Source organism: Blastopirellula marina, from assembly GCF_002967715.1.
Classification (GTDB): Bacteria; Planctomycetota; Planctomycetia; order Pirellulales; family Pirellulaceae; genus Bremerella; species Bremerella marina_B.
This window is the reverse complement of record NZ_PUIA01000094.1, coordinates 115,344-173,014: the sequence shown is the minus strand read 5'-3', so window position 1 is coordinate 173,014 and position 57,671 is coordinate 115,344. Positions and strand designations below refer to the sequence as shown.

The window sequence follows — 57,671 nt, the reverse complement described above, 5'->3', positions numbered from 1 at the left end:
CATTTACGCCTGAAATGGTGATGCTGTTGGAAGGGGCCATCAAGGCTCGCCTGAATATCATTATTTCCGGTGGTACCGGTTCTGGTAAGACGACGCTGCTGAACACGCTTTCCAGCTTCATTAGCGGTGCCGAGCGTATCGTGACGATTGAAGACGCAGCGGAACTTCAGCTGCAGCAGGAGCACGTCGTGCGGCTGGAAACCCGCCCGCCGAACGTCGAGGGAAAGGGCGGCGTTACCGCGACCGACCTGGTGAAAAACGCCCTGCGTATGCGTCCTGAACGAATCATCATTGGTGAGTGTCGTGGTGCCGAAACGCTCGACATGCTACAGGCCATGAATACGGGTCACGAAGGTTCGATGACCACGATTCACTCCAATACACCGCGTGACGCGATTGCCCGTATTGAAACGCTCATTTCGATGTCAGGCTTTGAACTACCAATCAAAGCAATGCGTCAGCAGATCGCCAGCGCCGTCGACCTGATCATTCAGGCCAACCGTTTGCAAGGTGGTCCGCGACGCGTAACCCACATCACCGAAGTGATCGGCATGGAGCAGGAAACGGTCGTCATGCAAGACATTTATCGTTACGAGCAATCCGGTATTGATGAGACAGGCCGCGCACGTGGTCGCTTCATTTCGACCGGCGTTCGTCCCAACTTCATGGATCGTCTTGAATCGGCGGGCGTTCGCTTGCCGGCCAGTGCCTTCCGTGAACGTATGATGCTCGAAGACTAACCCCGTTACTGAATTAGAGAAGCGATCATGTTGACGCTAGTAGTTCTTATTACGGTTTTCGTAGGTGTAGCCACGCTAGTGGGTGCCGTAGCGATTCTGTTTCGAGGGGACGCCAACCCTGAGATCGAGAGTCGCCTCGAAATATTAACCGGTAAAGGAAAGGCCAATGGTGAAGGAGGCAAGGGTGAGCAGAAAGGCGGCATCACCCGACTCTCCGACGGCAACGATGGTGCCTTGGAAGAGTTCATTGCCAGGTACTTCAACCTACGACTGTTCCTTGACCAGGCCGCCATGGAAACTTCGGTTTCCAACTTTATCCTGCTGACCGCAGGGTTGGCCGGTGCCGGTGCCGTGGTACCGTTCCTGTTGGGATTGCCTTTCTATATCGGCCCAATCCTGGCTGTCATCTTAGGCATCATGCCCTTTGGCTACATTTGGTTTCAGCGGAACAAACGCCTCGCCAAGTTCGGCAACCAACTGCCCGATGCCTTGGAACTGATCGCTCGTGCTTTGCGTGCCGGACATAGTCTCGGTGCTGGTTTTCATCTGGTGAGCGAAGAAATGCTCGACCCGATTGGCAGCGAGTTTCGCAAGGTATTTGAATCGCAAAACCTCGGTGTGCCGTTGGAAGAGGCCATCGTTGATATGACCGAACGCGTTCCGAACCTCGACCTTAAGTTCTTCGGGACGGCCGTTATTCTGCAGCGTCAGACGGGTGGTGACCTGGCTGAAATTCTCGACAAGATCGGCCGGCTCGTTCGTCAGCGTATGGAATTATTCGGGCAAATTCAGGCCCTCACCGGTGAAGGTCGTATCTCCGGTATCGTTCTGTTGGGTATGCCACCGGCACTGTTCATCGTGATGTGGTACTTGAACCCAACGTACGTGATGACACTGTTTACCGATCCCCTGGGTCAAAAAATGTTGGCCGGTGCCATCGTCATGCAATTGATCGGTGCCTGGGTGATTCAAAAGATTATCGATATCAAGGTGTAACCAAGCCATGTTTGATTCCGGTACCAATGGCGTTCTGATCATTGCGGTAAGCGTATTCGGCTTGTTCGCCGCAGGCATCTATTTCCTCGCGGATATGTTGCTGAAGGACAAAAGCCGTGCGGAAGATCGACTGGATGGGTTGAAAGACCCTTACCAGCGCGGTGGACGCAATGGCGAGAAGGGCTCTAAGGGAACTGCTTTGGGCAAAGTGCTGGAGAAGGCCACTCCTTCCTTGGCCAAGCCTTTGCAGCCAACCAACCAAAAAGACGCATTGAAGCTGAAGGACAAGCTTTCGCATGCAGGTTTTCGGAGCGAAGCTGCGCCGACTACCTTCTTGGGCTTGAAGTTTGCCGGATTGATCGCCGGCCTTGTCCTGGGTGGTGGTACATTCTTCGTCCTGGGAGATTTCTCGTTATTCGGCATTTTGAAGGCGGCCATCGTTCTCGGCTTCTTCTTCTATCTGCCAGAACTCGGATTGTGGTATCTCGGCAAGACCCGTAAAGAGCAGATCTTCCGCGGTCTTCCCGACGCCCTCGACTTGATGGTCGTTTGTGTTGAGGCCGGTCTCGGTCTCGATCAGGCCATGCGTCGTGTTGCCGAGGAAATGAAAAAAACCTACCGTGTGATCGCTGAAGAGTTCGGCATGTGTAACTTCCAGTTGCAGATGGGGCGCGCTCGCGTCGATGTGCTGCATGAACTGGGTGCACGAACCGGTGTGGAAGATCTTCGCTCGCTCGCTGCGATTCTGATTCAGGCGGATAAGTTCGGTTCGAGTATCGCCCAAGCACTTCGCGTGCAGAGCGATGCCATGCGAACCCGTCGTCGCCAAATCGCTGAAGAAAAGGCTGCCAAGACTGCGGTGAAGATGATCTTCCCGCTGGTGTTCTTCATCTTCCCTGGCATCTTTGTCGTGTTGGTCGGCCCGGCCGCGATCACGGTGATTCGAGAGATGCTGCCAATGATGGCGGCTAACTCGTAGGCCTAAGTAGAGTTTAACGATTCTACGCGTCGTATCGGCCAAGCCATCCCTTGTGTTGGCTTGGCCGCTCAATGGCCGATGCATTCACTGAATGAACCAAAGCGCTCTCGGTCAGCAGGGGCGCAAGGAACCCCCGAGAACCCACGGAAGGCGGCCACGCATGAAGATCGGCACCCTCTTTACCCAATCCATTTTGGCATCTTTGTTGTTCTGCTCCGTCAGCCAGGCGGGCTGGAACGAATTCTGGGATCGTGCCCACTTGGACTATGCCCGCAATAAGTGCTGGCCATCCCCCTTCATCGAGCAAGATCGCGCTTCGGTAAACAACTACTACGCGCAAATGACCGCTGCCGGCATTCGCTTGCAGAACACACTCAGCGATCACTACTTCGATCAAGAAACCGGCGAACTGACGCGTGCCGGAGTGATGAAGATTCGTGCGATCTTGACCAGCACCGAAGGCCGTCGTGATATTTTCGTCATGCAGGGCTTCACCAAGCAGGAAACGGATGCCCGTATTACTGCTGTCAAAGCTGGCTTGGCCGAATTGGTCGGTAACCCAGAAGCGACACCTATCTACGTGAGCCCAGATCAGCCAGCTGGCCGCGCGGCGGACTACATCGACGACATCTGGCGTCGTGAACGTTCGTCGGTTCCGGTTCCGCGACTGCCAGCATTCAACGGCGGACAGTAAGCCGAACTGAAAACATTCTCATCAATCGCATTAGTCCGCGCACGCGGTTTGCGCAAATTGCTTGAGAAGCAGGGGCAAAATGCCGATGCAATGGATGAAGACAATTCATTGCGGGCACCCTTTTGCTAGCGGGGTGCCTGTGGCCGACCCAACTCAGTGCATGGAGGCAATGGCCCGGATGGGCCCTGCAAGGGATCGATGCAAAAGAAAAACGCCAAACGCGTCTGGATCAAATACGGACGCGACATGATCTGTACCGGCCTCGCATTGCAGGGCTTGTTACTCGCACCTTCGATGGGATATGGGGCAGAGCGTCCCAAGCCCAGCAATCGGCCGAAGCCAATCGCCACCGATAGCGAGGAAGGCAGTTCGTTCCGCTTGATTCAGTTCTCTGATTCCGGAGAATCCGAAGGCTCTGGTTCGATCAGTTCGGCCTTCAAAAAGGCTGGCGATTCGATCTCAGGCTTCTTCACATCGGAACCGCGCCAGCCAAAGGTCGAGAACGACCCGATCAGTCTGTCGAATATGCCGGACGAGATCAACGCCAACGTTTATCTGAGTGCCGCTCGGATGATGGAAAACGCAGGCAACTTCGAGGGTGCCGAACGACAGTATAAGTCGTGCCTGGAGAAGTTTCCCAAGAGCCGCCTTGCCCAGATCAGCTATGCCCGTCTGCTGCATCGTACGCAACGTCTAGACGAGTCGTTGGTGATCTACCAGATGGCTGACAAGGATCATCCCAAGGATCCGACGATTTGCAACGATATGGGATTGTGCCTGGCACGCATGGGGCGAAAGGACGAGGCGATGGCCAAGTTCCATCAAGCGACCCTCGGGGCCCCAGAAGACCCCCGCTATCGCAACAACCTGGCAATGGTCCTGGTAGATTCCGGTCGAGCGGACGAAGCACTCTCGCAACTCGTCTTTGCTCATGGGAAAGCCAAGGGGCACTTCAATTTGGGCTTCTTGCTATATCGTTCCGGTGATCAACAAGGTGCGATCGCCAATTTCGAGGCCGCCTTGCAGGAAGATCCCAATTTGAAACAAGCTACCGATATGCTGCAGCGTATCAGTGGCGAACAAATTGCTGGCCAAGGATCGCGAACGGCTCCGGCACCTCGATCGAACACGATGTTCATTAGCGATCAGCCGCGTGAGACGAAGTCTTCGCCGGTGGTGATTCCGTCGCAGCCTTCGAAGGTTCCACCGGCTCCGGAGATTGAACCTCCGCGACTTCTTCCACCGGTTCGATAACCGGTTATGGCTCGCCAGCGGGCAATTCCGCTCGCTGGCACAACTCGGCAAAGGTGTCCATGATGATGGGCCCCACCTCATAGCTGCAACTGTTGATCTCGCCATACTGAGAGGCCGCTCGTCCATAGGCGTACGGCGGTTCTCGATCCCACTGTCGCTTGGGAAGAATGTAGCCAATCTCATCGTTGGCCAATCCGAGCATCAGATAGGGCTCGTCACCTACTAATTGATCGACATTGGGTTCGAGTGGGGCCGCGGGGAAGTCGACGTGTTGGTCGGGTGGATTCGGTATCTGGCCAGCTACCAGTTCAGGATAGAGTTCGCCGGGAATTCCCAGCAACTTAACCTCTCCCAGCTGAAGCAGGCTGACCTCGGTGACCGCTGCCGCTCGATCGGGACGAAATTCACGCGTGACCTGTTTGCCCCAACTTTCTGGCTGGCCGGTCCACTCGTAACTAACGCGTCGGATGACGTTCAGCGATCGGGCCAAGCGATAGAGCGGGTTGTCGATCGGGATGGCTATTTCCTTGCGGAAGATCCGAAACGGTGTGAGGTCGACCGGCTGCCCAGTCTTGAAAGCCTCGGCAACCGCATCGGCAACCGTGTTGCCGTAGGCTTCGGCGTATTTGAATGTAGTTAACCGAACCGCTGCTGCCTGTTCGTCGACGATCCCGTTAGCTGGGGGTGTCATCAGCCCACCGATGGCCCCACTGACGTAAACCGTCGGGCAGTCGAAGTGTTGCTTCAGTCGCTTATGTGTGAAGCAGGGGAAATCGGCGGTGATGGCTGTGTTTCTAGCCCCGAGCGATTCGGGGTGAGTGGTCCCTTGAACCAAGAGTCCTAGGGTCGACCCATCAACTTGCGAACGAAAACGTATGGCTCGAATTGTGGCGTCGATTACGATTGGTTGGCGCGTATCGTGAACGAGATCGGGGCGGTTAACTTTGGCGAATTCCACGGACACTGGTTGCAGCGTGCTATCGAGCTGCTTGACCAGTTGCACGACCGTTTCCTCAACGCGTTCGTTGTATTTTTCGTCGACGCCTCGTTTGATGAAAGACTCGCCCCAGATGCCGATCGTGTCGGGCCCTTCGTGATTATGCGTGCTGCAAATCACGACGTAGTCGATCTCAGGCAGTTGCTGTCGAATGGTAAGCGTCGATGGATAGGACCAGCCGATCAGGTCTAAGCTGACGATCGCGATCTTGCAATGTCCATCCGAGAGAAGCATGCCGCGGGCAAAGAGGGGATCGTGAACACTTGTCGCAGCTCGTCCTGGGTAATAGCCAGCCATCCAGACTGGCTTGGGACCTTGCACGTCGGGCGTAATTTCGGCGCTGCCAATCGAGAACTGAACGCTATCGGCCAACATGACTTGGCAAAGCAAGCTATTCCCGATTGCCAGGAAAAGCATGGCGAGCGTTATGAAAAATAATCGCACGAGTGGCCGTATCCCTAAGTTAGCGAGAAAAAATCTCAAATTGCCGTGCCCGACCAGATTTTACTCTGGCATCCAAAAGCGAAGAATTCAAGGCCTATTCCCCAAGCCAATATCAAGCAGTCTCGCAACTTGCGTGGAATAAGCCACAATATGGGAACGTAGACGACCATGATGGCATCTGGTATTTTTGGCGATTATGGAAAGCACCGGACCTGAACTGCCGACTAGCGCTTGGAAATCCGAAGAAGAGCTTATCGAAGCTCTCCAGCGGCAAGAGGACGACGCGTACGAATACTTAGTTCGTGCGTACAGTGGTCGTATGCTGGTCGTAGCCAAACGCTTCCTGGGTCAAGACCAGGATGCCCAGGACGCGGTGCAAGATTCGTTTCTGTCAGCGTTTAAAGCGATTGAAAACTTCGAGGGGAACTCGAAGCTTTCGACTTGGCTGCATCGAATTGTGGTAAACGCCTGTTTGATGAAGCTACGCACTAAGAAGCGGAAACCCGAAAAGCCTGTGGAGGATTTGCTGCCCCACTTTGTTTCTGACGGTCATCGTGATCGATCGGAACCCTCGTGGGCAATTACCTTTGACACGGCTGTCCAGAGCCGCGAAACACGAGACCTGGTTCGCCAGCAAATTGAAGAATTGCCGGAAAGTTACCGAACCGTTTTGCTGCTTCGCGACATCGAACAATTAAGTACCGAGGAAACCGCGGCCCGACTCGACATGAGTGTTTCTGCCGTCAAGACGCGGCTGCATCGTGCCCGGCAAGCATTAAAAACTCTGTTGGATCCGCACATGAATAGCGGATACTAACGATGAAATTGACCTGCAAGGAACTATACGAATTCATGGGTGATTACCTCGAAGGTAATTTGCCCGATGACGTGATGTGCGTAATGAAAACGCACCTGTCACGTTGTCCGTGCTGTGAACACTACTTGGAAAACTACCGGACGGCACTGCGTCTGGGGGTTTCGTGCTGCAAAGAATACGCAGAAGACGAAGTCCCGGCCTCGGTTCCGGAGCCGCTGATTCAGGCCATTCTTGAGGCCCGCAAAAAGAAATAGCGGAATCTTCCTGTTTGAAGACTCCGCTAAAATTCATTCTCGTTGGTGATTTCTATTGCCGTCGAATGACTATCCGGCCATTTTTCTGAAGATGGCAATCACCACGACCACGATCAACCCAATCGGAAGGGGAACCTTGTAGTACCAAGGTACGGGCACCGTCTTGGTCGTGCGACCAAACTCGTCGGTCTCGCTGGCGAAAAAGATCCCGCAATGAGGGCAGCGATCGCCCGCCCCGATATTGCCGTAAATCATCTTCTTACATGAACTGCAGGAGCCAGACGGCTGGTTGCCTGAATTGCTACCGCCACCAAAAAATTCGTTTTGGCGGGCGATCATGTCCTGCTCGTTCTGGCGCATTCTATTTTCCATGTCCTGAATCTGCTGAGTTTCGCGTGCAAGAAGCTCGTCCTGTCTTTGCTGTTCGCGTTGTGCTTCCTCTTCGCGCCTGCGTTTCTGTTCCTCAGCGATACGACGAGCCTCGGCCTGCTGCTTCTCGATCTCGCGACGATTCCGCTCGTGCTCCTCTTGCTGCTTCTTGGCGAAATCGTCCATTTCCGGAGGAGCATAGGCTGGCGGCATCGCGGCCTGATTGCCCATACGTGGATCGTAGGGTTGATCGCCACCGCCGGTAATTGGGTTGGTCCCGTTTCCTCCAGCATTGGCTGTCGGCGCTGGAATCTGGCTGTCTTCGCCCCGTTCTTCGAGTTCGCGACGCAGGTAGATCTGGTCTTCATCACTCAAGTCATAGAACGAAACCTTGTGCGACGTTCGACCTTGCAAAAGCACGACTTTGCCCTCGAACATCCGAACATACTTAGCTTTGATCTCGTTGTCGTCTTTGTCTTTCCATTGGCGATAATCAAACAGGTCACTCTTGCGACGGCGACCGGATGAGGATTCCTTGTCCCCCATCTGATCCTTGTGCGAATCGATATACGCTTTATCCTCCGCGCTGAATCGCTCGATCGGGATGGTGAACGACTGCCCGCCAGACTTGATCACCACCTTGCCGTCGCTGGTGACTTCTTCTAGCGAGCCGGAAAGTGTCTTCCCGGACGCATCGGTCCAGGTGCGAACTTCGGCTGCCATGGCGCAGCAAGTAAGTAAACTGATAACAAAGAGCGAGATGGCGAACGTGCTGGCTTTCATAGCGAGCTCCCACCGTAAGCTGGATGAATCACCGTTGCACAAATCTTGCACGGTGTGTGTCGATACTGAACGTTAGAGAAGTTAAACCTCTTCAAGTTCCGAAGTTACCATAGAATTCTGCGGTGGTAACCACGTGATATCCACTCGATTCCTGATGGGCGCAACTACCCAATAGAGGTATCGTGATGATACAAACATAAGTGGTTCGATGTCAAATGTAATTTGTGATTCCGTGAGCGAAAAATGGTCTCATTTACCTCCTCTTGGGGGACAGGCCATCGGATGACATCAGATCACCAAACTTAGTGCTAACACATGCACATTCACGAGGGCTTTATGTCGATTCGTAGTGAATATTCCGCCTATCTTGCCAACCAGCCGATCACCCCCAATTTCGATCTCAGCGTTGAAGACAAGTTTCGCCAAAGCGTCGCCACCAGGGTCCCTCTAGCCGATGCGGCGCTGATGGAACGGGCAATCGCCGCAGCCGACGGGGCAGCACAAGCAATGGCCGAGATGCCGTCGTTTCGCCGTCAGGCGATTCTCAACCACTGCGTTCAACGCTTCGAGCAGCGTAGCGAAGAACTGGCAGTGGCCCTTTGTGTCGAGGCTGGTAAACCAATCGGCGATAGTCGTGGTGAAGTGACGCGGCTGATCGATACGTTTCGTGTCGCCGCCGAAGAGTCGACCAGGATGCTGGGTGAGGTCATGCCGCTGGATATCAGCCCGCGGGCCGAAGGGTATCGCGGTATGTGGAAACGCGTGCCGATTGGTCCTTGTGCGTTTATCACGCCGTTCAACTTTCCTTTGAACCTGGTAGCGCATAAGGTTGCACCTGCGTTGGCGGTTGGTTGTCCATTTGTGCTGAAGCCAGCCAGCAAGACCCCGATCGGCGCGCTGCTGGTAGGCGAGATCTTGGCTGAGACCGATCTACCGGAAGGTGCGTTCTCGATTCTGCCGGCCAGCCGCGATGCAGCGAACCTGTTGGTGACCGACGATCGACTAAAGAAGCTCAGCTTCACCGGCTCGCAAGATGTTGGCTGGGGGTTGAAGGCCAAGGCCGGTAAGAAGAAGGTCACGCTCGAACTGGGGGGCAATGCGGCCTGTATTGTCGACGAGGGGACCAACCTGGAAGACGCCGTGCAGCGGATCGTTTTCGGGGCGTTCTATCAATCAGGCCAAAGCTGCGTAAGTGTGCAGCGGATACTGATCCACCGAAGTATCTACGACGCCACCGTCAAGTTGCTATGCGAGCGGATCGCCAAGCTGAAGGTCGGAGATCCCATGGACAAGGAAACGTTCGTCGGTCCCATCATTTCCCATTCCGATGCGGAAAGGATTGAAAACTGGATCGAGTCCGCTAGAAAGGCTGGTGCCAAGGTACTGGTGGGTGGTAAACGAGATGGGATTCTCGTCGAGCCAACGCTGCTTGCCGATGTCCCCAAAGACGAAAACGTGTGCGCCAAGGAAGTCTTCGGCCCGGTTGCGGTCGTGGCTCCTTTTGATACGTTCGATCAGGCACTCGCGATGGCCAACGACAGCGACTTCGGGCTGCAGGTCGGTATCTTTACGCGTGATATTCAGAAGATCATGAAAGCGTGGGATACCATGGAAGTTGGTGGTGTGATCATCGGCGATGTCCCCTCATGGCGTGTCGATCACATGCCCTATGGTGGTGTGAAAGAAAGTGGGATCGGACGTGAAGGGGTTCGTTTTGCCATGAATGACATGACTGAGATTCGCAACTTGGTCATTCGTTCGGTCCCAGATTAGGGCAGATCTCAATTTCGGGAATTTCATCAAGTCTCTCTTAATTTCGACTGAGGTTCCCCTTATGATGGGTTCTCAGACGATATCTCGTGCCATCTTTGGCTTGAGATGCGCCCTCTACAATCTCGCCGAGATTCCCACCCACGAATCCCACCACAAGGAACTCTCATGACCAAACCCAGGCTCAATCGACGTTCGTTCCTGAAGTCTTCCAGCGCTACCGCCGCTGCAGCATTTGCACTGGGGCCTGTCCTGCATGTCAGCGGGCAAGAGACTGCTTCCAAAGAGAAGTTGAACATCGGAATCATCGGTGCCGGTGGACGCGGTGCTTCCAATACCGGTGGCGTGGCGGGCGAGAACATTTACACCCTATGCGATACCAATCCTGACGTGCTCCAACAGACCAAGTCGCGTTATCCAAACGCGAAGACGTGCAGCGATTGGCGGGAAGTGATCGCCGACAAGCAAGTCGATGCTGTCGTGATCAGCACGGCCGACCATCACCACGCATTGGCATCAATCGCCGCGATGCGTGCCGGCAAGCATATCTACTGCGAGAAGCCGTTAGCTCACACGGTGAAAGAAGCCAGGGCGATGCAAAACGTGTACGCCGAAAAGAAGGGGACGCTCGCAACCCAAATGGGAACGCAGATCCACGCGACTGAGAACTATCGCCGTGTGGTCGAACTGATTGCCGCCGGCGCGATCGGCCCTGTGACAGAAGCGCACGTGTGGTGTAGCCGCACAATCAATCCCGTCGAGCCTGCCGTTCTTCCAGAGCAGTCCGTTCCTGAGGGGTTCAACTGGGATACCTGGCTCGGGCCAGCCGAGATGCGACCCTACAACGAAGCCTATTGGAAAGGTGGCAACCTGAATTGGAATCGCCGCTGGGAATTCGGCAACGGCGTGCTCGGCGATATGGGAAGTCATTTGATCGACTTGCCATTCTGGGCATTGAGTTTGAAGCACCCAACAACGATTCAATCGGAAGGTCCCGCACCTGACACTGTCGCCTGTCCACCCTGGCAGGTCATCACCTGGGAACACCCGGCTCGCGAAGGGAATGCCAACTGGTCGAAACCGACGAAGGTCGTTTGGTACCATGGTCCCGAAGGAATGCAGCGCCGCAGCGAATACCTGCAGCCGTTAGTTGGCAATGACACGACCATCAACCAGTGGGGGATCGGTGTTGCGTTTATCGGCGAGCAGGGCGTTCTGGTGGCTGATTACGGTAAGCTCGTCCTGTCGCCAGGCGATAAGTTCAAAGACTATCCAGCCCCTGAGAATCGCATCGCACCAAGCTTGGGGCACTACAAAGAATGGTTGCATGCTGCCAAGACGGGTGGCGAGTCGCTATGTAACTTCAGCTACTCGGGTGCCCTGATTGAACACAACCTGCTTGGCAATGTGGCCCATCGGGCCGGTAAGAAGCTAGAGTGGGATGCTGAAAATCTTCGAATCACCAATGCCCCAGAGGCTGCCAAGCTGCTGACAAAATCGTATCGTGATGGTTGGGGCATCTAGAGAAACACCTTGATTCACACCAATCACCAACAAACCTATTTAAGGATTGAAGTAATGCAGATTCGACTGCTGAGCCTGGCGATCGCCGCGGTGTTAACCACCCTCGGTATGACACATCTCCGCGCGGAAGAACCCGTGACCAAGGCCTTCGTCAACGGCGAGGGACCAGGCTGGGTTGCCCTGGGGAAGGATGACTTCACGAAAGTCAACAGCGAAGACGATACCTGGACGTTCCACGAGAACGGCCTGATCGAATGCACCGGCAAGCCTGTCAGCGTGACTCGTAGCGTAAAGGAGTACACGAATTTCGAGCTGGTTTGCCAGTGGCGACACTTGAAGAATGCCGGTAACAGCGGGATCTTCGTATGGACCATTCCTTCCTCGCTGGAAAAGCTAACTGGCCCAGGGCTTCCGCAGGGGATTGAAGTGCAAGTGCTCGATCTGGGTTACAAAGAACAGTACGAGAAAGGTGGCAATCGCAAGGCCGACTGGTTCACGTGTCACGGCGATGTCTTCCCGGTCGGTGCGGCCAAGATGACCCCGTTTCCTCCAACGGCACCTAACGGCGCGCGTAGCTTTCCTTCTAAAGAACTGAGCAAGGGAACCGGCGAGTGGAACCACTACTACGTCCGTGCCATCAACGGGGAAGTCCGATTGTGGGTTAACGGCGAAGAAGTATCCGGCGGCACGGGTTGCTCGCCAGCGACGGGCTTTTTGTGCCTGGAATCGGAAGGCTCGCCCGTGGAGTTCCGCGGCTTGAAGATTCGTGAGCTTCCATAAGACGTGACGAAAACGATAACGCAAACAAAAAAAGGCCGTCCTTGCATCACAGCAGGGACGGCCTTTTGTTTTTCGAAGTGAAGCGTCAAACCTTAGACGGTCAGGCGTCGCTGAATAGCCTTCGGGTCGATCGGAATGATCTTCGTCGTGGCCGAGTAATCAGCAACCAGGACGCTGCGAGCCTTCTTCTGCTTCTTCAGTTCGTACTGAATCACATAGGCACCGATCTGCGTGCCGTTGCCGGTGTAAACAGGTGGCCAGAACTCTTCCGGTCGGCTCGAGAGTGTCTTGGCAAGCAGTCGGGTTCCACGTCCTGAGTAACCGCCAAGCATCATTTCCAAACGCCCCTGCGACTCGTGATAGACGTAGATCAGGTAGGCTGGCTCGTAGGTCGTCTCGTCCCACTTGCAGCAGCCCCAACTGCCGTCTTCTTTTTCGTAATAGAAGCCTGGCGTTTCCGGAGCGTAGCTCTTGGATAACTGGTCGCCGCCGCAGCAGGAACCAGGGAACTGAGCGTTCTTTTCGCGGTGACGTAGATAGATCGGAATAGCCCGTTGGCTCGGATCTTCGACTTCGTCCTGGCTGATGAACGGTTCCGTATTGAACGCGCTGGCAAGTCCCAGTTCGATTACTGGATTGCTGCGAATACTACCAAGGCTGATCAACGCCTTGTCGCCATCGACGGCCTGGAAGCTGGAATAGACTTCGTGACCGCGACGATGTACTTCTTCATCGTCTGCCTGCCCCGGTGCCCAGACGAGTGTCTGGAAAAGGTCTTCCGGTTGCGGAATCGGGGTGTCACGCATCAAGTAGCCGTCGCCGCTAAGCGAGACCATATCGCGCGAAAGATCTTGCTGACGGTACTTGGCAGTACCACCCAGCGTGGAAATGCCGGTGAGCAGCTGACCTTGCAGTATCGTATCGGAAGCAACCACCCAGGCACCTTCGGCCCAATTTTCGTCGGCACGAATGCCAAGGCACATCTCCACACGCTTGCGGCGAGCCAAGAGTTCCCAGAAGTTCTCTGGCTCGACAGCGAACAGTGCCCCTGGCAATTGGTTTGCTTCGGCGTAGCCGTGTTTGATCAGGAAGTCACACACTTGGGCGAGTGCCGAAAGTGGGATGTACTTCGCTTCGTTCTTTAGCAGAGAAGAAACTTGGTGGCGATCCAAACCGGTGAAGTCGCAGATCGCTTTAATGGTGCCAGGACGTTTCTTAGGATCTGGCGAGTGATTCAGCAATTCTGCAAGGCGAAATGAGAATTTCATCGTGATTCTCCGAGCGTTTTTATGCTCTACCTAATCTTAGAATTAACAGAGTAAAATCTTCCCCAGGGAGATCGTCCCACGCGTTGCCGCGTGCAAGCTCCCTCGGGACCGGTGACGTAACCGCCAACGTACGTTACCTTAATGATGACTATCTTACCTTTGATGTCAACGTGACTTTCTGCACCCTTAGACAAAAAGTCCCCGAAATGCCCCTTTGAGGGTCCAGGAATTCCCGTCGTATGGCTTAATTGCCCCGAAAACGAAGGGTTGGCCAGTAAAGAAAAAGTTTCGAGAAAATCCGTTGCGCTCTAGATGCGACGGTTCTGGAGGCTTCGCTGGTTGAGGTATTCCCAGAAAATGGCTCCTGGATTGTCTTTGGTGCAGGCTAGGACATGATCGCAGTTGTTACGGGTAGCAATGTCCGCAAGCTCGGCATTGAAGCGACTGACCGCTTTCAGGTAGGCCGAACGAATGTCTGCTGGCTGGGCGATTCGCTGGGCATCGATTTCCAACCCCACGAAACGGGTCATGCCTTCCAGGTTGAAATTCAACTCGTGATCGTGAATCACCTGAACCAGAACGACATCATGCTTATTGAAGCGGATCCGCTGGATTGCATTCTCTAGCGTTTGCAGGTCGCCAAAGAAATCGCTGAAGATCATGACGATCTCGCGGCGTGCCATGCGCTGGCTGAACTCGGACAGGCAGGCATGCAAATCGGTGGTATCGTCAGCTTCTGTTTCGTCGAGATGCTGCGACATGCGAATGATCTGGGGCAGGGCATTGCTGGCAGGAATGTGCCCGCGAATCTTCGTATCGAACGTGGTAAACGAAACCTTGTCCCCCTGGCGAACGATACTCTGGGCCAAGCTGACCGCCAACCGCGAAGCGAAGAGCATTTTCTGGGAAGCCTCTTCGCCGTATCGCATCGACTTGCTGATATCGAGCATCAAATGGCAGACGAAGTTCGTCTCCATCTCATATTGCTTGATGAAGTACTTGTCACGCGTGAAGAAGACTCGCCAGTCGATGTGCTTCGGATCGTCGCCAGGGACGTATTCGCGGTGCCCCGAAAACTCGACTGCGAACCCGGACGACGGTGACTTGTGCGCACCGGCCAGGTTTCCGCTGACCAGTCCCCGAGGTTCCAAAGAACGCCCAGAGAGTTGGCGGAGAAACTCGTAGTCGAGATATCGGGATAAAACGCCGCTATTCACTGGCACACCTTAATTATAAAGCGGAGCAACTTAAGCTGCCGGGCAGGCGTAAGTCTTCTCGGACGAAACTTCTTCCAACAGCATTTCAATCAGCTTGTCGCTGGTATAGCCGTTGGCCTGGGCCGAATAGTTTGCTGCCAGGCGATGACGTAGCGCCGGTTTGACCATCGCTTGTACGTCGCTGATGCTCGCGTGGTAACGTCCATACAAAATGGCTCGTGCTTTCGCGGCCGTTACCAAAGTCAAAAGACCACGCGGTCCGGCACCCCAGGCAACCCATTGATTAACGAACGAAGGAGCTTCGGGCGAGCCTGGACGTGTCGCGCGAATCAGGGCCCAGGCATAACCAAGCACTTGATCGCTCACTGGAACTCGCTTCACGAGATCCTGGAACTGAACGATCTGCTCGCCACTCATGCAAGAAGAAATCTGTTCCTGGGCACCGGAGGTCACGCGGCGAGCGATTTCCCATTCTTCAGCGCCGCTGGGGTAATCGACGCGAATGTGTAGCAGGAAGCGGTCGAGCTGAGCTTCCGGCATAGGGTAGGTACCTTCCTGTTCCAGCGGGTTTTGAGTGGCCAGCACGAAGAAGGGACTGGGCAGTTTGCGAATCGTACCGCCGGCACTTACCTGGCGTTCCTGCATCGCTTCGAGCATGGCGGCCTGAGTCTTAGGAGGCGTACGGTTGATTTCGTCCGCCAGAATCAGGTTGGCAAAGATCGGACCTTCCAGAAATTCGTAGCGACGCTTCTTGGTCTCCAGGTCTTCCTGAATGATCTCGGTCCCGGTGATATCACTGGGCATCAGGTCAGGCGTGAACTGAATTCGCTTGAAGCTCAGGTGCAGTGACTCGGCCAGCGAACTGACCAGCAGCGTTTTGGCCAGCCCCGGCACCCCTTCCAGCAGTGCATGACCGCGAGCGAACATCGCAACGAGTACCTGTTCGATCACTTCGGACTGACCGACGATCACCTTGGCCAATTCGTCGCGAAGCTTGCCGTAGGCGTTTTCGCATTCTTGGACGGCGGCGACGTCACTTTGGGAAATCGGATCGGATGCCATATCTGGGTGCCTCAAACTCGAAGGACGATGGTTGATTTAGGGTTGAGAGAACAACGCTTAGTCGATGTTCTCGAAGTAACGGCGAAGTCGCTCTTCGTAGCCAGGTGGAGGCGATCGCCGCACGCTGGCCCGAATCGATTGCTGGACGCCTGGTGGAAGTTTCGTGAACCACGGTTCTTTTTCAAACGACCGTGCGGCTGGATTGCTGTTGCTGGTACCGCCAGCTCCCGCACTTTCTCCCTCATTAGCTTCTTTGCCGTCAGTCGCCTCGGTGGAAGTGCTGGCTTGGGAATTAGACGCCTGGCTGCTTGTCGGCTGACCTTGCATCGCGTTCTGGGCCATGGCGTCGGTGGGGGAAGACGGCTGCGAGGCGCTTGGGTTATCGAGCATCGCCGACGCCGGGGCAGCCATGCCTAGCGGATCGATGGATGCGACCTGGTTACCTTCGGCTTGCCCATCGGCAATCAGTTCCGGCATTTGATCCCATAGCGACTCCATCACCTCGGCCCCGGCCAGTGCCTGAGCGGTCACCTGTGGCGTGGGGGAAACCATCGAGTTCCCCATGTCAGTCGACGGAGGTTGTCCAGGGCTTCCTTGCGAAGGAGATTGTTGCGAAGCCATCTGCGAGGGGCTGCCAGGCATCGGCGACCCTTGCGATCCTTCGGCTGGGCTACCTGGCTGTTGCCCAGTGTCGGTAGGCTCTCCGGCGAGATCGCCCGATTCTGGGGCATCGCTCGCATCTACGGGCTCACCCATCGTACCGTCGGCCGGTGAGTTGTTCATGGGGGACATCGGAACCGGAAGACGCGACGCCGTTTGCAGGGCTTCGCGGACAGGTTGATTTGCGATTTGCCCCTGTTGGGCGGCATTGGCGGCAAGCTGCGTCGCCTGTCGCTGCGAGTTGGCAAATTGCCGCATCGATTCGGCAAGTTGGGAGGCAATCGGATTCTCACTGGCCTTAGGATCCGCGTCTCCCTCACTCGCCGAATCGGCGGCGTTGTCGGCAACGTTTTCCCCGGACGGCATCGGCTGCTCACCAGCAGTTCCTTCGGCACCAGCTTCCGGAGATTCTCCCATGTTGCCGTCTGCATTAGCTGCTTCTGCATTTTGAGCCATGAACTGCTCGGACAGCTCCTGAATTTTCTCACTCGAACCAGCCAGGTTATCCAGCAGATTCGCGATTTCCTCAGCGGCCTTCTTGTCGGCGGCGATTGGCTGACGGCGGCCCGCTAGTTCGGCTCGAGCTTGCTGAACCTGTTCTTGCCGCTGCTGGGGCGTTGGGGCAGGGGGATTACTACCCATGGGGCTGTTTGCCATTGGGGATGAGGCATCTCCCGAGGCCTCTGGTTGGTTGCCTGCTTCGCCGTTCATCGGGGAAGCAGAGTCTTCATCGGCATTGGCTTCCTGATTGCCGGCCTGTTCACTAGCGTTCATCGGTGACGCTTGTTCGCCAGCATCGTTCCTTGCCATTTCATTCTGGCCGGCGGCGTTTTCTGGTGGCTTGCGTAAACGAGCTGCTGCTTCCGGCGAGATCATGCCGGCCTCGTTCGCCAAGGCTTCTATCTGAGCTTCTGCTCCGGCGGGATCTTGCTGCTGCGGCATCGAGCCCAGTGCCTGATCGACGTTGTCGATCTGACCAAGTTGCTCGTCAGCGGTCTGAGCCAACTGGTTAGCAGCTTCTTTCGCCGCTTCGCGAAGTGCCTTGGCGGCCTCGTTGAGCTTCTGTTGGGCTTCGCGCGATTGAGCCTGAAGCTCTTGGGCCTGTTTGCCGGTGGCTTCCGGCGTCTGCTGCGGCTTGGCCATTTGCTTGGCGGCATCGCTGGCCTTGTCGATCTGGTTCTGTGCCTGCTTGAGCGCTTCAGCGGCCTGGGGAGCCGTATTCTTGGTCCCTTCCGCGACACGGTTGGCCACGGCGGCAATGTCGCTTTGTGTCTCAGCCAATGCTTCCATGTCCTGGTTCTGGCCTTGTTGCGGATCGTTGGCAACCTTGGCGGCATCTCGCGAGATCTCTTGCTGTGCGGCAGCTGCGCGATCGAGGGCCTCGGCTGCGCGAGCCAGTTCCCCGATCTTGGTTGCTAGTTGCTGACGCTTGGCATCGGCCAGCGTCGAAGCGACGTTCTCCAGTGCCTGGCGCGTGGCATCAGTCGCGTTTTCCTGGGCCTCGGCTGTGGCTTCCTGATTATCGGAGTTCGCTTTTTCAGCGGCCGCCGCGGCCTCGTTGGCACTGGCCTTCGCTTCGGCAATCATCGGTTTGACGGACTCGGGGAGGTTCTCTGTCTTTGCGGCTTCGTCGAGTGCCTGCTTGGCTTCCTGCTGCATCTGGGCGACTGCGTTCGCATTTTCTGGGGTCTTCTCGAACTGTTCTTCGGCGTTGGTTTGCTTCTCAAGGGCCTGTTCCAGGTCTTGCTTGGCTTCTTCCAACGCGGCGATTTGTTCTTCACGCTCGTCGGCGCTGGCAACGTTTGGGGGAACGGCCTGTTCGATGAGTTGGTCTTTCAGCGTTTCGAGCTTCGCCAGTACTTCTTCCTGCTTTTCCATGGCGGACTGTTGATCCGCTTCAAACAGTTCGGCGACCGCTTCCGCTGCGGACTGACTGGCTTCTTCGAGCGGCTCGACATTCTCTGGCTGACTGGCCATTTCTTTGGCCAGCTCTTCGAGCTTCTTCTGAATCGATTCCTGCTTCTGTGAAAGTTCGTCCGCTTTTTCAGGGGTTAGCTCAGACTTGGCCGTTTCCTCTTTGACCGCTTCCTGTTCGTCCTTGAGCTTCTCGATCTCGTTCATTGCTGATTCGAGACTATTGTCGGCCAGGCCTTGCGCCTTTTGCAGGTCTTCCAGAATCTTGTAGAGCGCCGCTACGAAGGCGTCTTGGTGCACGCTTGCTCCTGAATAGCGACCTTCGCGGATGCTGGTCAATGCTCCCTGAACTTCTTCCGAGGCATTCTCCTCTTTCAGAATCTGCTGACCGGCGATGGCCGAGTTGGCCAGCGAACCGCCCCAGCTACGCATATCGAGCAAGGCTTCTTCCAGGTGATGGAACATCATCACGGCATCGGTCTGACGCGAAAGGTTCGCCAGGGCTGCGGCATCGCGCGATTCCATCGGCAACTGTGGGAGGCCGCGGGTTTGGTCCGAGACGTTCTCTTGAATGGCGATCAGTTCGCGCACCTGAGCGTTCAAGCGAGCTAGCCGCATCCGCCGGTAGAGACGCTGGCGTTCGGCCATCAGCGTAAGAAGCACTTTGCGAACTTCATCACGGGCCTGGGTAATCGCCGTGACGCGTTCCTGCCCTTGAACTTCCTGGGCGTGGATTAGTTTCTGCACGACTCCTTGCATTTCATTGCGGATCAACTCGTCCAGGTTTTCCCGCATTTGCAGGATGTCGGCATAGATGGGGACTTCGGTCAACCCATTCTGTTTGAGCTGAGCGGCTTGAAGGTCTAATACTTGCGAGACCAGTTGCCGTGTCAGGGCCTGGGCTTGCTGCTGAGTGTATTGCTTGCGACGCAAAAGGTTGACGTCGGTGTCTTGCGCGGTCGCACCCGATGGCAGAACCAGCGTCGCTGTCGCAGTGAGGGTGAGAATCAAGTTGGCAAAAATCGAGCGTATCATTGGGTTTCTCCCAAGCCTAATTGCTGTTGGATCAACTCGCTCAGCATTTGTTCCGATTGCTTGTCGGCTTCCGCGATGGCAGCCAAAACCGTGCTCTCGTCACCAATCTCTAGATTAATCGGATCGCTTTGTCCCGGCATCTCCGCGGCATTGTCGCGGAAGTCGGTGGCCACAAGCGTTACTTCGACCCGATCTCCCACTTCCAGTGACCAAGGGGAAAGATCAAGTGAGAACTCCCCTTCCAGCGAGGTCTGCGGTGCTTGATTCACAGCAAACGACTTCAGAGGAACTTCGACCACACGGGGATCCATCTGGCCGTGATGAATCTTTAATTGAAAGGAAAGGTTCGCCAGGCCGAAGTCGTCTGATGCCCGGTAACGAATCACTGGCGAGGCAGTTGCCAGAACAATATGGTGAATCGTTTGCAGCGACGCACTGGGAATCCGATCAGGAACGACGCGAATCGTTCCGCGGATCGGGGATGCGGGGGATAGGCCGTACTTGTCGACTGCATTTAGCTGGTAGGTGACTGTTTCCTGAATGTTGCTGAGCGAGGCCTGCTGCTGGTCGAGTTGCCAGGTGTTCTCTACATCCGCGATCGGCGATAACGTGCTGACCGACTGCGAAGCACCTCGCAATAGCGTGAGTTCGGGGGCATCCAGTTCGCGATCGGCAACGACTTTCAACGATACGTCACTTCCAGCCAAAACGGCCATGTGCGTCGACGAAGAACTATTGGCAAACTGAATGTTCTTAGCGTAATCAGGAGGTGTCGCCGCGAGTTCGACCTTGAGGGCGGGCAAGGTAATGATCTCGATATTCAGCACCGGGCTGACCGCATCGCCGGCGTATACCTGGTACTGAATCGGTTGAATCAGACGCGGGATCGAGTAGATGTACTCACCACTGTCTTCATCGGTGGGCTTCAGAGTAGCCGAAGTTGACTCACCCTTTTCGTCTTCTAACGCCAGGCGGCATGTCTTGGGAAGCACTCCTTGGCAGGCGATGGTTAGTTCGAGCCCGCTTCCGTAGCCGACGGGGATCGGCTTGGTGGGATCGCTCAAGTCAATCTCTTGGCCATTGACCGAAATCACGGTGATCAAGGTTTTCGTGGGATAGTTCACGTGGGCAAGTGTCAACCGCTGGAAGAATGCCGACACGTGACGTGGGGCGAATGCACAGGTCGCCGCGAACAGTAATAGGAGCAGGCCGACTGTGAAGTAGCGGCTGGAAATACGGCGGGAATCGAATCCTTCGAAGATATCGATCTCGTCCTTCAACTCGGCGACATAGTCGACCACGGCGGCTTGCAGTTCCGTCGATCCGATCGCCTGACCTTGCTCAAATTGAATGGCGGCAACCAGGTCCCCATCGATACCATGGGCATGTTCGACAGAGATCGCGGTGTCGATGATTGATGCTCCCCATCCGCGTAGCGCCGTCAGAGCCTGGCTCAATCCATAGGCTAGAACCGGTACGGTAACCAGCATCATCAGCCCGCGGTGCAGCGGGCTTAGATTTAGTCCATAGTCCAGCACAAACCACAATAGCAGCGTGCCAGCGATCCAGAAGAACGAGGACGTCAGCATCAGACCAACTCGTACCCGGTCGCGGGCATCTCTCAACCGACGTAGTTGCGTTTTCAGACTGCCAAGTTTCGAAGTGCTCATGCCAGGTTCGCTCGCTTTCGGGCAATCCATTCCGCCATCAAAAGAGTGACCACGACAATGAACCACAGCGGCGTTCCCCAAATCGGGAAGCTGCGCGAGATTTCCTCGACGACCGGTTCCAGTTGGATATCATCGACCAGCGTACCAGCGTCTTGCAGTTCGTATGGCTTCCCGCCAGTGGACGTGGCCATTGCTTTTTGCAGGGCCAGGTTGCGGGCCGGGTTACGCTGTTCGGCGGTCGCCCCGACGACATCAAAGCGTATCTCGCTGGGCGAACCGTTGATCGGATCGGATACGCGGGCCGTGAAACGACCGGCTTCAAACACAGGGACGCGGGCCTCGAAGCGACCAGGACGTGACTCGCTCAGTTGAATGAGCGATGGCTGGACGCCGGGCTCATCCCCGAGGAAGACTTGTGCTTGTAGCCCATCGGCAGGCAGGTCGTCCATCGTAAGTGGATCGAAGTTCTCGTCGTAGGCTTCTACGGTGAGTAGGGCCCGGTCGTCGACCTGGTATTCGGGCTGATCCATCGACAGGACAAACCGCTTTTGGCTACCAAGGGCGTGACTCAGCGCGAGACGCGAAATGATCTGCGACCAGAACTGGCGGTAGTATCGTTCGCCATAGATGCGACGAAGCCGCCACAGTTCGTTGAAGCCGATGTAAATGACTTCGCCATTGCCGTAACGCCGCGTTGCGATTAGTGGCTGCGGGGTTTTTCCATCGGCACACACATCGGTCGGATGCTGAGCAAGGACGTTGGCCTGCGAGTGAACGCCAAGTACCGGCTGGTACCAGGGAAGTTCTCCCAGGTTCTCCCATGGCTTTAGTGGATCAACGGAGCTGCTGTCCCCCAGTTGCATGATGTCGGCCTGTTTCCCGAGGGGAGTGATCTCCATGCGAAACGGCTTCGATGCACGAATCGACAGAGACCGATCAAGCTTCACCGGCAGCATGTCGGCGATTTCGGTGTCGATTAACTCAGAGGGACCATTGTTTGGCCCAGAGACAATCACCAGGCCGCCGCCAAACTGCCCTACAAACTGTTTGAGCATTCGCGAGAATCGCTCGTTCAATGCCTCGGAAGGAACGTCACCCAGGAAGATCACGTCGTTAGCGAAGAATTCGCTCCGCTGCGGTGTGAGGGTTGGCAGGAACATCTCGTTGGCCTGACGTACCTTAGGGTCGGCTGAACGAAGGAACGTGCGAAAACCTTCCAAGCCAACCAGGCGGTCGCGATGAAACACTTCCTTCACGAACCGCCATTCCCAGGTCGGTTCGTTTTCAATGAACGTCAGGCGGATGTAGTCGTCGACGATGTTGACGGCCCGCGACGACTGGTTGTTCTGCTCGCTCACTTCCCCCGGCAGGATATCAACCGAAGCGGAAATCAAGAAGCGGCCAGACTGTTGCGGAATGAAGGGGAACTCAAGGTACTGAATCGACGTATCAAACACGGCGGTTTGCGTGCCGACGACGATATCTTGCCCGCTCGCTTCGGCAACTGATTCGCCTTGCATGGGGCGCGCGGTAACGGTGACCTGGGCCGATTCCCCTTGGGCACCAGACTGGCTGACACGAACGGTGATGGTCGATCGTTCGGCCTTCTTCATTTTCAGCGGAGGTTGAATCTCGACTTGGAGGTCACGCGTCGAGACAGCTCCGATTCCGATCGGATAGATGGGAACGCCCAGTCGCTCGAGAGGTGTTGGGTCGTTGTGTCCGCTGGAGCCCAACGGCGCTGTGCCTGAGTTGTGGGCGAAGTCGCTGAACATCACCACGCCCCCAAGTCGGCGCGACGATTGGTTGCCCAGGTCGGTGACCAGTTCACCCAGGGCTGTGACCTTGCCGTTGGTGGTCAATTCTGCAGCGACTGCTTGTGGCGAAGCTGGCTTGTCGTCGTTTCCGGCACTCACACGACGGGCAACGCTGGTTGATTCGCCGTCGAAGACGAAGTACTCGATCTCGAGATCGTGCTTGTCCTGAAGCTCATCGATCAGGTTATTGTTCCCCTTTTCCAGGTACGCTTTCACCCATTGCTGCCGTGTCAGGGCCGGGGGAGCGGCCTGGCTGCCAGTTTCTTCGTTGCCTACGGCTTTGTTTAATGCCGAAAGCTCGTCCGGTGTGAGGTTGTCGCGAATGTTCATGCTCTCTGTGCCGTCGAACACCATGTAAAGCACCGGCTTCAGCATGCGGTTGGCGGTCAAGCGAACGGTGGGGTCGGCCAGAGTAACCACCAGCATGACCAGAATCACGGCACGCGTTGTCGCCAAGGCCGCAGCAGGGAGTCGGCTGAGGCCTGTCTGGATGCGGGTGTAATACCAGACCGCGAAACCGATCGCCGCCAGGCAGCCAACCAGCAGCCAGGTTGGGTCGACCGCTGCCCAGGGCGCAGCAAACGAGAAGCTGACGCCGTCGACTGATTCGACGTCGCTAATCCCGAGAAGCCAACCTATTACTTTTGAAATCATTCCGTTTCAATCACGATGAGGCCGCAGGGGCCGATTGCGTGCCGGAATGTCGATCGACAATCCAGGCCAACCACGACGGCATCGCCGCCACGGTCATTTCGACAATGAGTAAAACAATCACCAGCGCGATCAACCACTGCCACCACGAATGGCCCGACATTGGTAGACCGCTACCACCGATCAATTGATCGCTATCCTGCCAGCGATATTGGGGAGGCAAGTTCAGGGCGGCGAACTGATCGGGATCGAGCCGCGCCAATTGCGACTCCCACGCTGTGGGAGTGCCGCTAATGGGAATGCGGAACTGCGAACGTCCGTCCGGCGCGTCGTCAGAGGTATCATTTTGGGCTCGGTCTGACAGCCAGTAGATGCCAGCTGAATCGAGGTTGTCGATCAGCACGCCTCGCGTTTCCTCATTAAGAAAGCGAGGAGAAACCGAACTGACGATACCACTATCCGGCGCGATCAGTTGAATGTTGGAGTCACCCACGCCAGGAGGAAGGGGAAGTAATGCTGTTTCTCCCACAGCGAAGTTGTATCGCTGAAAGGTCGACGCGAGTTGATTGCGCAAAACACGATCGAAGATCAGCACTGCGTTGGTGCTGGGCAAGGTCGACCATTCAGAGCTGATACCCGAGCTGAAGAAAACAATCCGCCCCGAGCCGACGTGGCGTTCGACGACGAACTCGATCCCGTTATCAAACTGGGCGATTGTCGTGGCTGGAATGCTCGTGTCCGAACGTTTGGAGTCATCGCTGGGACGCTCGATCGTCGAGACTGGCGGCGTCCACGATAGCCATTTCTCGTCGAGTGGGGGTAGAGTGCTGGTGGCATTGCTCGCTGCCGAGGCCTCCTCTTCGTTGGTCGGCACGACCGTTTTGAAGAAGAGGGCATCGGTGTAGAGATCGATCAGTTGCGTCTCTTCCAGATCGGCCAGGCGAAAGTAGGAATGGTCGAGCAGGCCTTTGCCTGAGATTCGGAAGGGCAGCAGGTCGTCGGAAAACTCGCTTAGGCTCTGGCCGACGGCGGATGGATCGAGCGGCTTAGGAAGGATGCCATGACCCCCTTGCCAGGCCACGTCGTTCCACGCGCGTGGATCAAAATCTCCCCCCGCGGCAATCGCCAGTTGGCCCCCTTGTTCGACGTACGAACGGAGCATGCTGACCAGTTCGACCGAAGGTGATTCGATGCCGGCCACCACAGCCAGGCGTGCTTCTCGCAGCGCGGCTCGCAGGGGTTCCCCTTCGGCTTCACGCTGCGAGAGATGAATCGCTCGGATCAAATGTTGTTCTTCTCGGTTCGACTCGGTTTGCGGGCACAACAGCTGCCGCAAGACCCAGGTCTCGCCCAGTCTGCCCAGGGCAGGGGACTCTTCGCTGTCGCTCCACTGATCGATGAAGACGACCGGTGTCGAAGCGACCAGCGGTACCACAAGTGAACGCGAATCATCCGCCGGCAGTGCGTCTCCGGCGATTGATACGGTCAGAGGGATCGACGACATGCGGCTCGGATCGACCTCCATTGCGTCGAAGACGTAGTCGAACGCCAACGTCTGTACGGAATCTCCTTCGGGGAAGTCCGCGAACTTGGTCTCGACTTCGTTGTCGCGAACCTTGAACGTGATGGCCACATTCGAGCGAGGTTCATCCCCTTGGTAGCGAACGCGGGCCACGATACGAGTCGGCATGCCAACTTCGGCCATGCCATCGGGCAAGCCGAATTCTTCCACCCAGGCATTGTTCGGCGTGTTGGCATCGGTGCCGACTAGAATCACCGGCATCTCTTCCTCTGGCGGATTGCCGCGTGCCAGACGCTGCCACTGCGATGCCTGTTGATCGCCAAAGATAACCACGTAGGGGGAAAGGGACGGGGTCTGCTCGGCCAGGCGACGTGCCTGATTGAGTGCGTGCGTCAATTCACCGGGGCCATCAGTCGCGACGATTTTGTCAATCGCATCGGCGGCATCGGTGCGGGAAGTGAACGGATCGGTAATACGCCGCGACTGAGCCCCGCACAAGGAGATCACCGAGATCTGGCTGGACGACGGCAGCTTCTCCAGGAACTGCTTGGCCTGCTGACGCGACGTTTCAAACGCGGAACCAGAGATCGATTCGATCGAATTGCTCATGCTGTTATCGAGCACGAGAATTGCATGGGGTGGTTTCGAGGTGCCGGGAAGTGCGGAATCGGTACTGGTGAAATAAGGGCGAGCCAAAGCCAGACCAAAAAGTAGTAAAGCCAGGGCTCGTAGTGCCATCAGCAAGAGATCGCGAATGCGCAGTAGCCGCCGATTCGACTGCATCGCTTCGAGCAAGAAGTCCATCGCGGCCCAGTGGACGGTGCGATAGCGATTCCGATTCATCAAGTGAATCAGCGCCGGTCCGGCCATCATCATGACGCCGGCAATCGCGAATCCAGAAGCTACGAAGTATGGGAACATGAGGGCCTGATAAGGGTGCTGTCGTGACTTGATGTTTAACGGTTGGCGTCTTGTTGGAACGACTCAATTCGCCCTTCTTGCAGGATGGGCAAATAACGATTGGGCATCGCCAAGATAAAGCACCCAACTGCCGTGCCATAGAGGTCGCCTGGCATGTTGTTGACGTGAGCGCCGGCGTGCCACATTCCATGATACCGCAGATCTTCCGGTCGATTGAACTGCGATTCGATGACGGCATCGCGAAGAGCCGGATAGGAACGCTTCCAGTCTTCGCCACCGGTTTGGTACAACGCTTGTCCCACGTAGTACAGTGTGTAGGCATCGAAAGGCAGGTGTCCGTTGTTTTTGTTCTTCTTTTCTTTCAACTTGGCGATTTCGGAGTGAATGACTTCCATATTCTTGGCAATTCGCCAGTCGTCGTACTGACCGAATTCCTGCAAACAGACGACCCCTGCCGCAGCCATTGCCAGCGAAGCCTTCCCGCCATGTCGCGTGTAGGTGAACTGCCCAGGGTACTTCTGTTGTTCCGCTTCCGAAGCGTCACGAGAGACGCCTTCGGGGCTGTAATGCTCGCGGACACTGCCGATAGCCAGGTCGACCACTTCAGGAGCGACTTCAATGCCGGTATCCATGGCGCTACGCAGGGCCTTGGCTTGCATCACCGCCAGGCTCAGGTCGTGACCATTGTCTCTGCGGACGGCGCGATAGTCCCACCCACCATCTTCGGCCTGGGTGAAAGCGATTAACTTCAGAGCGCGGTCCAGAACGGGGTTGATCCGCGAATCGTGGGTCATTCCGTGGGCTTGCCCCAGGACAAACGTGGTGAGTCCATGGTTGTACATGTCGCGCTGCGGATCGGCGACGTTCAGCAGCCCGGAAGGACGTGGGCTGGAAAGAATTTTGTTGATGGCCCGGTCAAGTGGTTGTCCATACTTGCCGCGCCCGGGAGCATGACCATCGGCCATGAATGCCAACGCGCCCATCCCAATCAGGCCGAGATCGTCCGATTCCCAGTCTCCATTGGGGCCCTGGTTTTGGGCCAGCCAGTTCAGGCCGCGCTCGAGCGCCTGGGTGCTTTCCGGCGTTACTTCCCACTCGCCTTCTGCCCAGGCGTGCGAACCGCAGGCTGCACTAAGCGTCAGGAGGGTTGATAAGAGCAAAATTCGGGAAAAGGACATCGCCTGGCCCAGGAAAAAGGGGGTGCGAGTAATTCATCCGCCAGCCGAACCTTTTTCGGAAATTAGCCGTGCCAGCGTCATCTCTAGGAAGCTATGGCCAGGGAAGCGAAATCGTTTCGCAAAAAATTGCCGGACGAGCAAAATTCGGAAGAAATGGGCCCGGTGCGTTTTCATCGGTTACCCGAGGCCGGCCAGGCTTATTGAACCACCATCAACCTGCGTTCATCCTTGTTCTGATCGTCGAATTGCCAGAGATACCATTGATCTGGCCCATAGAAGAGGGGGCCAGCCGCCGGCAACTCTTTGCCCGAAATCTCGATCGACTGAAGCGGCTTGACTTCGCCCGTATGGATATCCATACGCACTACCTGGATCGTTGCTTTTTGATCCTTTTCCGTGGGTGGCTGATGGGTCAGCCCTACGAGCGCATCTTGCGTGCGGTGCCACGACAGCAGATCCTTGGGCTTGGTTGTCTGTGACGACACCTTGCCACTGTCAGCCGCAACCAGCAGCCACTGTTCCGGCTCTTCGACTAGGAGCGTCTTTTCGTCGAGCATCTGAATCGACTGCACGTTGGTACCTGGCATGGTCCAGCGAAGTGTTCCGGTGGCGATGTCGAAGCACTCCAGGCGAAGCGTGCCCGCGTGGAAAGATATTGCCTGATTTCCTACGATCTCTATGTTACTCAATTGCTGCTTGGCCCAGCGAGAATCGATTTTTTGGGGAAAGGTCAACTGTTTACGGACCCACTGCAAGTGACCAGAGATATCGCACGACGCTAGAACACCTCCTAGGTCGATCAAGAGCTGTTCGCGATGGGGGACGACATGGCCGATGCCCCGATCAAACCACGTATCACGAATTCGAAACAGCGGGTGACTATCGAGGATCTCGCCGGTCGAAAGATCGACCCGCGAAAGACGCACGGCATAAGTCGACTGCGAAACCTCGCGCAGGGTCATTATCAGCACGCGCCCTTGCACGGAAATGGGATCGGTTGCCAGGACCATTTGGCCATCGAGGTTGGTTACCCAACGCTGGTCGCCTGATTCGCGGTCGAAGCCGTACAATGCGAAGCCCTTCTCGTGCAGCATTCGCGTGACAACCATGTCGCCAACCAATAGGGGAACGCACCGAGCATAAGGGTAGTCGTGTGCCTTGCCGCGGTCTTTGTCTTTCTCTGATCGTTTCCAGATTTCCTTATTGTCTTTCAGATCGAGTTTCCACAGTTCGAAACGATTCGAGAGGTAGGTCTGATCGCCGGTTGAGGTCATGCCCAAGGCCTGACCATGCCAATCGACTTTTGAATCACGCACGGCCGTCGGAACGCGTTCTTGCTCGCGTCCCCACGATCCCCTTAATACAATGTCGGTTGGCTGAAGCGATGCCGATTCGGGCCAGGTAGCCTGAGCCAATGGGTTGGTGTCTGCCGTCGCGTCTTCCTGCGAAGTGGCCTGGGCACTGCGGATGACGCTGGTTTCGTCGACTAGCGAATTCGCCGAAAGCGTTGTTGAACCAATGGAGATCGGCTCGGTGGTTTCGGCCTGGTCTCCCGACGGCAAGTGTCCCAGCATGAGCAGTCGAGCATCGACTTTCGACTTTAACTCACCTTCCGCCGAGCGAGCCGCTTTGATGTAGTGCTGCAGCGACGAGGCGAAATCACCGGACGATGTTGCTTGATCGCCAAGCCACAAATGAGCCTCCGCGGCGGCCTTAGTGTCGAAGAATTGGAGCGTCACCAGCTCGACAATCTTGCGATCGCCGCGCTGAATCGCGGAGTTCACACGCAACTGAGCTAGATCCGCGTGTTCCTTTTCCATTTGATGCTGCAGGGCCTCGTGATTCTGCACAGCCATTTGAATGGCGGCGGTCACCGAGAACAAATGGTCCGGGTCACTGCCAGACGGGGCTAAGCCTTCCGCGGCGGATTCAGGGATTTGCGTGATCAAACGGCAAGCGTCGGCAATTGCATCGCTTTCCAGGGCTGCGTTGAGTTCGGCGCTGATGTTGTACGCTTCCTTGCTGAGGTCTTCGACCAGCAACGAAGTCGATCGTCCTTCGGTCAGGTAGTCGACATCCTGGTTGGCGCGATTGGAGTGTCGAACGGCAATGCCGCCTGCCCAGTTGATGATGGGGAAGTCGCTGCGCATCTTGCGGGGGTCGTACGAATAGTAGCGACGCATCGTTTCGCAACTGTCGAGAATCTCGTTCCAGCGCTGCTGCTGGATCGCCATCAACATGGCTGCATTGAACCGTTCTTGCGAGAAGTATCCCATCGGGTCGCGGTTCATCGTCGGCAGATTGAGCAGTTCGCGGCGGAACGAGGCGTAATCGGGGCGATCTGGCGTGGATAGCTGCTCTTCATAGAGTTTGCCCAGTCGCTCTTCGCACCAACTGATGAAACGCTTCTCGTGGTAGTCGAGCGGCCACGTTCGCGTCAACGCGAGCATGTCCTTGATCACCTGCCGCTTGTCGGCGTTGCTTGAAGCGGCTTGCAGGGCCTCCTCGCTCAACTCGGTTATGTGATCGTATGAAGCATTCACGCCTGAGTAGCGACGCAGACGCGTGGCCAGATCAGCAGGCAGTTTCGATCCATCCGATAGCGTAAATGGCTCGCTGGCGTAAGGAGATTCCCCCAGCTCTTTCCAACTGACCTGATCGACTTTCTCCCAGTGTTCTTTGGGAAACAATCGCGTGAGCCCTGGTAGCTCGCGAACCACCATCTTCTGGAGCGTAAGGTGGTGCTCGCCTTCGACTTTGGCCGTCGAAATACCCACGTGGTTGTAGGCCCCTTTGGTGTCATTGTCTTCGCTGGAAAGCAGCGCCCAGTGTTCTCCATCGAGACTGATCCAGCCGCGAATCTGACCTCCACCGGCTAGCAGACGAACCCACACGTGCTGGCCAACTTGGGTTGCCGGATGTAGTAGTGGATTACGATCAACCTCGTGCAAAGCGTCCCAGATATACGAGAATCGCGCGTAGAGTTCGTCGGTCTTGCGATTGCGATTGAAGACGAGCCCGTCCTGCGGAGCCGGTACTTCCGCCGTTTCTCCTTCCTTAGGTGTCTTGGCCGGATGCGTCAAGAAAACCCCATGCGAATGATCGACGCCGGTGAGTTCTAGCTCGACCATACGCAGGCCATAACCGGGGATCGGTACACAGGCCCAGCTATGGTTCTCGGGATTCTTGCTGACGAGCGAAATCGAACCATCAGCGTTCTTTTCGAGCATTGCTTGCTCGGCCAGCTTCGACTGCCACGGGAGATCGGCTGGGCGATTGATCGCGACTTGCTGGGGATAAGCGGGTTGCGCTTCCGGTAGAGACTCGAGCGGCCACAGGTTCATGTGTCGGATGACCGATTCCCCTTCCACGTAAATGCGATCAGGCGACGAGGGGAGGGGAGTACGGATGACTTCGACGTCGCCACGATAGAAGACCAACTCGCTGGTTGCGTCATCGAAGAAGAACGCTATCGGCTGGTAGTGCCGCGCCGGGCCGCGATGCTCGCGGTAGCCATCGTTGGCTTGCAGCTTGAGGTTCTTCGGCTGGATGCCATCTTCCCCCGCAGTCATCGCATAAGCGTACCAGGGAGAGTAGTCGTGCTCGTGCCGAACGATCGAAACGCCTTGGTTTCCACAGTAGAAGTGAAATCGCACACGATGCAATTCAGACATCTCAAACCGCAACGCCGCCATCGATGGGAGCTGTCCCTTCAGACGAAACCAACCTTTCAGCTTTGTCTGCGGACGATCGCCGTCGCGGTACTCTTGGATTTCAGCCGGCAGTTTATCCGAAGCCTTCGTCAGCCAGGTGTCGAACTGTGAACGAGTTAACGAATCGCGACGATCTGCTTCGGGGAGCGATGTCAGATGGGCGAACGTCAAAGGAGCAACGTCACGCGGAACGAGTGTTTCCTGTTCGAAGGGCTGATCTTGCTCAACGGGTTCGGGATCGGCTGATGGTTCTTCGAGTTCAGTCGCGCCTGGGGACATGTCGCTATTGTTGGAATCCGATTTGCCAGGCATCGGTGAGGCACCGGGCATTTGATGCATTGGGTTATCGAGCGTGACGGGATTGATCTGTGCACCCTGCATGCCGAGTGATGGATCGTTGGTGGCGATGTCACTTGGCTCTGACGGAGCTTGGAGTTGATAGTAAACTCCCGCAACAATTCCAACGATCAGCAGCAAAGCAATCGCCAGGCTGAAGATCCAACGCGAGCCAGCGTTCTGACGCTGTTTACGCTGCATGACCTTTTGGACGAATTGATCCGGTGTGTCGCCAGAAGCGCCGAAGGCGTCGACCAGGTGATGGTCCATCTGTAGGCGTTCGGAAAGGGCGTCGCGCAGCTCAGGCGACTCCGGCAGCCGCGCGCGGAGGTGGCGAATTTGGTCGAGGGTGAGGTCGTCGATCGGGCTCTCTTGCACGAGCACGATCAGGTCTTGGTCATTCATCCGCAGCGGTCCGCGACTTTCGTGTGACGCAATCTTTGAGGGCCTGGCGGGCACGGAAAACGAGAAGCTTTACGGCTCCTTCGCTCCGCCGCATCTTTTCTGCGATCTGGGCCATCTTAAGGCGAGCGAAGTAGTGCATCTTGAGCGCTTCGTGGGCCGAACTGCCGAGCGTATCGATGCACGAATGAAGCCACCCATGAACGACGCGGTAGTCGGAGGTGTCGTCTTCGGTCAGGGCATCGAGTTCCAGGCATAGCTCGGTCCACTCGACTTCCTTGCGGCGTTTGTTGCGGCGAATGTGTTCCCGCAGAACGTTGCGGGCCACGCCTAACAGCCACGGTCGGACGGGGACGTCGCCGCGAAAACGAACTTTGCCGGCCAGGCATCGCAAAAAGACTTCCTGGCACAGGTCATCGGCATCGGTCGGGTCGACCATCCGCGAACGGAGGTAACCAAAGACAAACCCTTGCTGACGTTGCACGAATGTCCCGAGCGCTTCGCGGTCGTTGGATTGCAATGCCTGGATCAATAGCGCATCTTCTTCCGCAGCCTTGACGCGATCGTACTGCACAAAGGCGGATTCGGTTTGCGACGCGACATCTTGCGCGTCTGAAACCGTCTTTGTTGCGGAAGGGGGTAACGACATCGCGGAACTCGGGAGGACAATTGCGGGCTAGATCGCATCACCGATCGCAGGCGACCTTACTCAGAGGGAAGTCACCAACTTACGGCGCATGATTCCACTGAGGTGTGCACAGACCAATCATATAAGAAGTGGGACAAATCCCGCAAACGATTCGCCAGATTCTTAGGGTAGGAAAAATGAAAGCGGAGCCATCCGGGGGACGGCTCCGCATTTAATCGTTGCAACAATCATTCCGCAAATAGCGGAATTAGATCAGGTCAGCCCAACCTTCGCGGTACTTCGGCTTGATGATCTCGGCGACTTCCGGAGCGTTCTTGGCTTCCAGGTTCTTAGCATCCCATTCGATGACCTTACCCTTGCCCGATTCACCGGTGGTCCAAACCGACAGGTTACCCAGCAGGATGGTTTCCGACAGCGGACCGGCGTAGTTCGGGAAGTTCGACATAGGCTCAGGACCACCCTTGATACCGTCGACGAATTCCTTGAAGTGACCCGGCGAACGCGGAATCGATTCAGCGGGACCTTCGTAGTCCTTGTACTTTTCTTCTGGCAGCAAGTGGAACTTGGCACCGTAATCGTTTGGCGAGTAGATCTTGCCGGCCGAACCAAGCAGCAGGCTACCGCTGCTGGACAGCTTGCCACCGTCCAGTGGCAGGTCCTTGGTCAGTTCTGGCGATGGCAGCTTGCCGCCGTCGTACCAGTACATGGTGACCGGAGCACGACCGTTGAGTTCTGGGAACTCGAACTTGATCACCGACCACTTTGGATAAGTTTGGCCGTTGTGACCGGACGATTCGGCTTCAACCGAGACTGGGTCACGCAGGTTCAATGCCATGAAGGCCATGTTGAACGTATGGCAGGCCATGTCACCCAGAGCACCGGTACCGAAGTCCCACCAGCCACGCCACTTGAATGGGTGATAAGCGTCGGCATATTCGCGGTAAGGAGCTGGGCCGATGAACATTTCCCAATCCAGAGATTCTGGAATTGGCTGTGGTTCTGGCTTCGCGACACCTTGTGGCCAAACTGGACGGTTGGTCCAGACGTGAACTTCCTTCACATCGCCGATGCCGCCACCTTGGATGATTTCAGCAGCACGACGAACGCCACGTTCAGCCGTACCTTGGTTACCCATCTGAGTAACGACCTTATTTTCCTTGGCGATTTCGCCCAGGCGACGTGCTTCCCAGATGCTGTGGGTCAACGGCTTCTGCGTGAAGCAATGCTTGCCCATCTTCATGGCCATGGCCGAAGCTGGAGCGTGCGAGTGGTCTGGGGTACTGACGGTAACGGCGTCGATCTTGTCGCCCATTTCGGTCAGCATCGCGCGGTAGTCGGTGTATTGCTTCGCGTCGGGGAAGCGAGCACCCGCTTGTTCCAGGCGTTCTCGGTCGATGTCAACGATGGCCACCATGTTGCCGGCGCGGCCAGCGTCATTCGAGTCGCTCGAACCTTTACCGCCGATACCGATGCTGGCGAAGTTGATCTTTTCGTTGGGGGATTTCGTCTCTTGGGCCTGCACACCACCGGCAGCCCAGAAGCCGGCACCGGCCGCAGCCGTCAGCTTCATGAAGTTACGACGATTCTGATTCGAACGCATGTACTTATCTCCTCGTGGATTTGCAAAACCATTGCTTCCGGCGGGCCTTGTGCTCAAGAAAGAAATACAAAGCGGGCAAGACCGAAGAAGCGGTAATTGGCGAAAAAGGAAAGGCTGGAAAGGAACTAAGGTGGCAGGATGTGGCGACAAATCGGCCGTGACCGCACGCTCAGTGTAGACCCCTCGTGTGCCGCCTAAGTTGTCAACTTAGCGATTAGATAAGCTTTATGCAATCAAACCCGGCACAAAAATACAAGATAATCAGACTATTTTCCAATACAAAATCGGGAGAAGATCACGTCGAGTATGTCATCCGTATAGACAGCACCCACCACCTCAGAAAGCTGTCCTATAGCGTAACGGATCTCAGAAGCGATCAATTCCTCGGAGTGATATCCCGCGATGCCCTCCAAGCAGGTGGTTAGCGCACCCAGCGTTTGTTCAATCGCCCCCAGGCAGCGGACTGCCGAGCTGGGAACCAAGGTATCTTCCGTTAGTTCCATTTCCCTAAGCTTATTGGCAATGGCTTGTTGCAGTGATGCCACGCCGCTGCCTGTCTTGGCGCTGGTCGCATACGCGGCAAATGGCGGACAGCCTGATTCCGGAGTGTCGCACTTGGTGGCGACGATGAGCAACTGATCGGCTGGAATTCGTTGGCTAAGTTCGCGGTCTTGTGCCGACATCCCAGCTTCTGCATCGACGCAGAGAATGCCGATGTCGCAATCCTCGGTGGCGAATCGGGTTTGATCGGCCATAAATTTTCGGATGACGTCGCCGTCCTCGACCGCTTCGTGCCCAGCCGTATCGACCAATTGAACGTCGATGTTCTCGCAGCACACATCGCGGGTAATGAAGTCACGTGTGGTCCCTGAGATGGGGGAGGTAATCGCCTCGTCCGAGCCAGCGATCGCATTGAACAGGCTGCTCTTGCCGGCATTGGGCAGACCAAGCAGGACGACCTTGGGTAGCGCCTGGTTGGTCGACCGCGTTCGTATCTGATCGCGAAGCTGCGCAAGCGAGTCGTAGATTTCGGTGACGCGTCGCTGAAGCTCTTCCATCTCGATGAACTCGATGTCTTCTTCGACGAAGTCGAGTCCCGCTTCCAGTAGTGCCAACAGTTCGATCAAGTCATTGCGTGCGTTTTGCAGCGGGCCGGAAAGTCCGCCAGAGAGTTGCCGCAGTGCCGATTGAAATCGCTGCTCGCCGTGGGCGTCGATCACGCCGAGCACCGCTTCAGCCTGGGTAAGATCAAGCCGGCCGGCCAGAAAGGCCCGCATAGTGAACTCGCCTGGTTGAGCCAAACGAGCACCAGCGCGACGCAAGTCCAGCAGAACCAGGTCGGCGAGTGCACGGCTGCCGGGAAGATGGATTTCGACCTGCGGCTGTTTTGTGTAGCTGCGCGAGGTGGGCCAGATCCAAAAGTCGGCCAGCAGTCTACGCTCACCTGGCAGGCAAATCTCCAAGGGGATGACTTGCGATGTGGTGAATGTCGCCGCGTCTGGCTTGGTCGTTACGCTGAGTGCCAAGCAGACCGCGTTGGCTCCGCTCAGGCGAATAATCGACCTGCCACCGATGCCCGGCGCGGACGAAATCGCGACGATCGTTTGTTCCAGGTCCATAGCTTGGCAGCGCAACGCAAGTCGCTACTTTTTCTTCTTCGTCTGGCGGACTTTCGGCTGCTTGATCTCTTCCTTCTTGGCCTCGATCACCACAGGGATGTTCTTCGGTTTAGGAAGCAGCTTTCGTTCGACGATGCCCCAGATGCTGGAGGTGATGAAGTAGATACATAGCCCCGAGGGGACTTTGAAGAACATGACACCCATGAAGATCATCATGATGGTCATGATCCGCTGCTGCATCGCTTGTTGTTCGTCTTGCGGCGGCGGCATGAATAGTTTCTGCTGCACCAGGAACAACGCCACCGTGATCAGCGGCAAAATGTTGAGGTACGGACCCAAGCTGAGGAAGCCGGTTGGACGCGTGATAAACTCTGGCATCCAATCGCCCCAGTACAGCAGTTGGTCGGGAGCGGCCAGGTTAGAGGCCCACGACATACCAGGAATCAGCGGCGCTTGACGCAGTTGGAAGTCGACTGCCAGGGCGCGGTACAGACCAAGGAAGATCGGCAACTGGATGAACATCATCAAGCAGCCGCCCACCGGGTTGAAGTTGTGCTTTTTGAACAGATCCTGTTGAGCCTTCAATCGGCCTTCGGGATCGTCTTTGTATTGGTCGCTGATTCGCTTAATTTCAGGAGCCAGAGCCTGCTGTATCTGCATGTTCTTAGCCTGCTTGCGGCTAATCGGATGCATCGCACCACGCACCATCAGTGTCAGCACGATGATCGCCAGGCCGTAGCTTCCCAGCACCGAGTACAACGCATGCAGCACAACTAGCAGAATCGACGAGACGGGGCTGAACCAGCCGTAATACTCAACCTTACCCAGGCCGTAATGCTTCAACACGTCGGTCTTTTTCGGACCGGCGAAGATACGGAACTTCTGGTTCACCGTTTGACCGCCGGCGATCGGATAGGCTCGGCTTTGCAGCGTAAACGTGCAGTCCGTTTTCGGTTCGTACGAGTCATCGATCGGGGCAATCGGAGCCCCGGTTGCCTGGGCGAGGTCGATTGAAGTCGAGCTGTTCTCGTGATCCAGAATCAGCGAGCTATTGAAGTACTGTGCGTCGACGCCAGCAAACTTGGTTTTGACATTGCTGTCTAAGTTGTAGAGGGGCGTCTGCGGATCGGCACCTTCCTTCTGGGCACGTTCCACCAGGTCGTAAACGGTAAACAACCGGAAGTCGCTCCCATCTTCCGATTCCCATGTCACGTCGCGGATACCAGCGGTACCGAAGCCGTGGCTGATCTTGTGGGCGTACCACCAACCTTCCAGGGGCAAGCCTGTCGGTCCGAGTTGTTTGTAAGCGACACTGAGCGAATCTTCCGACTCGTTATGAATTTCCAGGTCGTAGTCGATATGAAATCCTTCCGCGTCGGTCATCTCTTCGGTGACCTTGGGCAGTTTGAATTTCTTCACCAGTCGCAGCTTGCGATTGTCTCCCAGTTGCTTCAGATCGCTGGGGAACAATGTCATCTCGAAATGAACTTCGTCTTCCGAAACCTGTGTGGTCTTCCAGTTGCCATCGATCAGCGAAGGAATTCCTTTGATCTCGGCCAGGCTCTTGTACTGGGCATTGCCTTCGCGTGCCGTGAGCGACCCAATCTGAGCGAGCGTCGTCAGATAGGCTGGTGGGTGCACAAATTCCTGGGGCAGGCCGTTAGGACCGGTGATTTTGGAAACATCCGGCTTGATGACCTCAACCGGGTGTTTACGAAGCGCGACCGTAAAGGCGATCTTCTTGGCGGCTTCCCCTTCGGCGGCAGCAGGGCGTTCGACGGTGACCTGAATCTCACCACGCGGCTTTGTGCCGCGCATCACCTCTTGAAAGCTCTTGATATCGGTGACGACCTGATCATTGATCGAAACGATCGTATCGCCAACCTTCAGCCCTGCTTCAACCCCTTCGGTTTTGGCGACGGCCTGAGCCGCTGGCGTGCCGGGACCGATGACATTGATCTTCACGCCGTGGCCGTCGGTCTCGTCGAAGGCCAGCTGGCCAAGGTAGCCACCGTCGTCGTCGTGCTCGTAGCTTTGATAGTTGGGGTTACTCAGTTCAACGCGGTGAACCGAAGCTCCCTTCGAATCGAGCGTCACAAGCATGCGGTATCCGTCTTCGGGATTCACCGAACCTAGCGTCGCGAACTGGCGGTCGTAAGTGACCTTGTCCGCTTCGACAGGGGCATCGTTTTCATCACCGGGCTTGCCAATCTTGGGGGCATTGGCATCGGTGTCGACTTCGACCAGATCCTCTCGCGCATCTTCCGGCTTCTCCTCTGGCTTGTTCATATTGCTCAGAAGGTTGAAAGTCAGCAGCAGCGATGCGGCAAGAAAGATGAACGTGATGTGGCGCCGTTCCACGAGCGAAAGTCCTTGCGATGAAAACTAAAAAGGAATCTACCGAATCATTCAAAAATGACAGGGTGGTCATGATAGCTGGTCCGAGCTGCTTCCTAAGAGGGTGATTTTCCCCTTACCAGCGAGGTACCGCGTGTCAACCAATCCGCCCTATTCTCGCTTTTAAGTGCGGTCTTGGAAACGCCACAAGGCTTCTTCGTCGGCAGATACGCGACATTTGCCGAAAAACGGGTGAGTTAGGCAATATATCGCGAAAAGAAATTCGAGATTCACCCAGCGGTTGGGAGCTAGTGTCCCTCATAGAGACGCTCGCCTTGAGAGTCGTCCAACTCGTCGATACCGCGGATTTTGTTGGCGACTGTGTCGATGCAGTACTCGACCCGGCGAAACTGGACCGTCTTCTCGTCCACAATCACGTAACAACTACGCGGGTTACCGTCGCGTGGCTGGCCGACACTGCCGACGTTGATCATCGCCTTGTCGCCGTTGAAGTGGTACGTGCTGTTCTCGAAATCGGTCGGGCTCATGAACTGGGCCGACTCGTAAAACACGCCAGGAACGTGCGTGTGACCTTGAAAGCATACGTTCGGAACCAGCGCGAAAATCTTCTCGAGCTTCTTCGGATTGTAGATGTCTTCTGGGAAGACGTACTCGCACAGCGGATTTCGAGCCGAACCATGCACGAACAAGCGGTTCTCTTCGGTATGCGTCCGTGGCAAGCCACACAAAAAGTGCCAACGGCTAAGGGTTGAGTCCTGGTCTTCGCCACTTTCCAGCTGCTTCCGCGTCCAGAAGATGGCCTGTTCGGCACCGTGGCTGAAACCTTCCGGATCGAACAGGGCAGCCTGATCGTGGTTGCCCAAGATGCACAGATCGAACGTGCGAACGATGTCGACGCATTCCCGCGGGTTCGGGCCATAGCCTACGACATCCCCCAGGCAAAAAATGCGATCGACTTTTTGCGACTCAATATCTTTCAGAACGGCCTGAAGGGCATCGAGGTTGCCATGTATGTCGCTGACAACTGCAGTTTTCATCGTTGTCTCGATCTTGCTGAATGCTGATTCGCCATGCGAGAAGGTCCAGCGTTGTTAGCGACCATCTCGCAGCCGGTCACCCAGCATGTTGTCTAACTGAGGCGTGTCGTAGATCTTCTTTGCCGTGACTTCGGTGTCGTATTCCACACGGCGGAAGACGATCGATTCGTCCGTAAGAATCACATAGCACGACCGCGGATCACCATCGCGCGGCTGGCCGACGCTACCGACATTGAACAATGCCTTCTCGTCGCCAAATCGGTACTCGTGATCGCACTCGTCGGGGCCGAAGAACTCCAGGCTCGGCGTAAACACGCCAGGGATGTGCGTATGACCTTGGAAGCTGAACTGCTCGACGCGCTCGAACAGGTTCTCCATCTTCCGCTGGTTGTAAACGTCTTCCGGGAAGACGTATTCGTTAGTTGGATCACGAGGCGAACCATGCACGTACAGCCGATTCGGCTCGACGTGCGTTCGCGGAAGCTCACCCAGGAAGTCCCATCGCTCGTTCACGGCAGCAGCACCGCCAGACGAGTTGTCGATCTGATCGCGCGTCCACAGAATGGCGCGGAATGCGACCGGGTTGAATCCTTCCGGGTCGAATAGTGCAGCCTGGTCATGGTTGCCAAGCAGGCACATGGCGCACTTGCGTCGAACCATGTCCAAGCACTCGACCGGGTTGGGGCCGTAGCCGATGACATCGCCCAGGCAGTAAATCTCGCTGATTCCTTGCTGGCGAATGTCGTCCAAGACCGCGTTCAAGGCTTCCAAGTTACCGTGGATGTCGCTGATGAGGGCACGTTTCACGCCCGACTACCTTTCCGATTTTCAAGGTCTGGAGTCGATCCCACTGCCCTAATGCAAAACATTCGTATTTTGCCCTGGCAGGGGTCAGTAAGTAGGGAAGCCGTCGCAACCTGATATAGGATATAAATTTAGGTGGCAGGTGTCCGGCGGTCAAGATAACCCAAAGACAATGCTGGCAGTCCCCCCCACCATTGCCCCAGGCCAGCTGCCAACTCGATTGCCTGACCGACATCAGGTAAGATCGGCGAAAATAACCTTTGGTCGCCAATCCATTCTATTGATGGTAATCCGCGATCGCCCCTGTCCCTACCCGGTTAGAGGAATTCGCCATTTGAAAACGCTCGCCATCGATACCTCGACCCGGCAAAGCTCGCTCGCCTTGTTCCAGGGCAGCGAACTGATAGTCGCCCAGTGGCTGGACCCCACCTTGCCCACCACCCAGGCTATCACCCCGCTGATGCAGCAACTGGTCGACGAGGCTGGCTGGAAGCCGACCGACCTGCAGCTGGTGATCGTTGCCCAGGGGCCCGGTTCTTTTACGGGGCTTCGGATTGGCGTAATGACCGCTAAGACAATTGCTTACGTCGCCGGTGCAACGACCGTTGGGGTGAATACATTGAGGGCCATTGCTCACCGCTGCGACGACAATGTCTCGCGCCTGCACGTAGTGATGGACGCCCAGAGGAAGCAGTTCTTCCATGCCGCCTGCGATCGGGACGACACCGGGAAGTATGTCGAAGTACAATCGACGCAAATCGTGGATGACAAAGAGTTTATGGCCTCGTTGAACCCAGGCGAATCGATCACCGGCCCCGGCCTGAAGAACAAACTTTCGCTGGTACCGGAAGGGGTTCGTGTGGTCGACGAGAACGAATGGGCCCCGACCGCCGAAGCCGTGGGCCGCGTCGGTATCACCGATTTCCTGGCCGGACGCTACGACGATTTCTGGTCGTTGAACCCCAATTACTACCGCAAAAGCGCAGCCGAAGAAAAACTGGAAAGCGAAGCCTAGCTCCCTTATGTCCCACTTACTTCTTGATCGCCAACATGGCATCCTTCGCGGCATCGATCGTTTTCGCGATATCCGCGTCGGAATGAGCGGCCGAAACGAATAGTGCTTCGTACTGGCTGCACGGCAGGTAGATCCCTCGTTCGATCATTTCCCAGAAGTACTTCCCGTAGCGGGCCGTGTCGCACTTCGCGGCGTCGTCCCAGCTGCGGACGGGCTCGTTGTGGAAAAAGAGGGTCAGCATGCTGCCCACGCGGCCGGTGACCGTCGGAATGCCTGCTTCGGCAGCCGCGGCAGTCAGGCCCTGTTCCAGTAGCTGGGTGTGCGAGTCGAGTTGTGGATACGGGTTCGTATCTTTCAGCGTCTGTAGCGTCGCAATTCCCGCCGCGGTTGCCAGCGGATTACCGCTGAGCGTGCCTGCCTGATAGACTTCGCCGGCTGGCATGATGTGTCCCATGATATCGGCTCGCCCACCATAGGCCCCGATCGGTAGCCCGCCACCGACGATTTTACCCAGCGTCGTCAGGTCCGGCTTAATGCCGAACAACTGCTGAGCCCCACCCATCGCGACGCGGAAGCCGGTCATCACTTCGTCCATGATCATCACCGCGCCGTAGTGATCGCAGTGCTCGCGGATTTTTTCCAGAAAGCCTGGCATCGGCGGGACGCAGCCCATGTTGCCAACGACCGGCTCGAAGATCACGCCGGCGATCTCGTCAGGGTGCTCGGCGAACAATTGGTCGAGGGCTTCAAGGTTGTTATAAGGTAGCACAATCGTGTCCTGCGCGGTCCCCGGTGTCACGCCTGGCGAGTTCGGCACGCCGAGGGTCGCCGCCGCGCTGCCAGCGGCCACCAATAGGCTATCGACGTGACCGTGATAGTTGCCGGCGAACTTGACAATCTTGTTTCGCCCCGTGAAACCACGCGCCAGGCGGATGGCGCTCATGGTCGCCTCGGTTCCGCTGTTGACCAGGCGAACCTGTTCGACGGAAGGGACCAGCTCGATGATCAGTTCGGCCAGCCCGTTCTCGCGCTCGGTGGGGGCCCCGAAGCTGGTCCCCTGATCCACGGCCGCATGCAAGGCCTCGCGAACTGCCGGGTGCAAATGCCCCAGAATCATTGGCCCCCACGACCCGATATAGTCGATGTACTGGTTCCCATCGACATCAACGAGGTAAGCCCCCTGGCCCCGCTCAAACACAATCGGCTCGCCCCCAACACCCCCAAAAGCCCGAGCCGGAGAATTCACCCCACCCGGCATCAAATGCTTGGCTCGAGCAAAAACTTCATGGCTCTTAGTGCGTGACATGGTTTTGGTCCCTGTGGGCTGAAGATCTTGAGGGGTGAGGTGCTCCTTATGTTTTAGCAGAAGGGGAGGGTGGGGGATAACCGGTGGCGGGGCGGATTTGTTGCATGCAATTTGGCATGAACGCTGCGAAACACGGGTGCCATGCCCACGTCCACGTGGGCATGGCTTCGGCAATCAAGAAATCCTAGGAATCGTCAATCGACGTTATTGGGTGGATTTCTTATATCCAACCGCGTTTCCTGTACGAACCCACAGGCTCACGTGGACGTGGGCATGGCACCCTGCCAAAACCACATGGCAATTGGCCCGCCAACCGCCGCCGGTTATGCTGGGTTTCAACCCTAGGCTCAATCTATCCGGGAGCTTACCGTGATCTTCATCATCATCCCAATCGCGTTCGTAACCATTGGCGGTTCCCTCATGTTTGCCTTTGCGGCGATCGGTGGGTGGCGGGATTTGGCCAGGCGGTATCCGGCGGAAGAAAAGCCGGAGGGGGAGTATTACCATTTCCGCAGTGGCAGCTTCAGCGGGATTGGCTATAAGAATGTGTTGACCGTGGGGGTTTGCGACGACGGGCTCTACCTGGCCGTCTTCTTTTTGTTTCGCGTCGCGCACCCGCCCTTGTTCCTTCCTTGGTCGGAAGTGACGGGGGGGCACGTCGTTCGCTTGTTCTCGTGGAGTGCCTGTAACGTGACGATTGGCCCCAGCGAGCGCATCCGCGTGACGCTTCCCATCGAGGCCATGCAGTTCATACACGATAAGATGGGTGTTGAAGTACAGGCCCTGGATACGCCTGAATGATAAAGGGGCAGGCATGTCGTCCAAGTGCGAAAGTATAAATTGCTCCAATACTTCTCGTGTAATCACGGCCGAGCTTCTCTTGGCCAAGCGTGAGCCTCGCGCGTGCCAATCACGAAAATCTAACCGGCACGGAGTTGGCACGCTGGCTCTGGGAAATTAAGATTTCTGACGTCGGCTGGTGAGACATCGGTTCGCGAAGTAATGGGGCCTTGGCGGCCTTTGGGCATCGCGACTTAAGTCATTTGCGGCGTGCTTGTTGCGTGACGCAGCGCGGGGTTTACTGGTTCTCCGCACCAACTGGCGACCTCTCTGCTTGGGTTGTTGTATGGGATGGGCACTTCCCCCAACGCGTCGGTCGTATCCTGTCCGGGGCGAGTTTGTTAAGTTTCTTCGCGAGCGTCGGGGCTGGACGCAGGATGATTTCGCCAAGATCTGTGGCTACTCGGAACGCTTGATTCGCAAAGCTGAGGGCTCTGACAGTTTAAGCCCCGAAGCGATCGCTGACATGGCCGAAGCTCTTAGTAACGATGGGGCGCAGGTCTTTCCCGAGGATCTCGTTTCCGATCCTCTAGCGGCGGCCAAACTGTTTATCGAAAGCTATGACCTGCACGAACAGGCGATGCTCTCGCATTGCGGACATGTCCTGGCCGACGACGTTGTCCTGTGGTGTGCCGGTGCCGAGCAGGGGATTCCGTTTGCGGGTACGTTTCACGGACTGGCAGGCCTGCAAGAGTGGCTCGACCGTTTCTTTTCCATCATCAAACGCCCCGCCCGCGGCGTGATGAAGCCGACATATTCGCTCGCCGGAAATGAGGTGATCGCCAAGTACGAAGAGCCTACCTCCGTCAACGGTGTCCCTGGCGATCCTCTATGGATTGTGAATATCACCAAGTTCGAGCGGGGCAAAATCATCCGCATCGAAAACTATTTTGATACCTACACGGGGCAAAACGCGATGAACGCCCACGGCGGCCTGCCTGATTCCGATGGGTGAGCCGGGTGCCATCACACCTGGCTCAGATCGACTTCCAACTGGTGCCCGGTGAGCCATAGGTTTTCCAGCCATACCATGCTCTCGGCCACCGAGCAGGTCTCGCTTTGAATGGCCAATTGCCAGTGCTCGATCGCCGGGCGAACGATCACGTAATTCAGCGTGCTGTGGATCAGCACCATGTCGGCGACTGTTTCCAACTGGTCGTCGTCAACCGTGTACTCTTCGCGGTACCCTCGCACCAGCAGGCCCAGGCACTCGCCGGCTTTCTTCGGCGAAGCATCCGGCACGCTGATACTGGGGAAGTAGTACCGGGCAAACAGCAGCGTCGCGAAATCCATCGTTCGCCAACCATAGCACCCGAGGTCGAAGTCGATGATCTCGATGCGGCCGGCATCGACCAGAAAGTTGCCTGCGTGAATGTCGCGATGCACCAGACCGTAATGTCGCGGCTGCGTCGGCCGTTGGCGAATGGTCCTAATGAAGGTTCTCATTACATCGACCACGTCGGCGTTGTAGGCCGGCAGCAGCGGATTGGGGAAGTGCGTTTCCTCGACGTCGTACCACTGCTTGCGGTCTTTGTTAGAGGGCAGATGGAACTCGTCAGAGAGACGATGGATGCGGCCAATCTGCCGTCCCAGGTCCAGCAGCAACTGATCGTTCCACTCGTCGATTGAGTTTTTGTGCAGGTGTTTGCCAGGGAAACGCTCGAAGCAGGCCACATGCAACACGGCGTCGTCGTGCTCGATCGTTTCGAGCAGTTCGCCTCGTTTGGAAGGAATCGGATGGGTCACCATGCAGCCGTTTTTCCGCAGATGAGCCAGCCACAGTAGTTCAGCCCATAGCTCCGCATCGCTACGAACGGCCCCATCCGAGATCCGCACAATTACCGGTGCCCCTTCGTGGGTTTCGGTGCCATAGACGTGATTGATCCCATCACGAATCAGCGACGTCTTTTCGAGCACCAACCCCCAATGATCGACGCACTGGGCCAATGCATCGTGATAGGCAGACGAATCATCGACAGGCAAATGATTAGGGTCCACAGATCACTCCTGGCAGTCTGCTGGGTTGGCCGAGTTGGGGATGGCATTGATGATAAGCCAATGCCTGCGACGGGGGAAGGTTTTGGTGGGGGCCTGCGGTTTCTGGGTATCAACAACCCAACCAACCCGTTAAAATTCATCCAACGCTCGTCGTTCGATCTCCGTTTACATACCGTCGCGATCCGCACCACGGAAGTCTGGGTGGCGATTGCGGGGGAGGATCCCCTTTCTACCTTGGCATTGGAGTGCCCATGGCTACCGTATCGCGTGTGCCGCTGCGTCAGGAGAGACCGCCAGGGTCGGTTCCTTCGAAAATCTGGTGGCCTTATGTCATCGGGATTGGCGGGATGCATGTACTAGCGCTGTTGGCGCTTTGGCCCTGGCTATTTAGCTGGTCTGGCGTAGCTGCCGTGGTGATTGGGCATCACTTGTTCGGCATGCTGGGGATGACGGTCGGGTACCATCGTTTGCTGACGCATCGCAGCTTTCAGTGTCCGCGGTGGCTCGAACGTACGCTGGCTATCTTGGGGGTGTGTTGTCTGCAAGATACGCCGGCCCGCTGGGTGGCGACGCATCGGCTGCATCATCAGCACTCGGATCAAACACACGATCCGCATAGCCCGCTGGTCAATTTCCTGTGGGGGCAAATGGGCTGGCTAATGGTGAATAACCGTGATGTGAACCGTCTTTCGCACTTGGAAAAGTACGCCAAGGACTTGATGCGCGATCCGTTTTACATGTGGCTCGAACGCTCGCACCATGGGCTGCTGGTGGTCGCGGCCCATGTGGTGGCGATCTTTTGCTTGGGCGCAGGCATCGGTTGGCTGACTGGCGGACCAGGCGAGGTGCTGCGCATGGGACTGAGCCTGGTGGTATGGGGCGTCGCCGTGCGGACGGTCTTCGTGTGGCACGTGACGTGGGCGGTCAACTCACTGACGCACTTGTGGGGCTACCAAACGTATGCCACCAGCGATAACAGCCGCAACAATTGGTTGGTCGGCTTGCTGGCCCACGGCGAAGGGTGGCACAACAATCATCACGCTCTTCCGACGGCCGCGGCCCATGGGCGAAAGTGGTGGGAGTTCGATCTTTCGTACCGCGTGATTTGGACGCTGGAACGCTTGGGGCTGGCCTGGAATGTCTCGCGCCCCGATGCTCGTAGCGAGCGAATCCTGGCACCGGAAAGTGGCGGGTAACGAATCAGGCGAGAAGCTCTCATCGGACAGGTGAAATGCTCGACTGGCTTCTAACGTTCTGTTTTCTGGCTGTGTTTTTGAGCGTTGCGACGTGATCGTGGCTCGCATTTCGAAAAGCCAGTGACCTACGCTGGGGCGTGTCCATCTCGTGCTTTGCCTGCTTGCCGCGCTGGTGATTGTCGTGGGGCAAATCTTCTTTTCGTAGCAAAAGTGCTTGCTTCTTTCCGGCAAGTTGGCTGCACCCCCATTATTTGTGGCATAGGCTAGTAGTGGCCTGTGAGTTTCGCCTTCGGCTTGGGCGATCGGGCCGCTCTTTTCTGAAGCTTGTCATAACGGAGCCTGCCGATGGGTGCTATCCGTACGCTGATCGTCTGTAGCCTGGTATGGGTAGGGCTCTGCTCCTCTGTGCGAGCCGACGAAACGAGAACCTGGGTCGATACCAACGGCAACCAGGTACCCGGCGAACTGGTCGAGGTAACCGATGACGAGATGGTTGTACTGCGGGTTGGTGAAGAAGAAGTCTCGATTCCGCTCTTGGTATTCTCGGTACAGGATCGAACTTACCTCCACGAGCAGTTGCCAGATAAAGTCAAGAAACCCACGGAACAAGAGGTTCAGGCCGCGAAGAAGTCAACACAATCTAAGCCGAATAACAAGAAATCAAAGCAGCAGTTAACTGGGGCCGATCTCTACCAGCCGCCCCGCAAGAATCAAAACTATTACCTCGAGTATTATTGCAGCGTCTGCTACGGTGAACTTTCGTCGAAGTCCGGCGTAGGAACCGTCTGCCCTCACTGCGGCAGCTTGATCATGGGGGAGGAAGATGAACACGGCAACCTGGTACGTGGGAGCCGACCTCCCTGGTTCGCGAATATCCCGGTGCGTTTGATTGGTTTTTTGGTCTTCATGGTGGTCAGCACGGCCTGGAAGTTTCGTCGCTTCATCCCGGTGGGTTAGCGCATAAAAAAATCAGGCCTCTGGTGAAAGAAGCCTGATCCATTCCATGTTATTGGCTTGCAAGTAACTGCTACTTCGCTTCGGTCTTCTTGGCGTCAGCGACCGCGAAGCCCGCCTTTTCCCAGGCTTCTTCACCGAACAGTGTCGTCAGCTGTTCGTCCCCTTCTAGCCCTTCCGCTTTGCCCTTGCAGTTGTTGCAGCAAAACTTAATCGTCGCACCATTCACGGTCAGTTCGGTCTTCATCGGACCACCGGTGAAGGGGCAGTGTTCCTGCTTGGCTTGTTGGGTGGCGACCAGTTGCAGGTTGCCCTTGGCCATCACCGCTTTGTCTTTGGCTTCCAGCTTCTTGGCGAAACCCTTGGGGCAGTTGTCGCAACAAAAGAAGACTTTGCCACCTTTGTAATCAAGCGACTTTTCAGCCTTGGCAGCGGCCTTGGGATTCATGATGCACTTGACCCCTTCCAGGTTAATTTCAGCCGCGACCAGGGAAACGGTCGCCACTGCCAGAAGGGCCAAACCGGCGATTAGAAAACGAGCTTTCATCGGAAAGATCCTTTCGCAGGAGGGAGTAGAGCGCAGACAATGACTTCGTTAATTGCCCACATTATCAACTTTTGAGAAGAGCCTGGTCAAGAAAAACTGGGGGATTTAGCGGGAAAGTAGACCGTAGTTCGGATCTGTTACGAACCACTGAGACTGAGCTGGTTCTTTAAGAACTTCAGCATCGTGCCGTTGGTCTCCTTGTGATACTTACCCAGGTTGTGGTTCGTATCTTTCAGCACGATCACTTGGTGCGGGATCTCTTGTTCGTCGAGCACGGCTTTCAGTAGCTTGAACGCATCCGGCCGATCCTGGTCGCCGTTGATCGTCAACAGCGCGTAATTGTTCGCTTTCAGCTTGTCGCTGTTTTGCTTGGCGACGGTCAATAGCGGGCTTTCTTCGCCGCTCCCTCGAAATGACAATGCACCACCCCAACTGCCAGCTCCGCAGAAGAGGTCGGGGTGGTTGAGCGAGAGGTGCACCGAGCCGGCACCCCCCATCGAGAATCCGCAGATTGCCCTCCCCGATGCTTTAGTCTGAGTCGGATAGTCTTGGTCGACCAGGGGAATCAGTTCGTCGACGATCGTCTTCTCGACTTCGTCGCGGTACCCGCTCATGCCGCCGTTGGGAAAGACACAGATCGCCGCCGGGAACTTGCCACTGCGAATCGCGCCGGCAACTTGCGAGGCGAATCCGGCGGCGTCCGATTTTTCGCTTCCGCCAGCTCCGTGTAGGAAATACACCACCGGGTAGCGCGTCTGGCCGCTGGTATCCATATTCGGTGGTGTCCAAACGACGTAGCCGACTTCGTGGCCGAGCGACTTGCTTTCGAGCACCTTGTGTACCAGGCCAGGCATGTTGGGGATGTCAGGGTTTACCCACGTAACCTCGCGCCGCGGACGCTGGGCTGTGGCGATGGAAGTCATGCCGAAAGCAAGTAGCAAGGCAAATAACGAAAGCGAACGGATCGTCATCGTGGATCACCTGATTGGGAAGAGTGAGCGGGAAGAGAGACGGAGGTTGCACATCCAGCGTAACGAGAAAACGAATTAATCCTGACAAAAAACTTGACGGGATCAATAAGTGAGTCGGTGAATCTTCTAAATCCTATCTGAAAACTGTTGGTTTTCACTCCGTCGGTACGTTATAAGATTGCCAGCCTCCGAAGTGTTGGTTCCTACGCCACGGCGGCCTATCCTGCTCGCCCCCTTTTCATGCCTTGTCTCTGACCTTCAATTCTCAGGAGTCAACGTGAAACCAGTTACTTTGCGACAGCGGCTGCGATACCAATTCGATACGTTCATCTCCAAAGGAGGTGGCTCGATCTTTGTGAGCCTGGTGGTGGTGTTCCTGGTGCTGTTTGCCGTGCTCGCCGGCCTACGCGGCCTGAGCATGTTGATCGAACCGACCGGCGTTTCGCACGAGACCCACAACTCGTTTCTTGGCCAGGTCTACATCATCTTTCTGGAGTTGACCGACCCCGGCAACATGAACCAAGACAAGTTCTCTTCGCCGCTGGTCAAGGTCTCTGGCGTGCTGGCCGGGCTGGCCGGCGTGATCATTCTGTCGATGCTGATCGCGTTCATCACGACAGCGCTCGATCAGAAACTGGCCGAACTCCGCAAAGGCTTCTCGCGCGTGATCGAAGAGGACCACACGCTGATTCTCGGTTGGAATCATCGCGTGCCAGAGATCATTCGCGAGCTGGTGATTGCCAACGAAAGTAAACGCGACGCCTGCGTGGTGATCCTGGCCGATGTTCCTAAGGAAGAGATGGATGACTTCTTAAGCATCAACGTCACCAATCGCTGCACGACACGTATCGTGACCCGCAGCGGGAAGCCCTCGGCGAAGTTGAACCTGGAAATGGTTTCGCTACCGACCAGCAAGAGCGTGGTGGTGCTGGCCTCGTGCCCGGAAGCGGCGAACGATGCGGAAAAAGCGGCCAGCGATATTCGCACGATCAAAACGATTCTCGGCGTGATGGCCTCGCGCGAGGAAGGGGAAGAGGGAGAACTCAATATCGTCGCCGAACTCTTCTTCGAACGCAGCCGCACTATTGCCCAGGACATCTCGCCGGAGGTCACGGCGATCGACGGGCAAGAGATTTTGGCGAAGCTGCTGGTGCAGACGAGCCGTTCGCTGGGGCTCAGCGTGGTGTATGCCGAGATGCTTTCGTTCGATGGGTGCGAGCTTTACTTTCATCAGGCAGCGTGGAACGGCATCACCTTTGGCGAGGTGCTGTATCACTTCCCTGATGGGGTGCCGATTGGACTGCGACATGCCGACGGAACGGTGGTCATCAATCCCGAGGCCGACCTGAAGCTGGCCGATGGCGATGATATTTTGATTCTGGCCGAAGACGATTCGACGATCGACTTTGTGAAAGACGCCGTCGCCAAGCCCAAGGGATTGAAATTGGTCGAAGGCAAGAAGAGCGAGCAGTCGGTCGAGCGGGAACTGCTCATCGGCTGGAACGAAAAGCTGCCGCTGATTGTTCGCGAATACGCTGACTACGTCCAGGCGGGCTCGCAAATCGATATCATGCTACGGGAAGCGACCGATGCGATTCGCAAGACCGTAGAGCAACTGGATGCCGAGCTCGACAACTTAACCATTCGCCTGATCGACGGGAACCCAACCGACATCCCGACGCTGACCGCCATCGAGCCGTTTCATTACGACAACATTATCATCCTCAGTTCAGGCGACGTCGAAGCCGATTCGGAAACGTCTGACTCGGAGACGATCGTCATCCTGATTCTGCTGCGGAAGATCTTCTCGGAAGCTGGGGACGGCATCGACACGACCAAGACCAAGATCATCACCGAGGTGATGGACTCTGACAATCAAGAGCTGGTCGCCAGGGCAGGGGTGCACGACTTCATCATCTCGAACCGCTTCGTCAGCACGATCCTGGCCCAGATCAGCGAAGAGGCCAGCATCAAAGCGGTGTACGACGACTTGTTCTCAGAGGATGGATCAGAGATCTACCTGAAGCCAGCCCGTCTGTACTTCGATTCGTTCCCCGTCGAGGTGACCTTCGCCGACATGATGGACATCGCCCAGCAGCGTCAAGAGGTATGCATCGGCGTGAAAGTACAGGCCCTGGAAACCAACATGAACCAGAACTTCGGCGTGAAACTGATCCCCGAGAAGAACACGAAGTGGACGCTGAATGCAGAAGACCGGTTGGTGGTGGTTTCGGAGGATGAGACTTAGTGGATGACGCGCAGACGGTAGGCTAAGCCGAGACCCAGCAGAATTAACCCGGCAGTTTGTAGGCTTTTGGGGGGAATGGTCCTGAGTTATTCTTGCTGCTCGTTTGCCGATACGACTTTAATTGCGGATTGTTAAAGCTGGGTTGCGACCCAGCCTAACAGAAAGCGAAGGACCCACAGCATGATGCACCCCGCTACGATTCGCCCTGCCACCGAAGGTACTCGCGTGGCGGTTGTGGGTGATCTTTACCGCTACCTGGCCACCGGCGACGAGACCGACGGCAAGTATGCGATGATGGACGCGTTGATTCCGCCTGGGGGCGGGCCTCCGCCCCATGTGCATCAGCGGGAAGAAGAGGCGTTCTTCGTGCTGGAAGGGGAGATCACCTTTCGCCTGGATGGCCAGCCGATCGTCGTCGGCCCTGGTACCTTCTTGAACATGCCGATCGGCAGCGTGCATAGCTTTAAGAACGAAAGCGACCAGCCTGCCAGAATGCTGATCACAGTCGCCCCGGCCGGATTGGAGAAGATGTTCCTGGAAGTAGGCAAAGTGCTGACCAGCCCCGACGAGCAGCCGCAACCACCGACTGAGCAGGAGATTCATAAGCTGCTGGAAGTGGCACCGATGTATGGGGTGGAGATTCGATTGCCGCACTGATTGGGTTTGACGTTGTCGTCTGCTTAGTACAGCCGATCTTGCCGCAGGACGAGTGACATGAAACTCGAACGATTGATCCGAGGCTACGACAAGCACACAGAAGATGTCGTGTGCGAGTATCCATTAGAGTGCGTTCCACTCCAAGAGATGGCGGCGATTTATCCTACGGAGAACGATCCCTGGATGTATGATTGCTATCCGATCAACGACGATTCCGAACGCCTGCTACGAGTGCACAATGACTTTCCAGACCTAGAGAAAGATACGACCGATTTTTTTATCGAATGCGAGGCAAGTTTTCCGGTAGATTGATGATTTGGCGGCGCAGCCTTGGTTGCAGGCTCGTCACTTCACACTGCCAATGAAGGCCGTGCCACACGTGTGACATCGGAACGAGAGAAAGCCTTTTAACTGCACGGCGGAAACTTCATGCATTGAAGCTTGCGGAAGGAGCTCTCGATGGGTACGTGGGGAACGGCGGTTGAAGCGGACGATACGTTTCAAGACGCGGCAGGGTTGTTCGACCATCATGTGAAGCGGCAACAATCGGTCGAAGTGGCCACTTCGGCGGTGCTCGATTCGTATGCCGAGCAGCTCGACGACGTCGACGAAGGGGCAGCGATTCTGTTTGCGATCGTCGACCGGCAGTGGACCTTCGGCAAGGTCAATCCGGAACTGCTCTCGCGCATCAGCGCTGACGGTTTTGGTTTAGAGAACTGGCAGGATGCTTCGAAAGCCGATCTGAAGAAGCGACAGCAGGACGTGAAGAAATTCATCGAGCGCGTTTCCGCGGATAACCCAGCGCCCAAGAAGATCCCCAAGATCGTACGGCGCAAGCCCAAGTTCACTGCAGGCGATTGTCTGGCATACGAACTTCCCGATGGGCGATTCACCGCGGCTTATGTACTGGCGACCAACGACACCGACCCAGAGCATGGGCGCGACCTGGTGGTGGTGGTCGACTACCTGGGCAGCGAGCCCCCAGGGATGAAACCATTCGAGGATCGCCAGTGGCTTTATCTGCATCATGGCAGTTGGAATGGCCAATTGGACTGCTCGTGGTATGGGCCGGAAGGGTTTCGCAAGGTCGCCAAACGGATCTCGGTGGTGGGCAAACTGACGGTGCGAGAGGAAGACCCGAAGACGGTCAACAGCTTCAAATGCTGGGAGGGACTGGCTTATCAGGTGCTGTATATCGAACGGCTTAATAAAGAAGGGGCCTGACAGGCCAGCCTGTGATAGGGGAGGTTAGAACCGCGCCAATAATATTTCTACGGGTTTGACAGTAATTGTTTTGCCAAACCTGGGTATCGTTTGCACCGACAGAGTACGCTGGCAGCAGTCCAGTCGATTTCCCCCTTTCCTTTAGCGTACAAAAGTGGTGCTTTTCATGACGATTTAACGAAGTATGGTGACCTGTCTGGCGATCGTTTCTCTTATTCTATGTGTATCGCTGGCGATCGCTCGTGGGCCGAACAAGCAAGGTGGTCCGCAGCGCGGAGCAGGGGACGCGGCCAATGGTAACCCTCAGATAGCCGCCGGTGCTGCCAACGGGAATGCCCAGCAAGCCAACGGCATGGGGGGAAACATGCGCGGGCAGCAGCAGAACATGCCCACCATCGAACAACTCGCCCTGGCACTGCTGACCCAGTTCGATGCCGACGGAAGTAATACGTTGGATCAAGTGGAACTGCAGGCCGCATTGGCCGGTCTGAAGCAGATGATGATGCAGAACCAGGCTGCTGGCGGCGGGCAACAACTGCAACTGATGGACGCGATGATGCCGCAGAATCAGAACGCGATGCCGGCCGGTGGACGTGGTCCCATGGGGGCTGGTGCTGGTCGCGGAGGCCCAGTCGGGCAGGCAGCGCGTGGTGGTCGCTAGGCTTCTGCGTGCGCAAGAAAACAGGCCGGGTTGAACCCCAGCCTGAAAAGCAATATGAGTTCGACTTCGGTCACTTGCTCTTCAAATCGAAGTCGAACGTGGTCGTGCGGCCCTCGGTGTCACCGGTCGGCTCTAAATTGACTTCGAGACCTGATAAGCGGGCGTCCTCATGCGCGTCGAAAACGCTGGCATGGGAAGAAAGAACTTTCAAGGGTATCTCACCAGCATTACCTCGCAGCGCGAGTTGGTTCTGGCCCGCTGCGATGGCGAAGGGATCGCTCCACTGGCAAAAACCCCAATGGCTGACGCCGACGGTAAATAGTGTGACCTGCGCGTGACGGCGAAGGGTAGCCAACTGGTGATCTATCTAGGCGATATGAAGAGCCCGAGGTCGAAATTGAAGACAGCACTTACACCAACGAAAAACTGGGGGTGCGTGGTGAAGACGCACGTGTCGAGTTTCGCCAGATTTCGGTGCAGCCGCTTTCTCCGTAATTAAAATAGGGGAGCAAAGCCTGCTTCGCGTCGGCAACTGGAAAGCTGTGCCAAATGAAAACCGAAGTGATTGGTTAAGAGCAGCGTAATGGCATCGCCGATGGTCTTGATCGGCGTGCCGTCGAACAGGTCTATGCCGTGCGGCTGGGAAAGAAGCTCCGGTGTGGCACTTTCCAGGGCATACTTCTGAAGCTGCGTATAGGCCTCGGTGACAGCACCGATCAGAGCTTGCTTTGTGAGGCCAGTGTCGGGAGAGACTTCGCCAGAACTGCCGGGGGCAAATAGAGGCATCCATTCGGGATGCTTGATAGATCCGCCAAAAAACTGATGCCCCATCTCGCCAGTGAGTGCCAGATGCCCCATTACCCATACCGGCGAATGTTGATGCCCTGCTGCTGGCTGGTAAAGGGCCGCGTCGGGAATATCCGCTGCGATCTTCTGAAAACCGGCGAGTTGAAACTGATTGATAGCAACAGCACTGGTCAGCATGGGTGGTCTCCGCGAGTTGTGGGATGTTGTCAGGCTGAGCGCGCAGCCCTGCCGCAGGGTGTTGGGATGAAAGCCGTGGTTTGTCGGTTACAAAAAATTCATTTGTCTATCATGCAGCGGAAGGAAAAGTCGGTGAACTGGTGTCGTTACGAGTTAGCTACCTTACCGATCGAGAACATTTCAATAAGCTAGGGGGAGAGAAATTAAACGGTACGCAAAGAGTTAGACGGATCGAACATCAGCCCCATGCACGGAATTCTGAATATCAACAAGCCAGCCGGCAAGACCTCGCGCGATGTGGTGAACATCATCCAGCGGTTGGTACGCCCGGCGAAGACAGGGCACGCTGGTACGCTCGATCCGCTGGCCACCGGCGTGCTGGTTTGCCCCGTGGGGCACGGCACGAAGCTGATCGAGTACGTCCAGCGAATGCCAAAGACGTACGAGGCGTGTTTTCTACTGGGACGGCACAGCGATACGGAAGATATCGAAGGGGAAGTCCAACTGCTTGCCGATCCGCCGCAGCCAACGCTCGACGAGATTGAAGCCGTGCTGCCCAGCTACCTGGGCGCGATCCAGCAAGTGCCACCGGCGTACTCGGCGCTGAAGGTCGCCGGCCAGCGCGCGTACGACCTGGCTCGCCAAGGGAAGGAAGTGGAACTGGCCAGCCGCTTGATCGAAGTCTATTCGATCGAGATCTTGGCGTACGACTATCCTGAGCTGCGCATGCGGATTGAGTGCGGCAGCGGAACGTATATTCGTTCGCTCGGACGCGACATCGCGCGTGACCTGGGGACGGAAGCTGTTATGTCCGAGCTGGTACGCACCGCGATCGGCTGCTTTCGGATCGAGGACGCGATTCATCCTGACGATCAGCTTAGCCGCGGAACGATCGTCGCCGCGCTGCAACCGACGTCGCTGGCCGCCACGCAGCTTCCTCAGGTAACGGTTGATCACGAGGAGATCGTACGACTGGCTCAGGGGAAGGTGATCGAGCCGGCGGTGCCTGATTCGGCGGAAGAAGTAGCTGCGATGACGACCGCAGGCGAGCTGGTCGCAGTGCTGGTTCCCGGCAAAGAAGGGGGATGGCGAACGACTCGGAACTTCGCCAACGACTACCTGTAACGATTCTAGCGAATCTTCGGCGGCTGTCGGATCTGCGAGTTAGCGAATCGCGCTTACGGACATAAAACGAACTGCGGCTTCATCGCTAGCAGTGCCGAAGGAGGAAAGTGGAGCGCTGTAACTCCAAGTGCGAACTTGGGTCAGCCGCTGTCGTTCTCTCCCCAGACTTCCCGGCACCGTGCATGTTCGAAGAACGAAGTATCCAGCGAGATCTGATCGCCATTGGATTGTCCGCGTTGACAATCTTCCTGGCGTTGTCGCTGCTGTCGTATCGGGCAGATGATGCCATCGGCGAACTGCCGGCTCCATTCTCTGCGTTCTATCAGCCAGATCAGGTTGCCTACCCTCAGCCGCACCATGTTCATAACTTGTGTGGTGGTGTCGGGGCGTTGGCCGCGGACTTTCTGCTGGTCAACTTGGGCATTGGGGCCTACTTTGCGGTGGTCAGCATGGCTGCGTTCGATGTCATTCTATTGATGCGAAAAGAAATCAGCTCGCCAGCGGCGCGGCTGATCGGCTGGTTGATGACCCTCACTGGTATCACCACCCTGGTCACGATTGTCGCCCCAGGTGCTTCGCCAGGGCCGATCAGCAGTTCCGGCGGACGTCTGGGACTGATCGGTCAGCAGTTTCTAAGCGAACACTTCGCCACGACCGGTGCCGTCATACTGTGTCTGGCCGTGACCGCCTGTGGTGTGCTGCTGTGCACCGAATACGAACTGGTTCGCCTGACTGTATGGAGCTTCCTGAAGGCCAAGGAAAAGACCCAAGCCGGTGCGGCTGCCTGGAAGACGCGTCGCGAGCGTCTGAAGGAAGAACGCAAGGCGAAGCTGTTGGCCGAGTTCGGCCTGGATGGTGAAGAAGCCGAGTGCGAATACGAAGAAGAAGCCGAATTCGACGAAAAGGGGGTCCGAATCAAGATTGGCGGACGCCAGATCAAGACCGACGTTGAGAAAGAGATTCCGTTCGAAGACGGCGAAGAAGTCTTCGAGGAAGAAGCTGCCGGCGACGAGGAGGTCGAAGAAGAAGAGGAATACGAAGAGGAAGAAGAGATCGACGAAGAAGTCGAAGAGGAACTGGAAGAAGAGGAAGTCGAAGAAGAAGTCCCTATCACGCGCATTGACAAGGCCCAGGAATCTTCGCTGGCGGTGAAGAACCGAAATAGCAAAAAACAGCAGCACGACGATGCTCGCAAGAATGTGATGAGCGAGCTCGACAGTGCTGCCAATGGCCGCGCGAACCCCAAAAATTACGAGCTTCCACCGATCGAACTGTTGATCGAGAGCGATGACTTCTCGTTCGAAGAGCAGGAACGCGAAGTTCGCCAGAAGGCCAAGATACTCGAAAAGACGTTCCTTAACTTCGGCTTCAATGTGAAGGTGGTCGAAATTGAAACAGGCCCCGTGATCGCACAGTACGAAGTGGAGCTGGAAGCAGGTCTACGTCTGTCGAAGATCACCGGCCTGGCCGACGACCTTGCAATTGCACTGCGGGTACCTAGCGTGCGTATCGTGGCCCCGATCCCAGGTAAGAACACTGTTGGTATCGAAGTGCCTAATGAAGAACGCCAGATGGTTCGTCTGCGCGAAGTGATGGAAGAAGCGAGCGGCCGTATCAACAAGATGAAGGTGCCGATCTTCCTGGGTAAGGACGTTTCGGGCAACTCGCTGGCGGTCGACCTGGCGTCGCTGCCTCACCTTCTGATCGCCGGTCGTACGGGTACCGGTAAGTCGGTCTGTTTGAACGCGCTGATCACGTCCATTCTGATGACGCGTCGCCCCGATGAAGTGCGGATGCTGATGATCGACCCGAAGATGGTCGAACTTTCCTGCTATCGCACGTTGCCGCACCTGATGCACCCGGTGGTGACCGATATGAAGAAGGCCGAAGCCATTCTGGCTTGGGCAGTCGAGAAGATGGAAGAGCGTTACCAACTGCTGGCCCAGGTGGGCGTGCGTCACTTGAGTGCGTTCAACGCGCTGGGTGAAGAAGAGATCTGGGATCGCATGGGCTGTGAAGACGAAGGAGAACGAAACAACGTCGCGACCAACCTGCCGTACATCGTGATCGTGGCGGACGAAATCGCGGACATGATGATGACGGCCGGGAAA

At 56.4% G+C, this 57,671-nt stretch carries 45 protein-coding genes (2 of these 45 cut by a window edge); 23 read left to right on the top strand and 22 right to left on the bottom strand.

The features are described 5' to 3' along the window. The 5 genes from C5Y96_RS26605 to C5Y96_RS26585 form a co-directional block, all read left to right on the top strand. Nucleotides 1–740, top strand: partial view of a CpaF family protein gene (locus C5Y96_RS26605; RefSeq protein WP_105359706.1) — the 3' portion only. It extends 580 nt beyond the left edge of the window; the window shows 740 of its 1,320 coding nt (coding positions 581–1,320); its start codon lies off the left edge, out of view; the stop codon is at nucleotides 738–740. Between the two features lie 27 nt (nucleotides 741–767). Continuing rightward, nucleotides 768–1,736, top strand: coding sequence for a type II secretion system F family protein (locus C5Y96_RS26600; protein ID WP_105359705.1), 969 nt, complete (start codon nucleotides 768–770; stop codon nucleotides 1,734–1,736). A gap of 7 nt (nucleotides 1,737–1,743) precedes the next feature. Then, complete coding sequence (locus C5Y96_RS26595) at nucleotides 1,744–2,715, top strand: type II secretion system F family protein (protein WP_199188809.1); 972 nt, start codon at nucleotides 1,744–1,746, stop codon at nucleotides 2,713–2,715. A 160-nt stretch (nucleotides 2,716–2,875) separates the two neighbouring features. Then, nucleotides 2,876–3,409 (top strand): hypothetical protein, encoded by a 534-nt coding sequence (locus C5Y96_RS26590; RefSeq protein ID WP_105359704.1) that lies wholly within the window; start codon nucleotides 2,876–2,878, stop codon nucleotides 3,407–3,409. Between the two features lie 198 nt (nucleotides 3,410–3,607). Next, nucleotides 3,608–4,663, top strand: a complete 1,056-nt coding sequence (locus C5Y96_RS26585; RefSeq protein WP_105359703.1) for a tetratricopeptide repeat protein — start codon at nucleotides 3,608–3,610, stop codon at nucleotides 4,661–4,663. A 4-nt stretch (nucleotides 4,664–4,667) separates the two neighbouring features. Here the strand turns inward: C5Y96_RS26585 and C5Y96_RS26580 are convergent, their stop codons facing one another. Beyond that, nucleotides 4,668–6,104, bottom strand: coding sequence for a hypothetical protein (locus tag C5Y96_RS26580; RefSeq protein WP_146115821.1), 1,437 nt, complete (start codon nucleotides 6,102–6,104; stop codon nucleotides 4,668–4,670). A gap of 196 nt (nucleotides 6,105–6,300) precedes the next feature. Here C5Y96_RS26580 and C5Y96_RS26575 point away from each other — a divergent pair, with 196 nt between their 5' ends. Then, complete coding sequence (locus C5Y96_RS26575; protein WP_105359873.1) at nucleotides 6,301–6,921, top strand: RNA polymerase sigma factor; 621 nt, start codon at nucleotides 6,301–6,303, stop codon at nucleotides 6,919–6,921. A gap of 2 nt (nucleotides 6,922–6,923) precedes the next feature. Further along, nucleotides 6,924–7,175, top strand: coding sequence for a hypothetical protein (locus C5Y96_RS26570; RefSeq protein ID WP_105359698.1), 252 nt, complete (start codon nucleotides 6,924–6,926; stop codon nucleotides 7,173–7,175). Between the two features lie 69 nt (nucleotides 7,176–7,244). On the opposite strand, the gene C5Y96_RS26565 is transcribed toward C5Y96_RS26570, so the two are convergent. Next, nucleotides 7,245–8,327, bottom strand: coding sequence for a hypothetical protein (locus C5Y96_RS26565; protein WP_105359696.1), 1,083 nt, complete (start codon nucleotides 8,325–8,327; stop codon nucleotides 7,245–7,247). A 336-nt stretch (nucleotides 8,328–8,663) separates the two neighbouring features. On the opposite strand from C5Y96_RS26565, the gene C5Y96_RS26560 reads away from it, so the two are divergent. The 3 genes from C5Y96_RS26560 to C5Y96_RS26550 all read left to right on the top strand — a co-directional run bounded on the left by C5Y96_RS26560 (nucleotide 8,664) and on the right by C5Y96_RS26550 (nucleotide 12,401). After that, entirely contained in the window at nucleotides 8,664–10,100 is a 1,437-nt protein-coding gene (locus C5Y96_RS26560) for an aldehyde dehydrogenase family protein (RefSeq protein ID WP_105359694.1), read from the top strand. Nucleotides 10,101–10,265: 165 nt separating this feature from the next. Beyond that, the gene (locus C5Y96_RS26555) at nucleotides 10,266–11,621 is read left to right on the top strand and encodes a Gfo/Idh/MocA family protein (RefSeq protein ID WP_105359692.1); all 1,356 of its coding nucleotides are present in this window, start codon (nucleotides 10,266–10,268) and stop codon (nucleotides 11,619–11,621) included. A 54-nt stretch (nucleotides 11,622–11,675) separates the two neighbouring features. Then, nucleotides 11,676–12,401 carry a DUF1080 domain-containing protein gene (locus C5Y96_RS26550; RefSeq protein ID WP_105359690.1) on the top strand — a complete coding sequence of 242 codons (726 nt, stop codon included), beginning with the start codon at nucleotides 11,676–11,678 and terminating at the stop codon, nucleotides 12,399–12,401. A 92-nt stretch (nucleotides 12,402–12,493) separates the two neighbouring features. Here the strand turns inward: C5Y96_RS26550 and C5Y96_RS26545 are convergent, their stop codons facing one another. The 15 genes from C5Y96_RS26545 to C5Y96_RS26475 all read right to left on the bottom strand — a co-directional run bounded on the left by C5Y96_RS26545 (nucleotide 12,494) and on the right by C5Y96_RS26475 (nucleotide 39,837). Then, nucleotides 12,494–13,669, bottom strand: a complete 1,176-nt coding sequence (locus tag C5Y96_RS26545) for a helix-turn-helix domain-containing protein (RefSeq protein WP_105359687.1) — start codon at nucleotides 13,667–13,669, stop codon at nucleotides 12,494–12,496. A gap of 308 nt (nucleotides 13,670–13,977) precedes the next feature. Beyond that, nucleotides 13,978–14,886 (bottom strand): DUF58 domain-containing protein, encoded by a 909-nt coding sequence (locus C5Y96_RS26540; protein ID WP_105359870.1) that lies wholly within the window; start codon nucleotides 14,884–14,886, stop codon nucleotides 13,978–13,980. 30 nt (nucleotides 14,887–14,916) lie between these two features. After that, nucleotides 14,917–15,948: an AAA family ATPase gene (locus C5Y96_RS26535; protein WP_105359685.1), complete on the bottom strand. Its 1,032-nt coding sequence runs from the start codon at nucleotides 15,946–15,948 to the stop codon at nucleotides 14,917–14,919. 57 nt (nucleotides 15,949–16,005) lie between these two features. Then, nucleotides 16,006–19,557 (bottom strand): hypothetical protein, encoded by a 3,552-nt coding sequence (locus C5Y96_RS26530; RefSeq protein ID WP_105359683.1) that lies wholly within the window; start codon nucleotides 19,555–19,557, stop codon nucleotides 16,006–16,008. Then, nucleotides 19,554–21,227 carry a DUF4175 family protein gene (locus C5Y96_RS26525; RefSeq protein WP_105359681.1) on the bottom strand — a complete coding sequence of 558 codons (1,674 nt, stop codon included), beginning with the start codon at nucleotides 21,225–21,227 and terminating at the stop codon, nucleotides 19,554–19,556. Before C5Y96_RS26525 ends, C5Y96_RS26530 begins: the two co-directional genes overlap by 4 nt. Continuing rightward, a complete protein-coding gene (locus C5Y96_RS26520) occupies nucleotides 21,224–23,698 on the bottom strand; it encodes a hypothetical protein (RefSeq protein WP_233199167.1) in 2,475 nt (824 codons plus the stop codon). The genes C5Y96_RS26525 and C5Y96_RS26520 overlap by 4 nt, the downstream gene beginning before the upstream one ends. A gap of 10 nt (nucleotides 23,699–23,708) precedes the next feature. Then, on the bottom strand, nucleotides 23,709–26,138 hold the full coding sequence (locus tag C5Y96_RS26515; protein ID WP_105359679.1) for a BatA domain-containing protein: 2,430 nt from the start codon (nucleotides 26,136–26,138) through the stop codon (nucleotides 23,709–23,711). A gap of 35 nt (nucleotides 26,139–26,173) precedes the next feature. After that, a complete protein-coding gene (locus tag C5Y96_RS26510; protein WP_199188808.1) occupies nucleotides 26,174–27,316 on the bottom strand; it encodes a squalene--hopene cyclase in 1,143 nt (380 codons plus the stop codon). Between the two features lie 197 nt (nucleotides 27,317–27,513). Further along, nucleotides 27,514–31,770, bottom strand: coding sequence for a PQQ-binding-like beta-propeller repeat protein (locus C5Y96_RS26505; RefSeq protein ID WP_105359677.1), 4,257 nt, complete (start codon nucleotides 31,768–31,770; stop codon nucleotides 27,514–27,516). Continuing rightward, nucleotides 31,763–32,416, bottom strand: coding sequence for an RNA polymerase sigma factor (locus C5Y96_RS26500; protein ID WP_105359674.1), 654 nt, complete (start codon nucleotides 32,414–32,416; stop codon nucleotides 31,763–31,765). The genes C5Y96_RS26505 and C5Y96_RS26500 overlap by 8 nt, the downstream gene beginning before the upstream one ends. Before the next feature lie 247 nt (nucleotides 32,417–32,663). Then, the gene (locus tag C5Y96_RS26495) at nucleotides 32,664–34,016 is read right to left on the bottom strand and encodes a Gfo/Idh/MocA family protein (RefSeq protein WP_105359672.1); all 1,353 of its coding nucleotides are present in this window, start codon (nucleotides 34,014–34,016) and stop codon (nucleotides 32,664–32,666) included. Between the two features lie 266 nt (nucleotides 34,017–34,282). After that, complete coding sequence (locus C5Y96_RS26490; protein ID WP_105359670.1) at nucleotides 34,283–35,635, bottom strand: tRNA modification GTPase; 1,353 nt, start codon at nucleotides 35,633–35,635, stop codon at nucleotides 34,283–34,285. A gap of 24 nt (nucleotides 35,636–35,659) precedes the next feature. Next, nucleotides 35,660–37,996 carry a YidC/Oxa1 family insertase periplasmic-domain containing protein gene (locus C5Y96_RS26485; protein WP_105359669.1) on the bottom strand — a complete coding sequence of 779 codons (2,337 nt, stop codon included), beginning with the start codon at nucleotides 37,994–37,996 and terminating at the stop codon, nucleotides 35,660–35,662. Between the two features lie 284 nt (nucleotides 37,997–38,280). Then, the gene (locus C5Y96_RS26480; protein ID WP_105359668.1) at nucleotides 38,281–39,030 is read right to left on the bottom strand and encodes a metallophosphoesterase family protein; all 750 of its coding nucleotides are present in this window, start codon (nucleotides 39,028–39,030) and stop codon (nucleotides 38,281–38,283) included. A 54-nt stretch (nucleotides 39,031–39,084) separates the two neighbouring features. Continuing rightward, nucleotides 39,085–39,837, bottom strand: coding sequence for a metallophosphoesterase family protein (locus tag C5Y96_RS26475; RefSeq protein ID WP_105359667.1), 753 nt, complete (start codon nucleotides 39,835–39,837; stop codon nucleotides 39,085–39,087). Nucleotides 39,838–40,168: 331 nt separating this feature from the next. Here C5Y96_RS26475 and tsaB point away from each other — a divergent pair, with 331 nt between their 5' ends. Next, nucleotides 40,169–40,849 (top strand): tRNA (adenosine(37)-N6)-threonylcarbamoyltransferase complex dimerization subunit type 1 TsaB, encoded by a 681-nt coding sequence (gene tsaB, locus C5Y96_RS26470; RefSeq protein ID WP_158261441.1) that lies wholly within the window; start codon nucleotides 40,169–40,171, stop codon nucleotides 40,847–40,849. A 16-nt stretch (nucleotides 40,850–40,865) separates the two neighbouring features. On the opposite strand, the gene hemL is transcribed toward tsaB, so the two are convergent. After that, nucleotides 40,866–42,155, bottom strand: coding sequence for a glutamate-1-semialdehyde 2,1-aminomutase (gene hemL, locus C5Y96_RS26465; RefSeq protein WP_105359663.1), 1,290 nt, complete (start codon nucleotides 42,153–42,155; stop codon nucleotides 40,866–40,868). Between the two features lie 369 nt (nucleotides 42,156–42,524). On the opposite strand from hemL, the gene C5Y96_RS26460 reads away from it, so the two are divergent. Then, complete coding sequence (locus tag C5Y96_RS26460; protein WP_105359661.1) at nucleotides 42,525–42,956, top strand: hypothetical protein; 432 nt, start codon at nucleotides 42,525–42,527, stop codon at nucleotides 42,954–42,956. Between the two features lie 325 nt (nucleotides 42,957–43,281). Next, a complete protein-coding gene (locus C5Y96_RS26455; RefSeq protein ID WP_105359658.1) occupies nucleotides 43,282–43,950 on the top strand; it encodes a helix-turn-helix domain-containing protein in 669 nt (222 codons plus the stop codon). An 11-nt stretch (nucleotides 43,951–43,961) separates the two neighbouring features. On the opposite strand, the gene C5Y96_RS26450 is transcribed toward C5Y96_RS26455, so the two are convergent. After that, the gene (locus C5Y96_RS26450; protein ID WP_105359655.1) at nucleotides 43,962–44,993 is read right to left on the bottom strand and encodes a phosphotransferase enzyme family protein; all 1,032 of its coding nucleotides are present in this window, start codon (nucleotides 44,991–44,993) and stop codon (nucleotides 43,962–43,964) included. 251 nt (nucleotides 44,994–45,244) lie between these two features. Here C5Y96_RS26450 and C5Y96_RS26445 point away from each other — a divergent pair, with 251 nt between their 5' ends. Continuing rightward, nucleotides 45,245–46,189, top strand: coding sequence for an acyl-CoA desaturase (locus tag C5Y96_RS26445; protein ID WP_105359649.1), 945 nt, complete (start codon nucleotides 45,245–45,247; stop codon nucleotides 46,187–46,189). A 345-nt stretch (nucleotides 46,190–46,534) separates the two neighbouring features. Beyond that, nucleotides 46,535–47,146 carry a hypothetical protein gene (locus tag C5Y96_RS26440; RefSeq protein ID WP_105359647.1) on the top strand — a complete coding sequence of 204 codons (612 nt, stop codon included), beginning with the start codon at nucleotides 46,535–46,537 and terminating at the stop codon, nucleotides 47,144–47,146. Between the two features lie 70 nt (nucleotides 47,147–47,216). Here C5Y96_RS26440 and C5Y96_RS26435 read toward each other — a convergent pair whose 3' ends face one another. After that, a complete protein-coding gene (locus C5Y96_RS26435) occupies nucleotides 47,217–47,690 on the bottom strand; it encodes a hypothetical protein (protein ID WP_105359644.1) in 474 nt (157 codons plus the stop codon). Between the two features lie 137 nt (nucleotides 47,691–47,827). Further along, complete coding sequence (locus C5Y96_RS26430; protein ID WP_105359642.1) at nucleotides 47,828–48,661, bottom strand: alpha/beta hydrolase; 834 nt, start codon at nucleotides 48,659–48,661, stop codon at nucleotides 47,828–47,830. 277 nt (nucleotides 48,662–48,938) lie between these two features. On the opposite strand from C5Y96_RS26430, the gene C5Y96_RS26425 reads away from it, so the two are divergent. The 6 genes from C5Y96_RS26425 to C5Y96_RS27550 all read left to right on the top strand — a co-directional run bounded on the left by C5Y96_RS26425 (nucleotide 48,939) and on the right by C5Y96_RS27550 (nucleotide 53,773). Then, entirely contained in the window at nucleotides 48,939–50,909 is a 1,971-nt protein-coding gene (locus C5Y96_RS26425; protein ID WP_105359639.1) for a CASTOR/POLLUX-related putative ion channel, read from the top strand. Nucleotides 50,910–51,089: 180 nt separating this feature from the next. After that, nucleotides 51,090–51,566 (top strand): cupin domain-containing protein, encoded by a 477-nt coding sequence (locus C5Y96_RS26420; protein WP_105359637.1) that lies wholly within the window; start codon nucleotides 51,090–51,092, stop codon nucleotides 51,564–51,566. 57 nt (nucleotides 51,567–51,623) lie between these two features. Continuing rightward, complete coding sequence (locus tag C5Y96_RS26415) at nucleotides 51,624–51,878, top strand: hypothetical protein (RefSeq protein ID WP_105359635.1); 255 nt, start codon at nucleotides 51,624–51,626, stop codon at nucleotides 51,876–51,878. 147 nt (nucleotides 51,879–52,025) lie between these two features. Further along, nucleotides 52,026–52,790 (top strand): hypothetical protein, encoded by a 765-nt coding sequence (locus C5Y96_RS26410; RefSeq protein WP_105359633.1) that lies wholly within the window; start codon nucleotides 52,026–52,028, stop codon nucleotides 52,788–52,790. A gap of 184 nt (nucleotides 52,791–52,974) precedes the next feature. Further along, entirely contained in the window at nucleotides 52,975–53,451 is a 477-nt protein-coding gene (locus tag C5Y96_RS26405; protein ID WP_105359630.1) for a hypothetical protein, read from the top strand. A gap of 169 nt (nucleotides 53,452–53,620) precedes the next feature. After that, a complete protein-coding gene (locus tag C5Y96_RS27550; RefSeq protein ID WP_158261440.1) occupies nucleotides 53,621–53,773 on the top strand; it encodes a hypothetical protein in 153 nt (50 codons plus the stop codon). Nucleotides 53,774–53,946: 173 nt separating this feature from the next. On the opposite strand, the gene C5Y96_RS26400 is transcribed toward C5Y96_RS27550, so the two are convergent. Next, nucleotides 53,947–54,435: a DinB family protein gene (locus C5Y96_RS26400; RefSeq protein ID WP_105359628.1), complete on the bottom strand. Its 489-nt coding sequence runs from the start codon at nucleotides 54,433–54,435 to the stop codon at nucleotides 53,947–53,949. A gap of 246 nt (nucleotides 54,436–54,681) precedes the next feature. Between C5Y96_RS26400 and truB the strand changes: the two genes are divergently transcribed. Both truB and C5Y96_RS26390 read left to right on the top strand, forming a co-directional pair. Beyond that, nucleotides 54,682–55,560: a tRNA pseudouridine(55) synthase TruB gene (truB, locus tag C5Y96_RS26395; protein WP_105359625.1), complete on the top strand. Its 879-nt coding sequence runs from the start codon at nucleotides 54,682–54,684 to the stop codon at nucleotides 55,558–55,560. A gap of 182 nt (nucleotides 55,561–55,742) precedes the next feature. Continuing rightward, nucleotides 55,743–57,671: the 5' portion of a DNA translocase FtsK gene (locus C5Y96_RS26390; protein ID WP_105359623.1), read on the top strand. Its footprint extends 918 nt past the window's final position; only the first 1,929 of its 2,847 coding nucleotides appear in the window; it begins with the start codon at nucleotides 55,743–55,745; the stop codon falls past the right edge of the window.

Coding starts and splice junctions, on each gene's coding strand:
- C5Y96_RS26555 (WP_105359692.1), top strand. CDS start 10,266: ATGACCAAACCCAGGCTCAATCGACGTTCGTTCCTGAAGTCTTCCAGC.
- C5Y96_RS26435 (WP_105359644.1), bottom strand. CDS start 47,690: ATGAAAGCTCGTTTTCTAATCGCCGGTTTGGCCCTTCTGGCAGTGGCG.
- truB (WP_105359625.1), top strand. CDS start 54,682: ATGCACGGAATTCTGAATATCAACAAGCCAGCCGGCAAGACCTCGCGC.
- C5Y96_RS26445 (WP_105359649.1), top strand. CDS start 45,245: ATGGCTACCGTATCGCGTGTGCCGCTGCGTCAGGAGAGACCGCCAGGG.
- C5Y96_RS26455 (WP_105359658.1), top strand. CDS start 43,282: ATGGGATGGGCACTTCCCCCAACGCGTCGGTCGTATCCTGTCCGGGGC.
- C5Y96_RS26490 (WP_105359670.1), bottom strand. CDS start 35,635: ATGGACCTGGAACAAACGATCGTCGCGATTTCGTCCGCGCCGGGCATC.
- C5Y96_RS27550 (WP_158261440.1), top strand. CDS start 53,621: ATGCGCGTCGAAAACGCTGGCATGGGAAGAAAGAACTTTCAAGGGTAT.
- C5Y96_RS26545 (WP_105359687.1), bottom strand. CDS start 13,669: ATGAAATTCTCATTTCGCCTTGCAGAATTGCTGAATCACTCGCCAGAT.
- C5Y96_RS26575 (WP_105359873.1), top strand. CDS start 6,301: ATGGAAAGCACCGGACCTGAACTGCCGACTAGCGCTTGGAAATCCGAA.
- C5Y96_RS26495 (WP_105359672.1), bottom strand. CDS start 34,016: ATGCGTTCGAATCAGAATCGTCGTAACTTCATGAAGCTGACGGCTGCG.
- C5Y96_RS26550 (WP_105359690.1), top strand. CDS start 11,676: ATGCAGATTCGACTGCTGAGCCTGGCGATCGCCGCGGTGTTAACCACC.
- C5Y96_RS26535 (WP_105359685.1), bottom strand. CDS start 15,948: ATGGCATCCGATCCGATTTCCCAAAGTGACGTCGCCGCCGTCCAAGAA.
- C5Y96_RS26600 (WP_105359705.1), top strand. CDS start 768: ATGTTGACGCTAGTAGTTCTTATTACGGTTTTCGTAGGTGTAGCCACG.
- C5Y96_RS26480 (WP_105359668.1), bottom strand. CDS start 39,030: ATGAAAACTGCAGTTGTCAGCGACATACATGGCAACCTCGATGCCCTT.
- C5Y96_RS26525 (WP_105359681.1), bottom strand. CDS start 21,227: ATGAGCACTTCGAAACTTGGCAGTCTGAAAACGCAACTACGTCGGTTG.
- C5Y96_RS26400 (WP_105359628.1), bottom strand. CDS start 54,435: ATGCTGACCAGTGCTGTTGCTATCAATCAGTTTCAACTCGCCGGTTTT.
- C5Y96_RS26570 (WP_105359698.1), top strand. CDS start 6,924: ATGAAATTGACCTGCAAGGAACTATACGAATTCATGGGTGATTACCTC.
- C5Y96_RS26410 (WP_105359633.1), top strand. CDS start 52,026: ATGGGTACGTGGGGAACGGCGGTTGAAGCGGACGATACGTTTCAAGAC.
- hemL (WP_105359663.1), bottom strand. CDS start 42,155: ATGTCACGCACTAAGAGCCATGAAGTTTTTGCTCGAGCCAAGCATTTG.
- C5Y96_RS26500 (WP_105359674.1), bottom strand. CDS start 32,416: ATGTCGTTACCCCCTTCCGCAACAAAGACGGTTTCAGACGCGCAAGAT.
- C5Y96_RS26430 (WP_105359642.1), bottom strand. CDS start 48,661: ATGACGATCCGTTCGCTTTCGTTATTTGCCTTGCTACTTGCTTTCGGC.
- C5Y96_RS26595 (WP_199188809.1), top strand. CDS start 1,744: ATGTTTGATTCCGGTACCAATGGCGTTCTGATCATTGCGGTAAGCGTA.
- C5Y96_RS26585 (WP_105359703.1), top strand. CDS start 3,608: ATGCAAAAGAAAAACGCCAAACGCGTCTGGATCAAATACGGACGCGAC.
- C5Y96_RS26590 (WP_105359704.1), top strand. CDS start 2,876: ATGAAGATCGGCACCCTCTTTACCCAATCCATTTTGGCATCTTTGTTG.
- C5Y96_RS26420 (WP_105359637.1), top strand. CDS start 51,090: ATGATGCACCCCGCTACGATTCGCCCTGCCACCGAAGGTACTCGCGTG.
- C5Y96_RS26515 (WP_105359679.1), bottom strand. CDS start 26,138: ATGTTCCCATACTTCGTAGCTTCTGGATTCGCGATTGCCGGCGTCATG.
- C5Y96_RS26565 (WP_105359696.1), bottom strand. CDS start 8,327: ATGAAAGCCAGCACGTTCGCCATCTCGCTCTTTGTTATCAGTTTACTT.
- C5Y96_RS26520 (WP_233199167.1), bottom strand. CDS start 23,698: ATGATTTCAAAAGTAATAGGTTGGCTTCTCGGGATTAGCGACGTCGAA.
- C5Y96_RS26530 (WP_105359683.1), bottom strand. CDS start 19,557: ATGATACGCTCGATTTTTGCCAACTTGATTCTCACCCTCACTGCGACA.
- C5Y96_RS26415 (WP_105359635.1), top strand. CDS start 51,624: ATGAAACTCGAACGATTGATCCGAGGCTACGACAAGCACACAGAAGAT.
- C5Y96_RS26505 (WP_105359677.1), bottom strand. CDS start 31,770: ATGAATGACCAAGACCTGATCGTGCTCGTGCAAGAGAGCCCGATCGAC.
- C5Y96_RS26440 (WP_105359647.1), top strand. CDS start 46,535: ATGGGTGCTATCCGTACGCTGATCGTCTGTAGCCTGGTATGGGTAGGG.
- C5Y96_RS26560 (WP_105359694.1), top strand. CDS start 8,664: ATGTCGATTCGTAGTGAATATTCCGCCTATCTTGCCAACCAGCCGATC.
- C5Y96_RS26510 (WP_199188808.1), bottom strand. CDS start 27,316: ATGTCCTTTTCCCGAATTTTGCTCTTATCAACCCTCCTGACGCTTAGT.
- C5Y96_RS26405 (WP_105359630.1), top strand. CDS start 52,975: ATGGTGACCTGTCTGGCGATCGTTTCTCTTATTCTATGTGTATCGCTG.